A 46,673-nucleotide genomic window follows, 5' to 3' on the forward strand; every position below is an offset into this window, starting at 1 on the left:
ATTTTGCATTGCACGTCGCATCGAGGCCGCCCAGCGCGGCCCCGCTGCGCCTACGCCGTAGTTGAATGCGACGGGCTGCATGCGAATGGCGGTGAGGATGGCAACGCGTTCATCATGCCACGTATCGTTGACCCTCTCGGCTCGATCGCCATCTTGCCCACGGCACATGCGGATGCGCGCATGCAACGGCACCCACTCCGGATGCAAGACCGTCGCACGAAAGCATCCGCGGCATACCGTACTGTGTAGGCGATCGCTGGCCGCGCTGGGCGGCCGGCGATCGACGTGCGCCGCAAAATCATCCAACGGCAGCAACCACCACCAACGAAGCGCAAGAACCCACCCCGTCGCAACGACCGCGATTAAGGCAAACCGGAGTCCGGCGGGGGTGGTGCCTGTCGGGGTCAGCCCGTTGAGGACGAGCGAGCGGAATCGAAGGGAGGCGTGGCGCGGACGCCATCACCAAGAACACCACAAGCCAACGCCCGCCGGACGAGATCAGCGCAGCGGTGCCCGGCGCCCGCGCGCCGGGACGGACGATCGGGCTGGCCCCGACAGGCACCACCCCCGACGGACGGCACAAGCAAAATACCCACGGACAGCGACCACCAACGGACCAGACCGGCAAGACACCGCCAACAGCAACCGTCAACGAACCCCTTCAGCAAGCCCCAGCCGCAGCAAGCGCCTATTCCCCCACGGAAGCCCCCCAGGCAAGCGGCTTCCCTTCCCACACGGTAAAGCCCTTCAAACGCTGGCTAACCCCCCAGGGCTGATTACCGTTGGACAACAGAATCAAAGGCGCCTGCGCCAGCATCAACGTATGCAGTTTGTCGAATATCGCCTGACGCTTCGCCGGATCGAGTTCCGAGAAACTTTCGTCGATCAACGCCTGCGCCTGCGGATCGTCCCACACCTTCCGCGGCTGCTTATCCTTGTTCCCGGAAAACTGCTCGTAACTCAAGGCCGGATCCAGGCGCGAGGAATAGCTGAACGAACTGATCTGGTAATTGCCCTTGTTGTAGCGATCCAGCTGCGTCGCCCATTCCAGAACCTCGATCTGCGCATTGATCCCGACCGCCTGCATCATCGCTTGCGCCATCACCGCCACCTGGTAGCTCGGCACGTGGGCGCGCTTGTTCGCGTAGATGACGATTTTCTCGCCCTTGTACCCTGCTTCCTTCAGCAGCTTCTGCGCCAGCGCCGGATCGTAGTGATAGGCCTGCGCCTGCACCTTGTCGTAAAACGACGAATCCCGCGAAACCGCCGAGGCATTGGGCGTGCCCAGGCCCTCCGTGGCCGCCTGCACGATCTGCGGGATATCCAGCGACGCCGCGATCGCCTGGCGCAGCTTGACGTTCTTCAGCAGCGGATCGCGCGTCTGGAACAGCAGCGTGTGCTTGGCGGAGTCCGAAGCGACCTGGATATGGATCTGCTTTTGCGACTTCAGCTCCGGCACGTCGGTATAGGGTATCTGGCCGGCGTCGATTGCGCCGGACATCAGGCCTGCCTTGACGGTGGATGCATCCGGAACGACCAGGAACTTGACTTCGTCCACCAGGGGCTTCTTGCTGCCCAGATAGCCGTCCGGCTTGTCTCCCGGTGGGGATACATAATCCTTGAACGCCTTCAGCACGATGTACTCGCCGCGCTTCCACTCACCCAGCATGAAGGGGCCGGTGCCGACCGGTTTGTCCCAACTGCCGTCGGCCTTGACGGAGGCCTTGTTCAGGATGGCCGTCATGCCGCAATCGGTGCGCGCGAGCGTATCGAGGAACACGGCGGACTTGTGATTGAGCTTCATCACGAACGTCTTCGCGTCGGGCGCAGACACCTCTTCCACCTTCAGGCCGTTGCGGCCGTCGAATTCCGTGCGGCAGCGCCAGTCCGTGGACGGATCCATGTAGCGCTTCCAGCTCCACATCACGTCGGCCGATGTCATCGGTTCGCCATTGTGGAACTTGACGCCGTCGCGCAGGGTGAAGGTGTAGGTAAGCCCGTCCGGCGAAATGTCGACGGACTTGGCCAGCAGCGGTCCCACCGCTCCATTGGCGCGGTACCCCACCAGGCCTTCCACCATGTTCAGGACCACGCCGTCGGTCGTGTCGTCGCGATTGACCCCCGGGTTGGTGGAGCGGATATCCGCCGGCTCGGAGATAACGTAGGACGAGGCATGGGCCGCGCCCGCGGCGGCAAGGAAGGCGGCCGCCAGGGCGGCGCGCAGAGGCGGAATGGGCTTCACGGAAGACTCCTTTGGGGACGCCTTAAATTTAGACAATATTGGCGCCAAATTTGGGCATTATGCGGAGTGCGCCCCGCCCGCGTAACCCGGACTTTCCCGAGTCAGGGCATGGTTTGCATCACATGCTCGCGAATGATTTTCTGCAGGCGCTTGACGTCGCGCGCCTGTACGGCGGCGACGATATCGAAGTGTTCGCGCACCGATTTTTCGATGCGGGCGCGCGTCATCCACTGCGTGGCGGGCGCCGCGACCGCGCGGCTGCGCATATCCTGGATCAGCGCCACCAGCTCGCGGTTAGCGCACATGTCGTACAGCGCCTCGTGGAACTGCAGGTTGACCTCGTACTGCTGCAGCAGCGTGCCGGTCAGCACCAGTTGCTCGAAGCGTTCGGCCATGGCGCGCAGCTGCGCGACCTTGGCATCGGTGACCTGGGGCATCAGGTCGGCCGCGGCACCGACTTCCAGCAAGGCGCGGATGTCGCGGATGTGGTTCTGGCGCGCTTCATCGATGGCGTGGACGTGGTAGCCGCGATTGGGCACATGCTCGATGACGCGCTTCTGGGTCAGATGATCCAGCGCGCGGCGCACGTCCAGCCGCTTGGCGCCGTAGCGTTCCTGCAGATCGATCTGCTTGAGCCACGCCCCCGTGCCGAACACGCCGGACTGGATGTCGCGGGCAAGTTGATCGGCCAATGACGTCGGGCCGGTGGAAGCTGCCGTCTTTGGCATGATGAGATTCCGTAATTGGGTCAGGCAGATTTTACGGACAATCACGCCGCCGCGGTGGCCTCAGGCGTTTCGGCGAAGCGCCATTTCAGGCGCACCCCGCCGCTTTCGGTCGACACCAGCATGGGGATCGCGGCCAACAGCCGCCGCGTGTAATTCTCGCGCGGGGCGTCGAAAATCTGGTCGCGCGTGCCCTGCTCCACGATGTTGCCGTCCTGCATGACGATCACCCGGTCGGCCACCTGTTCGACCACGCCCAGATCATGGCTGATGAACAGGCAGCTGAAGCCGTGCTTGCGCTGCAGTTCGGCGAACAGATCGAGGATCTGCGCCCGCACCGTGACGTCCAGGGCCGATACGGGTTCGTCCGCGATCACGAAGGACGGGCGGCGCACGACGGCGCGGGCGATGGCGACACGCTGGCGCTGTCCACCGGAAAGCTCGTGCGGATAGCGGGCCCCGTGCTCGGCGGACAAGCCCACTTCGTCCAGCACTTCGCGCACCCGGCGCCCCTTGTCGGCGGCGGCCAGGCCAGGTACCAGCCGTAGCGCCTCGCCCACCAGCTGGGCCACCGTCATGCGCGGGTCCAGCGACGAATAAGGATCCTGGAACACCATTTGGCAATTCAGACGGTAGTCGTTCCAGGCGGCGTGGGTGCGCGCGATGGGCTGGCCGCGGAAGAGGATCTGCCCTTCGGCCGGCGTAACCAGGCCGGCGATGGCGCGGCCCAAGGTGGTCTTGCCCGAGCCCGAGCCGCCGACCACGGCGACGACCTCGCGCGGATGCACGGCCAGCGAGATACCGTGCAGGGCACGCTTGCTGGCCGTGCGTGAGAACATACGCCTGCGGCCGGCGTAATCGACCACCAGTTGGCGTACTTCGACGACGGGCGCCTCGCGCGCGGGCAGGCGTGCCGGCATGCGGCGCGGCATCGCCTGCAGCAGCTTGCGGGTGTAGGGGTGTCGCGGCCGGGCCAGCAGATCCGCGGTCGAGCCGCTTTCGACGACCTCGCCCTGCGACATGACGATGACGCGTTCCGTATAGCGCGCGACCATGGGCAGATCGTGGCTGATCATGAGCACCGCGGTGCCGTGCTCGCGGGTCAGTCCCACCATCAGTTCCAGCACGTCGCGCTGCACCACCGCATCCAGCGCAGTGGTGGGCTCGTCGGCCACCAGCAGCGCCGGCGCCAGCAGCATCACGGAGGCCAGCATCATGCGTTGGCGCATCCCGCCGGAGAACTCGTGCGGCCAGGCGGCGAGCGCGCCTTCGGGATCGCGCAGCCCCACGCGCGCAAGCATATCCAGGATGCGCTTGCGACGCTCGCCCGCGCCCAGGTCGCGCCGATGCAATGCCAGGCCCTCTTCCAGCTGGCGCCCTATCGTCATGGAAGGATTGAGCGAGGTCATGGGTTCCTGGAACACCATGCCGATGCGAGCCCCACGCAGGCGCCGCAGCACCGCCGGTGTGGCGCGCGTGATATCCGTGCCTTCGACCAGGATGCGGCCGCCGACGCGGACCAGCGGCGGCGGGGTCAGGCCCAGGATGGCGCGCGCCGCTTGCGTTTTGCCGCTGCCCGATTCGCCGACGATACCGACCATCTCGCCAGGGGCGATGTCGAAGGAGACGTCGCGTACGATCTCGCGCCCGCCATGCCCGACAGCCAGGGTCAGGCCTTGCACGCTGACCAGGGATTGCGCCGCGCCGCTCATTGCATGCCTCGCATGCGGGGATCGAGGCGGTCGCGAACGGCATCGCCGAGCAGGTTGATGCCCAGCAGCGTCAGCGCGATGCACAGGCCCGGCAGGATGGAAAGGTAAGGCGCCTGGGACAGGAAGGGCCGCGCCGCCGACAGCATATTTCCCCAGGTCGGCGCGGGCGGCGGAACGCCCAGGCCCAGGAAGGACAACGCGCTTTCGGCCAGCACCACCCAGCCGAACATCGACGTGGCCAATACCGTCAGGGGCGCCACGCAGTTGGGCAGCACATGGCGGCCCATGGTGTAGAGCTCGGAGTTCCCCAGCACGCGCGACGCTTCGATGAATTCCTTTTCGCGCAGCGACAATACGGTGCCGCGCACGATGCGCGCCACCGAGGGCGTATAGGCCAGGCCGAGCGCCAGGATGATGCCGTACTTGTTGGCGCCCACCACGGCCAGCAGGCCCAGCGCCAGCAGCAGGCCGGGGAAAGCGAGCAGCGCATTGTTGAACGCCATGACGATGCGGTCCGTCCAGCCGCGCACGAAGCCGGTCAGCACGCCTACGCAAGTGCCCGCGAACAGCGCGAAAGTGACCGTCAGCAGGCTGATCCACACGCTGGCCGACGCGCCGGCCATCAGCCGCGATAGCTCGTCGCGGCCGAATTCGTCGGTGCCCAGGAGAAAGGCGCCGCCGGGCGCGCGCAGGCGCGCGACGAAGTTGATTTTGAGCGGATCGTGGGGCGTCCATGCGACGCCGACGATGGCGGCGACGACGATCGCGCCGACCAGGACGCCGCCTACCAGCGCATTGGCTGCCATGCGTTTCTTCATTCGACGGTCACCCTGGGATCGAAGATGGGATAGCACAGGTCGACGACGAGGTTGACGACCACGTAGATGACGGCCACGAACAGCAGGCAGCCCTGGATCACCGGGTAGTCGCGCCCGAAGATGGAATCCACCAGCAGCCGGCCCAGGCCCGGTATGGTGAAGACGGTCTCCACCACCGCGATGCCGCCCAGCAGATTGCCCAGCACCAGGCCGATCAGGGTCCAGGTGGGGCCGAAAGCGTTCTTGAAGGCATGGCGCATCAAAACCGTGCGTTCGGACAGACCCTTGGCGCGCGCATGGGTGATGTAGTCCAGGCGCAGGACTTCCAGCGTACTGGCGCGCGCCATGCGCATGATGACGCCGATCTCGTGCAGGAACAGCGTAAGCACCGGCATGGCCAGGTACAGCAGGCCGGCGCGCCAGTCGCTGGCGACCGACACGTAGCCGACGACCGGCAGCCATTGCAGCTTGACCCCGAAGAACAGCAGGAGCAGCAGACCGCCCCAGAACGTGGGGATGGACACCAGCAGCGTCGCGCCGCCGACCAGCATCACGTCGGGCAAGGCGTTCTGCTTCCAGGCGGCGATCATGCCGGCAGGCCCCGCCACGACGCTGGCCAGGAGGACGGCCGCCAGGACTACCTGGGCGCTGACCAGGAAGCGATCCCATACCAGGCCCAGCACCTGTTGGCCGGTGGTGATGGACACGCCCAGGTCGCCATGCAGCATATTGCGGAACCAGATGCCGAACTGCACGGGCCAGGTCTGGTCCAGCCCCAGGCGCGCACGCAGGTCCGCCAGGCTGGCGGGATCGGCCAGGTCGCCCAGCATCAGTTGCGCGGGGTCCCCGGGGATCAGCCGGATCATGACGAACACCGCGACCGCGACGATCAGCAGCGTGGGCAGCGTCATGACGATGCGGGTCAGCGCGAAACGCAGCATGGCTTTCGTCCTAGGCCACGGGGGCCGGTTAACGCCGGCCCGCGCGGGGACCGGGCTGCTTGGCGCGGGTTCATCGTACCGGCATCGTCCGCTTAAGACTCGCCGCGGTCCTGCCGCAGCACCTTGGCGAAGAAGTCCTGCACGATGCCGACGACTTTCAGGCCATCGTGCGGGACGTTGTCCACCACATCCATCTCTACGGCCACGCCGGCGGCCTCGAAGGATCGCCGCAAGGTAGCCAGGCGCTCGGGGCGCGTGCGGCCGGCGTCGTTGCAGCCGGGCATGTAGTACTTGCCGCCCGGCTGGTGGGTGATTTCCCAGGTTTCCAGGTCGGCCTTGCCGACCACCATATGCACCGCGACGCGCCGCAGTGCGTCCAGATCCAGGGACTTGCCGAAGCGCGCCGCCATATCGCGCGTGCCCACCCACCAGTCCTTGTCCGCGTCCAGCAGCGTGACGGAGCCGGGCGCGCCGATGGACACGGCGCGCAGCCGTTCGGGATGCAGCACCGCGAAACGATTGACGAACTGTCCGCCGCCCGAATAGCCGAACAGCATGAAGCGGCTGAAATCGCAGCCGAACTTGCCGGCGACTTCGTCCACCATATCCAAAAGCACGTCGTCGTAGCGGATATCGCCTTCGCGCAAATGCTTGAAGCCGTCGCGGTTGCCGTCGCCCAGCACGCCGGCCGGGAACAGCGGGCACAGGACCACGCAATCGTTCCAGCGGGCGAATTCCGCGAAGGCATCGCGGTACTCGACAAAAGCGCGGCCCGTGCCGTGCACGATGACGACCAATTGCATGGGCCGCCGCGCCTGCGCGATGTGCGGCGGGACGTAGGTGCAGTAGGAAAACCGGGGGTCGCTGCGCGACGCGTAGATGATGCCGGGGCCGAGGTCGTACAGGGCCCGCGCCAGGCTGGCGCTGTCGGCGGCGGAAGAGTCTTGGGGCATGGAGCGCTCGATGGAAAAGAAGCGTCGTGCGGCGCGGCGCGTGCCGCACGACATGCTGCCTAAATTGGCGCCAATATTATGAACACCGGTGGCTGCCGACAAGACGGGTAATCCCCTAGCGCGGCGGAGCGCGGGCCGCCATTGGCGCCGCCACGGCGCAACTGGTAAGGTCGGGGTGCCCGTCGGGCGCCCGATCCGGGCGGCACGCGGGAACAACGATTGCTGGTCTTCGGCCCACGCGAGGCATGCGCGGCCGGCACCAGGGTTTTTCAACGTTGAAGATGGCGAGTTCGCTTATGTCCTATCTATCGCGTCTACGGACCACGCCTTCGGTGCTGGTACGCCTGATCGTCGCATCCGGCCAGCAGTGGTCGGAGCACCGCGCGTCGAGCAAGGGCGCGGCCCTGGCGCTTTACACGATTTTTTCGTTGGCGCCCATGCTGATCCTGGTGATCGCGGTGGCCGGCGCGTTCTTCGGCGAACAGGCCGTGCGGTCCGAACTGGTCGGCCAACTGCGCGACCTGATGGGCGATCGCGGCGCGGAAGTGATCCAGATCGTCCTGGCCAGCGCGCACGAATCGGGCAGCGGCCTGGTCGCGACGGTCATCTCCATCGGCGTGCTCATATTCAGCGCCACCACCGCCTTCGCGGAGTTGAAGCAAAGCCTGGACGAGCTATGGGAAGTGCGGGGCCAGGGGCGCAGCGGCGTACACGGCATGGTGCGCAGCCGCCTGCTGTCTTTCGGCCTGGTGCTGGTGCTGGCCCTGTTCCTGCTGATATCGCTGACCGTGAATGCCGCCCTGAGCGCGGCGCACGACTACTACGGCGAACTGTGGACCAACTCCGCGTTCGCGATGGTCGCCGAGGTGCTGTCCGGCGTGTTTTCCTTCGCGGTGGTCGCCGCACTGTTCGCGGTCATCTACAAGCTGCTGCCCAATGCGGTGATCCCCTGGAAGCACGTCGTGCCAGGCGCGATCGTCACGGCGGCGCTGTTCCTGTTGGGGAAATGGGGGATCGGCCTGTACCTGGGGCGTGGCGCGGTGGCCTCGGCCTACGGCGCGGCCGGCTCGGTGGTGGCCTTGCTGTTGTGGATCTACTATTCGGCGCAGATTTTCTTCTTCGGCGCGGTCTTCACGCGCCAATACGCGCTATACATGAGCCGCGAGGAAGAAACCGCACAGCCCGCGCCCTAGCCTGGGCGCACCTCCCGCTGGAGCCACCGATAGATGGATACGGAACCGCCCGCCGCCGCGCCGCGCCGTTCGATGCTTTCTTATGCCTTTTTCCACTTGCTGGACCCGCTGCGCCGCATGGTCCAGGCCGTGCGCACCCTGGGCTCGCCTTACCAGCGCTACCGCCACGCCCGCGCGCTGCACGGCATGCGGGTGGCGCTGGCACTGCTGGCGACGCTGGTACTGTCGCGCGGCCTGGACCTGCCGCACAGCATATGGGCCAGTGTTTCACTGTTGACGGTCATCGGCGGCATCCAGCATCAGGGCAACATCCGCAGAAAGGCGATGGAGCGCGGGATGGGTACCCTGCTGGGCGCCGCGGCCGGCCTGCTGCTGATCCTGCTGGACCAGTACGGCAGATCGCCGGCGGCGACCATCGGCGCCATGTCGTTGATCGCCGGCCTGTGCGCCTACTATGCGATCGGACGCGGCGGCTATATCGCCCTGTTGACCGCCATCACGATGATGATCGTCGCGGGCGAGGGCGACGATTCCATGACCATGGGCTTGTGGCGAACCCTGCAGGTGTGTATCGGTATCGCCGTCGCACTGGTCTTTTCGTTCGCGCTGCCGCTGAACGGCAGCTACGCATGGCGCTATGAGCTGGCGTTGAACCTGCGCCGCATGCAGCGCGTGATCCGCCGGCTGCAAACCGACAAACCGCTGACGCCCGAAGCCCGCAGCGCCGTATTTGCCGACCTGGGCAAGCGCTCGATCGCGCTGCGCGGCCTGATGCCATCGGCCGCCAAGGAAATGCGGCTGTCGTCGGCGCGGATGGAGGAGATCCAGCATCATCAACGGGCCATCATGGCCTCGCTGGAGGTGATATCCAGCGCGCGGCTGCAGGAGCCGCGCGAAGTGCAATTGGCCCTGGCACGCGCATTCCGCGGCGATATCGGGCAGGACATGCGTATGGGATTGCTGGCCATCGCGCGGGCGCTGCGGGCCGGAGATACGTCGGGGCTGGATACGGCTCCCGTCCGGAGGACCCCCGGCGTGGCTGGCGCACCGGCCACCCGCGCTGGCGCGGACGATCCCGCCGATGGCGGGACGGCGGGCCATGCCGTGGAACAGGCGGTGCCGGTCGCTGTCCTGCCCCCGGCCATGCAGGGACCGGATTGGGTCATGCGCGAAACGGCGGCGCAGATCGACCAGTTGCGCCGCGCGCTGTTGGTCCTGCCGCGCCAACGCAACTAGTCCGCCCGCATTGCCGTGCCCCGCCCGTCGCGAACGGGCCAGGTGGCGATGCCCATATCCGGCGCCCGCGCCTGCCCGTGCAGGACGTAGCGATACGACCCTGCCAGGCGGGCCGGACCCTACCGCGTATCCCGCGCCGCCGGCAGGGGCACGCGCAGGCGCTCGCTCCAGGCGCTCATCTCGCTCCACAACCCCGGTTCGATCGGGATGCCGTGCGCCGCGCGGCGCGCGGCGGCGTCCAGTTCAGGATCGCCCGGCATGCGCGGCTGGCCGGGCTGTTCGGCCAGTTCGCGCGCCATGTGCTCGATCGTGGCGGCGAGCGTCGCGCCGCCGGGAAAGCGCGCGGGATCGATGACGATGAAGAAGGCGCCCAGGCGGCGCGGCAACTCCAGCTTGTCATACATCGGCGAAATATGCGGACCGTGCGGATTTCCATTCAAGGGACCGCACAGCAATTCGATCATCAGCGCCAGGGCGTAGCCCTTATGCCCGTACGACGGCCCGCCCAGGGGACGCAGGGCGCGCGCGGCGTGGGGATCGCGGGCGTCCAGGCCCTGCTCGTCCAGCGCCACGCCTTCGGGCAGCTCCATGGCCTCGCGGCGCGCGTTCATGACGCGATTCCAGGGAATGGAGGTCGTGGCCATGTCCAGGCAGACGGGTTCGCCCCCGGCGCGCGGAAAGGCGATGGAGATGGGATTCGTGCCGAGGAAAGGCACGTGGCCGCCGAACGGCGCGGCGATCGAATCGGAATGCGTGAAGCCGATGCCTATCATGCCGGCACGCGCGGCCTCGCGCGTGTACAGCCCGATGGCGCCGCAATGGGAGGAGTCGGATACGCCTACCGCACCCACGCCGCATTCCGCCGCGATCTCCATGGCCAGGCGATTGGCCCGGTACGACACGACAATGCCCAGCCCCTGCCCGCCCTGCACCTGGCCGGTCGCCGGCCCGCTGCGGCTGACGATAATGGCCGGGCGCGCCAGGATGGACCCGTGCGCCAGGCGGTTCAGGTAATGCGGCAGGCGCGCGATGCCGTGGGAATCGATGCCCCACAGGCTGGTCTGCACCAGGCCGCGCGCGACCAGCCGCGCATCGTCATCGGTCACGTCGTGCGCGCGCAGGCAGGCCGTGCCCCATTCGGTAAGCGCGTCGGCATCGCAGTGGCGCATGGGGCGTCCTACCAGTTCCATAGTGTTCCGTCGTGGGCAAGCCGGTTCACCGGCAGATAGGCGCGCTGGTAGGGGTACTTGCCCGCCAGCGCCTCGTCGATTTCCACCCCGTGCCCCGGGACGTCGCCGGGCACCATCATGCCATCCTCGAATCGATAGGCGTGCGGGAACACGGCATCCGTTTCTTCGGTGTGGCGCATGTATTCCTGCACGCCGAAGTTCGGTATCGCGATATCGAAGTGCAGCGCCGCCCCCATGCAGACCGGCGACAGATCCGTGGCGCCGTGGCAGCCGGTACGCACCTGGTACAGCGCCGCCAGGTCGGCGATGCGCCGCAGATGCGTGATGCCGCCGGCGTGCACCACCGTGGCCCGGATATAGTCGATCAACTGGTTCTGGATCAGGTCCTTGCAATCCCACACCGTGTTGAAGATCTCGCCGACGGCCAGCGGCGTGACGGTATGCTGGCGGATCAGGCGGAAGGCCTCCTGGTTCTCGGCCGGCGTCGGGTCTTCGATCCAGAACAGCCGATAGGGCTCCAGGGATTTGCCCAGCCGCGCCGCTTCGATCGGCGTCAGGCGATGGTGAACGTCGTGCAGCAGGTGCACGTCCCAACCGACGGCATCGCGGATCCTCTCGAACAGCCTGGGCGTGTGGTCCAGGTATTTTTCCGTGGACCAGTCGTGCTCCGAGGGCAGCGAGGCATCCGCGGGCTCGTAGAACATGCGGCCGCGGCCCACGCCGTAGACCGATTGCAGGCCGGGCACCCCACTCTGGGCACGGATGGCCCGGTAACCCATGTCGCGATAGCGCAGCACTTCGTCGGCGGTTTCTTCGATGTCGCGGCCGTTGGCATGGCCATAGACCATCACGCCCTCGCGGCTCTTGCCGCCCAGCAGCTGGTACAGGGGCAGGTTGGCGGCCTTGGCCTTGATGTCCCACAGCGCGGTGTCGACCGCGGCGATGGCCGTCATGGTGACGGGGCCCTTGCGCCAGTAGGCGCCACGGTAGAGGAACTGCCAGATGTCTTCGATCTGGTGGGCATCGCGCCCGATCAGGCAGGGAATGACGTGATCGGTCAGGTAGCTGGCGACGGACAATTCGCGGCCGTTCAGGGTGGCATCGCCGATGCCGGCCAGCCCCGCATCGGTTTCGATCTTCAGCGTCACGAAATTGCGGCCGGGGCTGCAAACGATGACGCGGGCGGATGTGATTTTCATGAAACGGATTCCAGGTATGGCGCGCGCGGCCCTTCCCCCGGGCGCGCGCGAAGGACGGGCCTTGCCCGGCGCTACATCACCGCGCCCAGTTGCCACGGGACGAATTCGTTCTGCCCGTAGCCATGCGCCTCGCTCTTGGTGACGCGGCCGGAGGCGGTGGCCAGCATCAGCCTGAATATCCGTTCCCCCATTTCCTCCACGGTGGCGCGGCCTTCCACGATGGCACCGCAATCGATGTCGACGTCGTCTTCCTGGCGTTCCCACAAGGCCGTGTTGGTGGACAGCTTCAGCGATGGTGCGGGTGCGCAGCCGTAGGCCGAGCCCCGGCCGGTGGTGAAACAGATCAGGTTGGCACCGCCGGCCACCTGCCCGGTCGCCGACACCGGGTCGTAGCCCGGCGTATCCATGAAGACCAGGCCCCGCGCGGTAACGGGCTCGGCGTATTCATAGACGTCGACCAGGTTGGTGGTTCCGCTCTTGGCGATGGCGCCCAGCGACTTTTCCAGGATGGTCGTCAGGCCGCCGGCCTTGTTGCCCGCCGACGGGTTGTTGTCCATCTCGGCATCGTTGCGGCGGCAGTAGTCTTCCCACCAGCGCAGGCGCGCCAGCAGCTTGTCCGCCACGGCGGGCGATACCGCGCGGCGGGTAAGCAGGTGTTCGCCGCCATAGATCTCGGGCGTTTCGGACAGGATGGCCGTGCCGCCATGCCGCACGAGCAGGTCGACGGCGGCGCCCAGCGCCGGGTTGGCGCTGATGCCGGAATAACCGTCGGAGCCCCCGCATTGCAGGCCCACCGTAATGTGGCTGGCGGGAACCGGCGTGCGCCGGACCCGGTTGGCCTCTTCCAGCATCCATTCCACCAGTTCAATGCCCCGGGCAACGGTCTTGCGCGTGCCGCCGGTGTCCTGGATGTTGAAGGTCTGCAACTGGCGGCTTTCGTGCAGTCCTTCCTGCTCCATCAGCCCGCCGATCTGGTTGGTTTCGCAGCCCAGGCCCACCATCATCAGGCCGCCGAAATTGGGATGGCGCGCATAGCCGCCCAGCGTGCGGCGCAGGACCTTCAAGGGCTCGCCCTCGCTACTGGTGGCGCAGCCGGCACCGTGGGTCAGCGCGACCACGCCGTCGACATTGGGGTAATCGGCCAGGGCACCCGGATTGATATCGCGGCGGAAGTGATCGGCGATGGCGCGCGCCACGGTGGCCGAACAGTTCACGGAAGTCAGCACGCCGATGTAGTTGCGCGTCGCCACGCGGCCATCGGCCCGGACGATGCCCTCGAACGTGGCGGGCGTATCGACATACGGCGTGGCATGGGCATCGCGGCCGACGGCGTAGTCGCGCTGGAACTCGCTGAATTCCAGGTTGTGGGTATGGACGTGCTGCCCGGCGGCGATGTCGTTGCGGGCGATGCCGATGATCTGGTTGTAGCGGCGCACCGGAGAACCGGCGGGGATATCGCGCACGGCGATCTTGTGGCCCGGCGGCACCAGGCCGACGACCGTCACGCCTTCGGCCGGCAGGCGGGTGCCGCCCAGCAGCTGGCGCCGCGCAATCACGACGTTGTCGGCCGCGTGGATGCGTATGACCGGGTTATCGATGGCGTTCAAGGTCTAGTCTCCTCTCGATGCGGCCCCTTCCGCGCGGAGGGGCGCGCCATGCGGACGCAGGTCAAGGCCTGGCGGCCGGGCGCGCGGCGGCCAGGACCTGTCGCCGCTAGCCGTCGATCAGCTCCGGATTCCAGGCATGGACGGGTTGCCGCTGTTCACCCAGGCCGTCGATGCCCAGGCGCATCGTATCGCCGTCCTTCAGGTACACGGGCGGCTTCATGCCCAGGCCGACACCGGGCGGCGTGCCGGTGGTGATGAGATCGCCCGGATACAGCGTCATGAAGCGGCTGACATAGCTGACCACCTGCGCGACATTGAAGATCATCGTGCGGGTATTGCCGGTCTGCATGCGCTTGCCATTGACGTCCAGCCACATGCCCAGGCTGTGCGGGTCGGCGATCTCGTCGGCGGTCACCAGCCAGGGGCCGACCGGCCCGAAGGTGTCGCAGCCCTTGCCCTTGTCCCAGGTGCCGCCGCGTTCGATCTGGTATTCGCGCTCCGAGACATCGTTGACGATGCAGTAGCCGGCCACATGCTTGAGCGCGTCCCCTTCGCTGACGTAGCGGGCCCGCGCGCCGATGACCACGCCCAGCTCGACTTCCCAGTCGGTTTTGACGGAGCCCTGGGGCAGGACGACCGGGTCGTTGCAGCCGACGACGCAGCTGGTCGGCTTCATGAAGACGACCGGTTCCGCCGGAATCGGCAGGCCCGATTCCGCCGCGTGGTCGGCGTAGTTCAGCCCGATGCAGACGAACTTGCCCATGCCGCGCCACGGCGGCGCGATACGCCCCGGCTCGGCCACCACCGGCAAACTGGACGGATCGACCTTGGCCAGCGGCGCCAGCCCCTGCGGCGTCAGCAAATCCGCGGTGATATCCGACACCACGCCGGACAAATCGCGAACCTTCCCGTCGCGGTCCAGCATGGCAGGTTTCTCGGCGCCCTTGGCCCCGTATCGCATCAGCTTCATCGTATTTCCTCGTACATGAATTCAACGTTCCAGCAATCTAACCCACCCGCGACACGCCAAGCCGCCCATCAGCCAACGCCGCCCCGAAAAAAACAGGTGCCCGCAAGCGAGGACGCCGACGATCCGGCTCCGCCACCCATCCAGCATTGCCCCCTTGAGGCGGAAGCGCGCAGCGCTTCGGGATGGGACTATCCACCACACCATCCCGCAAAAAACAGATGCCCCAAAACGGGGACGCCGATGATCCGGCCTCGCCGGTCCTCCAGCGTCGCCCCCTTGAGGGGGAAGCGCGTAGCGCTTCGGGGGTGGGCTCTATCAATTCGACCATCCACCGTCGATCACCTGTGTCGTGCCCGTCGTAAACGCGGACTCGTCGCTGGCCAGGTAGACGGCCAGCGCGGCGATTTCCTCGGCGCGGCCCAGGCGGCCCATGGGCTGGCGCGCGACGAACGATGCTTCGACGTCCTGCGGCGACTGGCCGTTCTGGCGCGCCTGCGCGGCGATGCGCTCGCGCAGCGACGGGGACTCTACCGTACCGGGACAGATGGCGTTGCAGCGGATGCCCTTGCCGACGAAATCCAGGGCGACGGATTTCGTCATGCCGACCACGGCGGCCTTGGTGGTGCTGTAGATGAAGCGGTTGGGGACGGCCTTGATGCTGCCCGCCACCGAGGCCATGTTGATGATGGAGCCGCCGCCCTTGGCCAGCATGCCGGGCAGGAAGCCCTGGATCAGGCGCATCATCGCGCGCACATTCAGCTCGACGGCGAAGGTCAGGTCGTCGTCCGTGGCGTCGAGAATGCCGCCGGCATGGACATAGCCCGCTCCGTTGAACAGGATGTCGACGCTGCCGGCGTCGGCCACCGCCCGCTTGACCGCCTGCGCGTCGGTCACGTCAAGCTCCAGGACAGTGCAATTGGGCAACTCCGCCAGCGCGCTCAGTCCCGTGGGATTGATGTCGGCGGCGATCACGCGCGCGCCTTCGCGCAGGAAGGCTTCCGCCGTCGCCCTGCCTATGCCCTGCCCCGCCGCCGTCACGAACGCCGACTTACCCGCCAATCGCTGACCCATTTTGCTACTGCCTCCGATGTCTATCAATTCCCCATGCCCAAAGCATGCGGCAACCACAACGTTATTTCCGGCACGTAGGTAATCGCGATCAGCGCCAGGAACAGCGGCACCAGCCATGGCAGGATCGCCATGGTGGTGCGCTCCACCGACAGCCGCGCGACGCGCGCCAGGACGAACAGCACCATGCCCAACGGCGGGTGCAGCAGGCCGATCATCAGGTTCAAGGTCATGATCAGGCCGAAGTGAATCGGATCGATGCCCAGCTTCAGCACGATCGGCAGCAGGATGGGCACCAGGATCGTGATGGCCGCGATGGTGTCGATGAAGCAACCCACCACCAGGATCAGCACGTTCGCCAGCATCAGGAAGACCCACTTGTTGTGCGTCAGGCTGAGGATGGCGTCGGTCAGCGCCTGCGCTGCCTGCGTGGTCGTCAGCAGCCAGGCGAATACCGACGCCGCCGTCACGATGAACAGCACGGACGCCGTGGTTTCGATGGTCTCGAACGTGGCCTTGGCCAGCAGGCGCAAGGTCATGCTGCGATAGCGCACCAGCCCCAGGAACAGGGCCCAAACGACGGCGGCGACCGCCGCTTCGGTGGGCGTGAACCAGCCCAGCGTCATGCCGCCGATCAGGATGACCGGCGCCATCAACGCCATGACGGCGGAAAAATTGAAGCGCCAGTCCAGGATCAGCAGCACCGCGAAGGCGATGATCGCGGCCCAGTTCGTCGAGATGCCCGCCCGCGTCATCGCCCAGATGGAGAACGGAAAGGCCAGGACGATCAACACTTCCAGCGTGGCCGTACCGAGGCGGCGCAGGTCGAATCGGACGTCGTTGCCCCAGCCGTTCTTGCGGGCGAAGTAGCCGACGGTAACCATCATCATGATCGTCAGCACGGCGCCCGGTATGATGCCCGCGAGGAACAGCGACCCGATCGATACGTTGGCCATCATGCCGTAGATCACGAACGGCAGCGACGGCGGGATGATCGGGCCCAGCGTGGCCGACGCCGCGGTCACGCCCACCGCGAATTCCGTCTTGTAGCCATGGTCCTTCATCGCCTTGATTTCGATGGTGCCCAGGCCCGCGGCGTCCGCGATGGCCGTGCCCGACATACCGGCGAAAACCACGGACCCGATGATATTCACGTGCCCCAGGCCGCCGCGCATCCAGCCGACCAGCGCCACCGCGAAGTTATAAATGCGGCCCGTGATGCCGGCGATGTTCATCAGGTTGCCGGCCAGGATGAAGAAAGGCACCGCCAGCAGGGGGAAAGACTCCACCCCGGCGATCATGCGCTGCGCCACGACGACGTCGGGAACGTCGCCCGACACCAAAAGATAAAGCAGCGATGCGCCCGCCATGGAAACCGCCACGGGAACGCCGATGATCATCATCAACAGGAAGGTACAGATCAATATCCACATGCCCAGCCCCTTGTCGTTTCTTCCGTGTCAGTCGAGCGTGTCATAGGCTTCCGGCCGTTCCAGATTGGAATAGCCTTGGCGCCAGTTCACCACGGTGACCTGCGCCGATCGCGCGGCCATCAGCACGAAGCCGAACAGCGCAAGCCAGTAGACATAGGACTTGTTCCATTCGATGGTGGTCATCGGCTCGTCGCCGACGAGTTCTATGTAGCGCCACACCAGCCACGAGACATAGGTGAAGAACACGGTGCGCGCCACGTCGATCAGCGTGGACAGCACCCGCCCCGGCACGCGGGGCAGGTACCGGTACAGCAGGTCCACCTGGATGTGCCGGCAGGTGCGCACGCACATCGCCGAGCCGATGAACACGACCCCGATCAAGGCGTACGTGGCCAGTTCCTCGGTCCATGCGAAGGAATCGTTCAGCACGTAGCGCGTGAAGAACTGCAGGAACACCAGCAGGGCCATGACCCAGAACAGGCCCAGGCAGAGCCAGTCCTCGAAGGTATGGCCGGACAGGTCGGCCTGCTGGTGATCCGCTTCCTCGAAACTGGAAACGATGGACTCGACGGACGACGCGTGCTGCGTCGTCTGCGCGGACGATACGTGGACAGGGGAAACGTGTGCATCGGTGGCCATGGGCGCGTCCTCCGTTACTTCACGGCCTGGATCTTTTCCCAGTCGGCTTTTTCATAGCCGTACTGCTTGAAGGGCACTTTCTCCAGTACCGTTTTGCGGAAGTCGGCGACGTCGACGGTGTCGACCTCTATCCCTTTTTTCCTGAACTCATCGGCCAGCTCTTTTTCCCGGGCGATGATTTTCTGGGACGCGCGCTCGGCGGCCTGCTGCGCGACTTCCGAGAAGATCTTGCGGTCCTCCGGCGACAGCTTCTTCCACAGCTGGCCCGAGATAATGGTGTTCAGGTGATCGACGATGTGCGCGGTCAGGGCGATGTACTTCTGGACTTCGTAGAACTTCTTCGCCTCGATGGTGGTGAGCGGGTTCTCCTGCGCTTCCACCGTGCCGTTCTGCAGCGCCAGGTAGACTTCCGCGAAGGCGATCGGCGACGTATTGGCGCCGCAGGCGCGAGGCATCGCGAGGTAGGCCGGCACGTCCGGCACGCGCATCTTCAGGCCCTGCATGTCGGAGCACTTCTGGATACGGCGGTTGGACGTGGTCTGCCGCGTGCCGTAGTAGGTGGTGGCGACGATATGGTTGCCGCTTTTTTTCTCGTAGCCGGCGACCAGCTCCTTGTAGATATCGCTCTTGGTGTAGGCCAGCAGGTGCTGCGGGTCGCGGAAGGTATAGGGGTAATAGGTGACGCCGATGCGCGGGAAGGTCTTGGCCGCGAAGCTGGAGCCGGAGATGATGATGTCCACGGTACCCAGGGTCAGGCCCTGGTTGATGTCGTTTTCCTTGCCCAGCTGGGACGCCGGATAGACATCGATGTGATAGCGGCCGTTGGTGCGCTTTTCGATTTCCTGGGCCGCCCAGACCGATTCGGTATGGAAAGGCTCCGACGTCTCGTAGACGTGCGCCCACTTGAGCTTGGTCTGCGCCATCGCGCCCGCCGATACGGCGAACGCCAGGGCGGCGAACAGTAGTCTGACTGCCTGGCCTTGCTTCATGTCGTGTCTCCTCTCTCTTTTTTCAGGACATCGATGCGCTCTGCGGCGCCGCCTGTCGGGTCAATGGAACGTCAATCACATACGAGTTGCACCTTGGTACTGCGGGTCTTGTCGGCCGCCAGCTCGAAGGCCGCGACGGCCTGGTCCAGCGGCAATTGGGCGCTCATCAGGGGCCGGACGTCGACCTTGCGCGCGCGCAGGTAGGCGACCGCCCAGTCGAACTCCGGGCCGGCGCGGAATGCGCCGACGTAATCCAGCTCGCGCGCCATGATGCTGTTGGCGGGAAAATGCAGGCCGTCGCCGGGCAAGGTGCCGACCTGGACGATGCGGCCGCCGCGCCGCGTGGCCGCCAGGCAGGTCGCCAGCGCTGCCGGGCTGCCGGCGGCCTCGATGGAGATATCGGCGATGTCCGCCAGCTCGCGCGCGTCCACCGCATCGCTGCGCACGGTTTCGTCGGCGCCCACCGTGCGGGCCATTTCCAGCGGCCGGTCGGCGATATCGCAGACGACGATGCGGGTGGCGCCGGCCAGACGGGCCGCAATCACCGTCATGCACCCGATGGTGCCGCCGCCGGTGACCAGGACGGTACGGCCCATCATTTCGCCGGCGCGGCGCACGCCGTGCAGCCCGATGGACAGCGGCTCGGCGCAGGCCAGTTCGCCCAGCGAGATGTCTTCCGGCACGGGCGTCAGCTGCCGCTCGCCCATGACGAAGCGCTCGCGGAACATGCCCTGCACGTGCGGATACACGCTGGCGCTGCCCAGGAAGCGCATATTGCTGCACAGGTTGTCGCGGCCGGCGCGGCAATAGTCGCAGCGCCCGCAGGGATGCGAGGGGTTGATGGCCACTTTCATCCCGGGTGCCACGCGCGTGACGGCGTCGCCGACGCGGGTGACGGTGCCGGAGGCCTCATGGCCGGGAATCAACGGCTCGCGGATGACGAAGGCACCGACCCGCCCATGCAGGAAGTAATGCAGATCCGACCCGCAAATGCCGGCGGCGCCCAGGCGCAGTTCGACATCGTGCGGCGCCAGCGGCGTGGGGTCGTCGGGCTCCAGGCGCAGATCCCGGGCGCCATGTATGCGGCAGGCCAGGCTCATGGCGCATCCCCGCACGGCATGCTTTTCGATACGCCGTCCGGTTCGGTTATGGGGCTGTCGATCATCGTCTCCTCCTGGCGCCGGTCCGCTTATGTCGTCCGGTGCATCGTCCTGGATGGGGGCCTGCGCCGGCCGGTCGCCGCCGCATCGGCGGGCGACCAATGCGCGGTGAAGCGGTCGTGCGATCTGGCCATGTGGTCCCGCATGGCGGCACGCGCCGCGCCGGCGTCGCCCGCCTTGATGGCATCGACCACGCGTTCATGCTCGGCGATGGCCGCTTCCCAGCTATCCGCGTTTTCGAAATGGCTGCCCAGCTGCACAGCCAGCGGGTTGTGACGTTCGTCGTACAGCTCGCCCACGAGGCGCAGCAGCACCGAGTTTTCCGCGGCCGCGGCGATGCGCACGTGGAACAGGCGGTCGCCGCGCGCCGGGATGTTGCCCGATGCGGCCTCTTCGCGCATGACATCCAGGGCCTCGCGCAAGCCGTCGATATCCGCGCCCTTCATGACCTGCGCGGCCTGCGCCGCCAACTCGCCTTCGATCAATTGCCGCGCCAGGATGGTATCCAGCGGGCTTTCGGCCACGACGCTGCCGCTGCCCGCGCCATCGCCGCGCGGCCGCACGTAAATGCCCGAACCCATGCGCACTTCGACCAGGCCTTCGACCTCCAGCGCGATCAGGGCCTCGCGCACGGAAGGACGGGACACGCCCATCTTCAAGGCAAGGTCGCGTTCCGGCGGCAGGCGCGTGCCGACGGGGAACTCTCCCCGCTCGATCAACGCGCGCAGTTGGTCGGCGATCTGGCGGTACAGGCGGCGCGGTTCGATGGCTTGAAAGGGCATGCGATAGATCGGTCAAGTGGCCTTACCAGTTGACCGCATACTGCGCGCCACGCCCCCGTGAAACAATTAGGGTTTCTGCTTATCATTGCGGCGGGCCGCGCCACGGCCCATACGCGCTACCGTCCGTTTTCGAGGCGTGGCCCATCCCGGCCGCCGTGTCGCCGGATCCTCCTCTTTTCCGCTGCTCCATCCTATCCGCCATGACGCCTACACCGCAGCACTCGCCCTATAAAAGCACCGGCGGCGTGCGCCGCATTTTTAACGCGCTGCGCTATTCGATGCAGGGCTTCCGGGCCGCCATCCGCTACGAAGCGGCGTTCCGCCAGGAACTGGTGCTGGCCATCCTGCTGATCCCGGCCGCTTTCTGGCTGGGCCGGTCCGTACTGGAAGTGTTCATCCTGATCATGTCGGTGATCATGGTGCTGGTGACTGAGCTGCTGAATTCCGCCATCGAGGCGCTGGCCGATGCCTTATCGGTGGAAATGCATCCCTTGCTGGGCCGCGCGAAGGATCTGGGCAGCGCCGCCGTACTTCTTTGCCTGATCTTCACCGTCGCCCTGTGGGTCGCCGTGGCGGTCGGCCGCTTCCTGCTGTAGGCCCGGCGGGCCTCCCGCCGGTTCGCCGCGCCCCCGACGAAATTCGCGCCGAAACGCAGCAAATCGCGCGTAAATCCGCGCGCGCGCCGCTATACTGCGCGGCATGCCGCCGCCCACCTCGCCCAATCATCCCCACCGCGTCGTCATCGTGGGGGGCGGTGCCGGCGGTCTTGAACTCGCGGCCCGGCTGGGCCGCGCCTACGGGCCGGGCCACGTCACCCTGGTCGACGAACGCCCCTTCCACATCTGGAAACCCTCGCTGCATGAAGCAGCGGCCGGTACGCTGGATATCCACCAGGAAGGCCTGTCCTACCTGATGCTGGCGCACCTGAGCGGATTTTCCTTCGTGCTGGGACGTGTGCACGAGATCGATCGCGCGCATCGCACCGCCAATGTGCAGTGCGTGGTGGACCCGGCCGGCGAACCGGTGCTGCCGGAACGCGCGCTTCCCTACGACACGCTGGTGCTGGCCGTCGGCAGCATCGCCAATTTCTATGGCACGCCTGGCGCGGCGCAATACGCGATCACGCTGGACACCACCGATAACGCGGAACAGTTCCGGCTGACGCTGCTCAAGGCCATGATCCAGGTGGACCAGGCCAAGGTGCACGATGCAACCGCGCGGCTGAACATCGTCATCGTCGGCGGCGGCGCCACCGGCGTCGAGCTTGCAGTGGAACTGCTCGAGGCCGGCCATGTCGTCAGCGCCTATGGACTGCCCAGCTTCCGTCCGGACCGCGACCTGAGCGTGACCCTGATCGAGGGCGCGCCGCGCATTCTGTCGCCGCTGCCGGAACGGCTGGCGCGCGCGGCCCATGCCAGGCTGGCGGAACTGGGGATCAAGGTTCAGACCGGCCGCCGCGTCGCCGAAGTCATGCCGTATGGCGTCAGGACCGACGACGGTACCGTGTACGACGCCCATATCTGCCTGTGGGCCGCGGGCATCCAGGGCCCGGCTTTCCTGGGCGAATTGGGCCTGCCGGTGAACCGCATCGGGCAGCTGGAAGTCAACGAACGGCTGGAGACCCCGGATCCGCTGATCCTGGCCCTGGGCGATTGCGCCGCGGCGCCGTGGCCCGGCCACGGTACCGTGCCCGCGCGCGCGCAGGCAGCGCACCAGCAGGCCTCTTATCTGGCGCGCAAGATCGGAGCGCGCATCCAGCGCCAGCCCGAACCCGCCGCCGGCTATGTCTACAAGGACTACGGATCCCTGGTGTCGCTGGGCCAGGGCGCGGGCGTGGGCAGCCTGATGGGCAAGCTGGCGGGCCGCGGGCTGTTCGTAAGCGGTACACTGGCACGCTTCATGTACATGAGCCTGCATCTGATGCACCATCGCGCCCTGCTGGGCATCTGGCGCACGGTCAGCCTGGCCCTGGGACGCGTGCTGCTGCGGCGCACGCGGCCCCGCGTAAAACTCCACTGACGATGAATTTCAAAGAAAAACTCGACGCCGCCTGGGACGTCTCCGGTTCGCTGCTGACCGTGGGCCTGGACCCGGACGTCAAACGGCTGCCCCATGAACTGGATGGCCAGCCGGATGCGATCTTCCGCTTCTGCCGCGACATCGTCGATGCCACCGCGCCCTACGCCTGCAGCTTCAAACCGCAGATCGCGTATTTCGCGGCCGCCCGCGCAGAAGACCAGCTGGAAGCCCTGTGCGAGCACATCCGCACCCAGCATCCCGACCGCACGATCATCCTGGATGCCAAGCGCGGCGACATCGGCTCCACCGCCGAACAGTACGCCCGCGAGGCCTTCGAACGCTACAAGGCGGATTGCGTCACGGTCAGCCCCTACATGGGCCTGGATTCGATCGAGCCCTATCTGCGCTGGACCGATCGCGGCGTGTTCATCCTGTGCCGCACCTCCAACCCCGGCGGTTCGGACCTGCAGTTCGTGCGGACGGAATCCGGCGAACCGCTTTACCTGCACGTCGCGGGGCTGGTCGCGGACAAATGGAACAGCCAGGGGCAGTGCGGCCTGGTGGTCGGCGCCACGTATCCCGCCGAACTCGCGGCCGTGCGCAACCGCGTGGGGGATAGCGTACCGCTGCTGATTCCCGGCATCGGCGCCCAGGGCGGCGACGTGACGGCCACGGTGGCAAACGCGCGCAATGCGCGCGGTACCGGCATGCTGATCAGCTCGTCGCGCGCCATTCTTTATGCGTCGAGCGGCAAGGATTGGCGACAAGCCGCAGCCGAGGCGGCGAAAGACCTGCGCGACGCGATCAACGCGGTGCGCTAGCGCCGGCCTGCGCGTTCGCAACGCGCGGGCGCGGCCAGCCCGGTCAGACCAGCGTCGGATCGGATTGCGCGGTTTTCGCGCCTATCGTTTCCAGCAAGGTCAGCAGGGCAAAAGCGACTGCCTGCTCGCGTACCTGCGCGCGGTCCCCGGTGAATACATGAGTCGCGGCGCGGGTGGTGATGCCGCTGCCCGCGCGCACGGCGAACCCGAAGCACACCATGCCCACCGGTTTGCCGGGGGTGCCGCCTTCCGGTCCGGCGATGCCGGTGGTGGAGACCGCCACATGCGAAACGCGCGATTCCAGCAATACGCCGTTGGCCATTTCCTGCGCGACGGGTTCGCTGACGGCGCCGTACAGATTCAGCGTGTCCGGCGAAACCTGCAGATCCACCACCTTGGCCTCGTTGCTGTAGGTCACGAAGCCCCGATCGAACCAGGTGCTGGAACCCGCGATGGCGGTGACCGCGCCCGCCAGCAAGCCGCCGGTGCATGATTCCGCCGTACCCATCATCCAATTGCGGCGCTGCAATTCCTTGCCCAGCGCGCCGGCCAGGCTGATTATGTGGCTGTCAAACGTCGTCATTGAAAAGCTCCCATGCGCACCGCGATTGCCATGACCAGCAGCGCATAACCCGCCGCCAGCAGATCGTCCCACATCACACCGATACCGTTCTTCATGCGCGCATCAAAATAGCGAATGGGCGGAGGCTTCACGATGTCGAATGTCCGGAACAGGATGAAGGCGCAAGCCTGCGGCAACCATCCGCCCGGCACCAGCCACAGGACCAGCCAGAAGGCGGCCATCTCGTCCCACACCATGCCGACATGGTCCGGCTGGCCCAGCTCCTGGCCCGCGCGATGACAAGCCCAGCACCCATATACCAGGGCCAAAGCAATTAACAGGCCCAGGGCCGCGTCGCCGAGCCAGCGCGCGGCAGGCAGCCATATCAGCCACGCCAGCACGGTGCCCCAGGTGCCGGATGCCGGCCGGATCAGGCCGGACCCCAGTCCGAACGCGATAAAGCGGCTGGGCTTGGCGGCGATCCACGAAAAGGCGGGAAAGGCCACGCGGGCGCGGGCCCGCATGGAAACGGATTCGGGATCCGGTGTGGTCTGGGTCATGAGGAACGGAAATGGTCGAAACCGCGAGGAAGATCGCGCAGGGGCGCGCCGTCGGCATCCAGCACCGTAAGCGCCGTGCCGGCCTCGATCGCGCCGATACGGGTGACGGCCACGCCGGATTCGGCGCCGATCACGCGGATGGCATCCGCCCGATCGGCCGGCGCCGTAAAACAAAGTTCATAGGCATCGCCACCGGCCAATACCGCGTGGCGGACACGATCGGCCGGCACGCCCGCCAGGGCGGCGGACACGGGCAGGTCGTCCAGGTACAGGCGCGCGCCGACGCCGCTGGCCTTCAAAATATGCCCGAGGTCCTGCAGCAGGCCGTCGGAGATATCGATGGCGGAACGCGCGACGCCGGCCAGGGCCTGCCCCAGCGCGAAACGCGGCTTCGGCCAGTCCAGCGCGGCACGGGTGCGCGCCAGCAGCGCATCGTCCGCCGGCATCTGTCCGCTCAGCAGGCGATAGGCGATGTCCGCGTCGCCCAGGGCCCCGGACACCCAGATATCGTCGCCAGGGAGGGCGCCACTGCGGCGCAGCGCCGCGTCCGGGCGGACAGCCCCGAACACGGTCACGCTGATGGCCAGGACGCCGGGATTGCCGGTGGTGTCGCCGCCGATGAGCGGACAACCGGCGGCATGGGCCATGGCGTGGAATCCCTCTGCGAACGCCGCGAGCCAGGGCTCGCGGACTTCCGGCAGCGCCAGGCCGAGCAGGCAGCCTATCGGCCTGGCTCCCATGGCGGCCAGGTCCGACACGTTGACGGCCAGCGATTTATGGCCCAGGGCGCGGGGATCCACGTCGGGAAAAAAATGCCGGCCTTCGATCAGCAGGTCGGTGCTGGTTGCCACCTGCATGCCGGGCGGGACGCCGAACAGCGCGCAGTCGTCGCCCACGCCCAGCATTCCCGGCGGGGCGGCGCGCTTGAAGTACCGATCAATCAGGTCGAATTCGGAGGCCACGCGCGTTCCTGGGAAAGTGCCGGTGACGCCGGAGCGGGCGCTTGTCAGCGGCGCGCGGCCGCGGCCACTTCCTTGTCGCGCACCACCGCCGCCAGCTTGTCCAGCACACCGTTGACGAACTTGAAGCCGTCGGTGCCGCCAAATGACTTGGCCAGTTCGACGGCCTCGTTGATGGCGACCTTGTACGGGACTTCGATGTGATGCACCAGTTCGTAGCTGCCGATCAGCAGGATGCCGTGTTCGACCGGCGACAGCTCGTTCAGCGGCCGGTCGACGAAGGGCGCGAACCGCTCGCGCAGGTCTGGCGCTTCGCGCAGGACGCCATGCAGCAGCGTCTTGAACCATTGCGCGTCCGCTTCGGAAAAATCCTCCGCGTCGCGCAGATGGGCATCGATCTCGCCGGCGTCCTGCGTGCCTTCGCCACCGCGCAGCAGCCAGGCGTAGATACCCTGCAGCGCGAATTCGCGCGCGCGGCGCCGCGCGCTGCGCGCGTTGGCGCGGACCTGGGCGGCTTGATCAGCGGCGGTTGTCATCGTCATCGTCTTCTTCGTCTTCGTAGTCTTCTTCGTCCTCGTCCTCATCTTCGGATTCGGGTTCGAGGGCGGCGATCAGGTTGGCCATTTCGACCGCGACCTGCGCGCAGTCGCGGCCCTTGCCGGGGGCTCGGGCTTCGGCCTGTTCGTCCGTGTCGACCGTCAGCACGCCGTTGGCGATGGGAATGCCGGTTTCCACGGAGATGCGGGTGATGGCGGACGCCATCTCGTTGCTGACCACTTCGAAGTGGTAGGTTTCGCCGCGAATCACGGCGCCCAGGGCGATCAGCGCGTCGAACTCGTAGGTTTCGGCCATGCGCGCCAGCGTCACGCCCAGTTCCAGCGCGCCCGGGACGGTGACCAGCATGACGTCGCGTTCGTCCACGCCCAGCTTGGCGAGTTCTTCGAGGCAGGCTTCGAGTTCGGCCTGGCCGATCTCCTCGTTGAAACGAGCGCGGACGATGCCGATATGCAGCCCCTCGCCGTTCAAGTCAGGGGATAAGGTATAGGGATTCATCGATAACTGCCTTATAGGTTGCGGGCGATGGGTTGCAAACGGTGAACACGGCCGGCGTCGGGCGGACGCCGGTGGGCGAGGATCGGGCTCCTAGCGTACCGGGGACGCGGGAGGGTCGCAATCGTAACCTGTAATCGACAGCGCAAACCCCGCCATGCTGGGCATTTTCCGGGGACGCGCCAGGAGTTTCATCTGGCCGACGTTGAGATCCCGCAAAATCTGCGCGCCGATGCCGTAGGTGCGCAGCCCCAGGCGGTCGCCGCGCGACTCTGCCCGGGCGGCGTGGGCGGGGTCGTTCCAGGCGGAGATCTGCTCGGACAGGTGTTCGCCGCCGGCCTGGCAGTTCATCAGCACCACCACGCCCGCCGGCGCGTCGACAACGGCCTGCAGGGCCTGCGCCACCCCCCAGCTGTGCTGGCTGGAGCCCGTATCCAGGACATCCAGCACGGAGGCAGGTTCATGCACGCGGACCAGGGTCTCGCGGTTCGGATCGATGTCGCCGTGCACCAGGGCGAGATGGATGGATTCGGTCGCGGTATCGCGATAGGCCACCGAGCGGAAACTGCCCCAGGCCGTCTGCATGACACGCTCGCCCAGGCGCTGGACGATGGATTCGTGCTCGCTTCGATATTGGATCAGGTCGGCGATGGTGCCGATCTTCAAATCGTGGGCCTTGGCGAAGGCGACCAGGTCCGGCAGCCGCGCCATGGTGCCGTCCGGCTTGAGGATTTCGCAAATGACCGCGGCCGGGGTCAGGCCCGCCATGGCGGTAAGGTCGCAGCCGGCCTCGGTATGGCCGGCCCGCACCAGCACGCCGCCGGGCACCGCGCGTACCGGAAAGATATGGCCGGGCTGGACCAGATCCGCCGGCTTGGCGTCGCGCGCCACCGCGGCGCGGATGGTACGGGCGCGATCGGCGGCGGAAATGCCGGTTTCCACCCCTTCGGACGCTTCGATGGAGACCGTGAAATTGGTGCCGAAACGGGTACCGTTGCGGGACGCCATCAAGGGCAGGTCCAGTTGGCGGCAGCGTTCTTCGGTAAGCGTCAGGCAGACCAGGCCACGGCCATGGGTGACCATGAAGTTGATGGCTTCCGGCGTGACGAATTCGGCCGCCATGACGAGGTCGCCCTCGTTTTCCCGGTCTTCTTCGTCGACCAGGATGACGATACGCCCGGCACGCAGTTCGGCGATGATTTCGGTGACCGAGGCGATCCCGAAGGATTCGGTGTCGGAAGCGGGAGCGACAGGGGTCGGCTGGGCGGACATGAGGGCGGGACGGCGGGGAAAAACGACCATTTTAGCGCCGCGGCAAAGGGCCCGGCCGGGCTCGCCCGCAGGGAGCCCGCCGGATGCGCTAACCCGGCCGGGCGGGCAGCGGCATCCGGGCCCCGGCTTCGGGCGCGGGCACGCCATAAAAAATTCCCGCCGGGCCGCCGGCGGGTGCAACATGGACCACAAATGACTTCTTTATGACACGTCATCAACCCGGGTGGCACGGATGGGTAACATCGCGGGTCACTGTTGTTTTGCGGAACGTCATGTCGGAACAGGAATTGAAGCTGCACGTGCCTATGGCGTCCCGCGCGGGCGTCGAGCGCGAACTCAGGCAGGCCGGCGCGGAGCGCCTGCCATTGCACGCGATGTACTTCGATACACCCGATCGGGAGCTGGCGCGGGCGCGCATCGCCATCCGCCTGCGGCGTGAGGGGCGCAAGTGGGTGCAAACGCTGAAAACGCCGGGCGCCAACGCGATCACACGGGTGGAGATGAACCACCCCCGCCCCGGCCCCATCCTGGACCTCTCGGTCTATGCCGGCACGGAAGTCCATGACGCGCTCGCGGCCCTGAAAGGCGAACTGGAATTGCGCTACGAAACGGACGTCATGCGCCTGGTGCGCAAGACCCGCACGCGGCTGGGGACCGTGGAAATCGCCTACGACTACGGCGTGCTGCGGGCCGGCGAGCTGGAACTGCCGATTTCCGAAGTGGAATTCGAACTGGTGTCCGGACGCCCCTCGGCGATTTTCGCGACGGCGCGCGGTTGGCTGTCCCGCTATGGGCTGGTGCTGGATCCGCGCAGCAAATCCGAGCGCGGCGACGCGCTGGCGGGGCTGGCGCACACGCTGGCGCAGGCCGACCAGCCGGAAGACGCGCGCCAGGCCGCGATCGCGCAGTTCTGGGGACCGCGCCAGGCCAAACCGGTATCGCTCTCGCCGGCGATGACGCCGCCGCAGGGCCTGGCGGCCGTGGCCGCGGAATGCATGGACCAGGTCATGCGCAACGCGGCGATGCTGGCCGAGGTCGACACGCTGGACGTGTACGGCGCGGGCCAGCCGGAACATGTGCATCAGTTGCGCGTCGGCATACGGCGCCTGCGATCGGCCTGGCGCCTGTTCCGCGGCTGGGCCGAGCTGCCCCCCGACGCCGCGCAATCCGCGCTGCGGACGTACTTCACCGCCTTCGGCGCCAACCGCGACCAGGACGTCCTGCAGGAATCCATTATCCCGGCTCTGGTGAAGGCGGGCATGCCGACCTTCCCGATCCCCCATGAGGACACGCCGCCGGTGGCCGCGCGGGATACGGCGGCGGGCAAGACCTTCCAGTCGTGGCTGCTGGACATGCTGGAGTGGACGCTGGACGTACGGCCCGCGCCGGACCTCGACGGCGTCGGCCAGACCGGCGTGGCGCATGTGGCCGCCGAAGCCAACGCCAATGGCGATACCGCTATCGACGGCGCGCAAGCCGCCGGCAAGGATCGCCCCGAGGGCAACGCAGCCGATGCCGGCTCCGCGCACTCCGCCACGGCCAGGACCATCGCCGCCGCCGCGCCGCGCGCCGTGGAAATCATCCATCCCACCATCATCCCGCTGACACCGCGCGAGCCGCGCGATCTGAAGACGCTGTTGGCCCGGCGGCTGCGCAGATGGCACAAGCAGGTATTGTCGGAGGGCAAACGGTTCGCCGAACTGGATATCCCGTCCCGCCATGCGCTGCGCAAGCGCGCCAAGCGGCTGCGCTACGGCTTGAGCTTCGCCGAGTCGCTGCTGCCCGCGCACAAGATGCGCGACTACCGCCGCCGGCTGGCGGCCGTGCAGGATGTGCTCGGCGAAATGAACGACCTGTCGGTCGCTCACGACCTGTACCGGCAATGGAGCAGCCGGCATCCGCAGGCCTGGTTCGCCCTCGGCTGGATCAGCGCCCGCCAGGAAAAGCTGACCAGCGAAGCCCAGCGCGCCTTCGACAAGCTGGGACGCGCGAAGCGGTTCTGGAAATAGCGCCTTAGCTGGACATGCCCAGCAGCGCGGCGGCGAATTCGTCGGCGACGAAAGGCTGCAGGTCTTCCAGCCCTTCCCCCACCCCGATCCAATACACCGGGATCGGGCGCACGCCCTGGCTGCCGGCGGCCACCGCCGCCAGCGTGCCGCCCTTGGCGGTGCCGTCCAGCTTGGTCACGACCAGGCCGGTCAGATTGATGGCCGCGTCGAATGCGCGTATCTGCGCCAGCGCGTTCTGCCCGGTATTGCCATCCACCACCAGCAGGACTTCGTGCGGCGCGGCCGGGTCCGCCTTGCCGATGACGCGGCGGATCTTCTTCAGCTCTTCCATCAGATGCAACTGCGTGGGCAAGCGCCCCGCCGTGTCCACCATCACCACACCCGTGCCGCGGGCGCGGCCGGCATTGACCGCATCGAAGGCCACGGCCGCGGGGTCGCCGCCTTCCTGTGAAATCACCGTGACATTATTGCGGGTGCCCCATTCCACCAATTGCTGCCGGGCCGCCGCGCGGAACGTATCGCCGGCCGCCAGCAGCACGGACGCGCCCTGGCGTTGAAATGTGTTGGCCAGCTTCCCGATGGAAGTCGTTTTGCCGGCACCGTTCACGCCGGCGATCATGACGACCAGCGGCCGGGCGCGATGCAGGTCGAAACGGCGCTCCAGCGGACGCAGCTGGTCGGCCAGGATCTGCCGCAACACATCGCGGACCTTGGCGGCATCTTCGATGCGTTCTTTCTTGACGCGGGCGCGCAGCGCGGTCAGCAGCGACTCGGTGGCCTCGACGCCGGCATCGGCCATAATGAGGGCCGTTTCCAGTTCCTCGAACAGGTTCTCGTCGACCTTGACGCCCACAAACAGCCCGCCGATGCTTTGGCCGGTGCGGGACAGGCCCTGCTTCAGGCGTTGAAGCCACGATTTTTTCGCGGCGGGCTCGGCGGTGAGGGGTGCGTCAGGGTCCACGGTGACCGGCGCATCGAACCCGTTCGATGCCGCCGGCGCAGGCGGGGCCGGCGGCGGACCGCCTGCGGTTTCCCCGGGCAGGCGCGCGGAGGCGCCGCCCAGGTCGACGGGCGACTGCGGCGCGGCGGACGGCCAGGGTGCCTGCTCCTCTACCGGTGGCACGGGCGCGGGAGGGACGGACGCGACGCGGCCGGCCGGTTCGGCGGCCGCGGGGCTCTGGGGGGGCGTGGCGGGCGCGGGAACCTGGGCAGGCTCGGGGACGGGCGCGGGGGGTTTTTTCTTGAAGAAATTCAGCATGACGAACAAGTATATTCGCATCGTAGGCGGCCAATATCGGCGCACGCCCATTGCGGTCATCGACACCCCCGGCCTGAGGCCCACGCCGGACCGGGTGCGGGAAACGCTGTACAACTGGCTCCACTACTTCTGGGATGGCGACTTCGCCGGCAAAAGCGTGCTGGACCTGTTCGCGGGCAGCGGCGCGCTGGGCTTCGAGGCGGCTTCGCGCGGGGTCGGCCACGTGCAAATGGTGGAACGGGACAAGGCCGCGCTGGCCGCACTGCGTGCCTTGCGCGATAAGCTGGGTGCCGACCAGATCCGCATCCACGCGGGCGACGCCATGGAGACACTGCGGCGCATGAATGCATCGCGCTATGACCTGGTACTGCTGGACCCGCCTTTTGGCCAGGGTTGGCTCGAACGCATCTGGCCTCTCTTGCCCGGCGTACTGAACGACGGCGCGCTGGTGTATGTGGAAAGCGAAGCCGAAATCCGGCCGCAGCAGCCTGCGCCGGCACCCGCACTGGCCAGCCCCGAGCCGGAAACACAATTCGAAATATTGCGTAAAGATCGTGCCGGCGTTGTCCACTATGCGCTACTCCGGTTTGCTGCAATGCGGAAATAGATCAATAATCGCCGGTTGGAAGAGGCGACACACCTATAAATCAAGGGAGGGCGCATGATCATCGCTGTTTACCCCGGCACATTCGACCCGCTGACGCGTGGTCACGAGGACTTGGTACGGCGCGCCGCCGCGCTGTTCGACCAAGTGGTCGTGGGCGTTGCGCATAGCCGCAACAAAAAGCCCTTCTTCACTATCGACGAACGCGTGGCCATCGCCCGCGAAGTACTCGGCCATTACCCCAACGTTCGCGTTGAAAGCTTCGGCGGCCTGCTGAAGGATTTCGTGCGCGATCAGAACGGCCGCGTCATCGTGCGCGGACTGCGGGCCGTGTCGGACTTCGAATACGAATTCCAGATGGCGGGCATGAACCGGCATTTGCTGCCGGACGTGGAGACGCTGTTCATGACGCCGTCGGATCAGTATCAGTTCATCTCGGGCACCATCGTGCGCGAAATCGCCCAACTGGGCGGCGACGTCAGCAAATTCGTCTTTCCTTCCGTCGAGCGCTGGCTCCAGGAAAAGGCCAAGGAACATCGCGAGCAGAGCTGGCCGGGTTGACCACCCGGCCGCGTGGTGCCATCCCGCGCGCAACGGCTGCGGCGGCAGGGCGCGCCACGGACCGCGGCGAGCGTCCCGCCGCCGCCCCAGCGGCCGGGGCCCAAGCGCCGCGCCGGGGCGGCATTACAATGGACGCATTCGCGCGTCCTTCGCGCAGCCCGACCGGCGCCCGACGCCGTCCGCCATGGCTCTGAGAATCACCGAAGAATGCATCAACTGCGACGTGTGCGAGCCGCAGTGTCCCAACGAAGCGATTTCGATGGGCGAGGACTATTACGTCATCGATCCGGATAAATGCACGGAATGCGTGGGCCATCATGACGAGCCGCAGTGCAAGGTGGTCTGTCCGGTCGAGTGCATCGAAATCCATCCGCAATGGCGCGAGGGCCAGGACACGCTCATGGCCAAGTACCGCCGCCTGACCGGACACGCCTGACCATCGACGCCAGCACCGCCGATGCCGCCGCCCCGCACCCAGCTCGATATTCCCTCTCCCACCGACAACGTTTCCCATGGCGCCACGCTGCGCGGCGATGCTTCCCTTTCGGCCATCGTCGCCGGGCTGGTCGCCGTCGTCGTCAGCTTCGGCGGCACGGCGGTGCTGATGGTGCAGGCCGGCCACACCGTCGGCCTGGACGCGGCGCGCATCGGCTCATGGCTGGGTTCGATTTGCCTGGCGCTGGGTTTGGGCGGCGTATGGCTAAGCCTGCGGACCCGGCTGCCTATCGTGCTGGCATGGTCCACGCCCGGCGCCGCGCTGCTGATCACCGCCCTGTCCGGCGTGCCGTTCGCGGAAGCGGTCGGCGCTTTCGTGGTAGCGGCCGCCCTGGCCCTGGTGTGCGGCCTGCTGGGATGGGTCGATCCGATCGCGCGCCGCATTCCGCCGCAGATCGCCTCCGCCATGCTGGCCGGCGTTCTGTTGAACTTCGGCATCGGGGTATTCGGCGCCATGGGCCGGCAGGCGGCGCTGGTGGTGCCGATGGCGCTGGCCTACCTGGTCTTCAAGCGCCTTGCGCCACGCTACGCCATCCTCGCGGTACTGGCCGTCGGTCTCGCGGCCGCCGCCCTGCAGGGCCTGCTGACCTTCGGCGGCGCCGAATGGCACCTGACGGAGTTCGTCTGGACCACGCCGGTCTTCAGCTGGCGCGGGGTCATCAGCCTTGCCGTGCCCTTGTTCGTCGTGGGCATGGCCTCGCAGAACCTGCCCGGCCTGGCGGTGCTGCAGGCCGCCGGCTATCGCGACGTGCCCGCCTCTCGCGTCATCGCCGTCAGCGGCGGCGTGGGCCTGGTCGCGGCGCCGTTCGGCGCGCACTCCGTCACGCTGGCGGCGATCATCGCGGCGATCTGTGCCGGCCGGGAAGCCCACCCGGATCCGGCACGCCGTTATGTGGCGGCCGTCGCTTATGGCGCCGCGTATGTGGTGCTGAGCATCGCGGCCGGCGCGGTGGCCGTATTCTTCCAGGCCTTGCCGCCGGCGCTAATTGCGGCGCTGGCCGGTCTGGCGCTGCTGGCGCCCATCATGGGCGGTATGGCGGCCGCCATGCGCGACGAGCACGGCCGCGAAGCGGCGCTGATCACGCTGCTGGCCACGGCCTCCGGCATGACGTTCTGGGGCGTGGGATCGGCCTTCTGGGGCCTGGCGGCCGGCCTGGTGGCGCATGCCGCCATGAGCGCCGCGCGCAAGTCCTGAACACGCCCGGCCGGCTGCGCCGGGCGCCACGCGTTTACGTCGGCCAGTGCACCTGGCCCATGTCGGGATGCACTTTCATCAGGCGGCAAGGAATGCCGGTGAAATTGGACACCCACGCCGCGGCGAGCTCGCCTTCATCGACGACATCCACAGCCTGCTCGCCGACGAGCACGGCGGTGCGCACGCTATCGTCATCCTCGATGACGTCCAGGGGAATATCGATGCGCAGCATGCCGGGTGCGCGCAGCACCAGGTAGCCGAAGCGCAATTCCACCGCAATACCGGCCAGGGCGGGGCACGCTTCGCGCGTGATCCACTGGCCACCCGAATTGACCAGCAGCCAGCGGCGATCGTAGTCGGCCGCGCGCGGATCCTCGACACCGCCGCAGTGGGCGACGGGATGGTATTGAGTGCTCATTTTCCGGTGATTCCCTTCAGCATTTTGCCCAGGTCCCGGAGGCGGTCCTGGCGCGATTCGTTATTCTGCTTGTCCGCGCCCTTGCCGCCCAGGGCGCGCTCCAGGGCTCGCGAGACGGCATCGCCCGCGACGGCGCGCCAGTCGATGCGATAGCGCAGCGCATCATACGGCCCAGCCAGGTGCACGGGCACGGCCACACCGCGCAGCTCGCGCAGGTCCGCGGGCGGCGGTTCGGCGATTTTCACGTTGGCAACCACGTCCAGCGTACCCTTGGGCAGGTCGATGATGGCGGGCGTACCCTGGCTGACCCGCAGCACCGGCGATTGCACGTCCAGGCGGGTAATGGTGGCGATGCCCGCGGCCAATGCCAGATCCGCGTCCATGCGACTGAAGGTGGTCTCGCGCGCCGTATCGGCCGGCACGTCGGTCGAGCCGCCCCCCTTGCCGCCCAGTACCGCCTGCTTCAGGTCGCGCAGCGCGCGCGCCACATCGAAGCCCTTGATCGCGCCATCGCGCAGCCGCAGCTGCAAAGTGCCGGCCAGGTTGTCGCGCATGGCCGTGGACCGCCGGCCGCGCGTGGTCAGATTGCCCGCCACGCTGCCCACGCCCGTCAGGGAGGATCGCTTGGTCAGGTCGGCCAGCAGCGGACCGACCGCCACGCCGTCCAGCGTGAAACGTGTCGCCAGCGCATTGTCATGCGCGGCGTCCAGCGTCAGCGTGCCCGCCAGTTTGCCGTTGTACAGCGCGGCCGCCAGCGGCGAGACCTCCAGCTTGCCCTGCGCCAGCTTCACCGTGGCGGAAAGATCCTGCATGGTGAGGCCGCGTACCACGACGCGACCGGCCTTGATGGTGCCCTGGGCCGTCGGTCCCACAAGCGCGGATAGATCGATATCGCCGGACTGTGCCGCCGACGCGCCGGATGGCGGTACCGCGTCTGGGGTGCCGCGCGACGGATTCGTCGGCGCGCCGCCGGCTGCCGGCTTGCCGCCCTGTTCCGCGCCGGCAGCGGTGCCAGCCCCGGCAGGCGCCGCGGCGGCGCTGCCGCCTTTTTGATCGCCGCCCTTGCCGCCCGCCTGCACTGCCGGCTTGCCTGCCCCTGCTTCGGACGAAGGCGGTAGCAGCTTGTCGATATCCAGCGTATCGGCGCTGAGGGCGAATCGCACGGCGGGCTCGGCGCCCAGGCGCGTGGCATCCGCCTTCAACGCCAGCTTGCCGCCTTCGAGCTGTGCGTCCAGCGCCAGCTCGGCCGACCTGGCGGACAGGTCCGCGCGACTCGAACCGGTGTAGGGGATCCGCATCGTGCCCCCGGGCAGATGCGGTCCCACAATGACGGCTTCGCCAGCCATCGCGGACATGACCCCGGCGCGCCGGCGCAGATCCAGCGTCATGGGCGACGCGACGCCGACGTTCCAGGCACGGTCGCCCTGCTTGAGTTCGCCGGAAAGCCTGGCCTGCCCGACAGACAGATTGCCGCTGTTGCCGCCGATGTCGTTCAACGCCAGGCGCAGGTCCACGCCTTCGTTGCCGGCGACCCGCAGCCGCGCGGTGATGGCATCGCCGGAGGCGGCGCTGGGCGAGACATCCAGCGCCGGCGCGTCCGCGGCGAATTCGAAGGGGCCGCGCGGCAGGCTGCCTTTGGCCCGTACCGCCACCTTGGCCGCCTGGATCGAACCATTGCGCGGGTCGGTACGCAAGCGCTCGGCGGCGAGGCTGGCATCGACATTCGCGGTCCCGCCATCGACGTCGGCGACTTCGCCCTGGAACACCACTTCGAGCGTACTCGCGTCCACGGCGCCGGTCTGGCCGTCATAGGCGAGATCGCCGCGCGCGGTCAGGTTCCTGGCATTCGCGCCGGGCAACTGGCCGGCGGCCTTCAGGTCCAGCGCGCGAAGCTCATAGCGCTGCGCTTGCGGATTCATACGCACCATGGCCTTCCCGGCGATGTCGGCATTGAACTGCGGCCGGGCGCCCTCGACATGGGCGGACAGGCTGGCTTCGAAGGGTTCGTCGATCCGCACGCGGCCTGTCTTGGCGTTCAGCTGCGAAATCGCCAGCGCGCGGCCCGTGGCATCGTCCTGCAACTGGATCTCGCCGTCCTTGATGTCCAGGCCCGCGATATCGATGCGCGGCGCCGGGGTAGCGCGCGCATCCCCGCCGCTGTCCCGCTGCGCGGGCTCGTCCTGCCGCGCGGGCTCGCCCCCGCCCAACAGATCCTGGAAGTTCAGGCGCCCCTGCTTGTCCCGCACCACGCGCGCCTTCACACCGCTGAAGCTGGCATGATCGACCACGACGTTGCGCGAGAGCAGCGGCAGGATGGCAACGGAGATGCGCGCCGTATCTATGGACGCGAACGCCTCCGTGCTGTCCGGCTCGGACAGCGATACGCCCTGCAATGTCAGTCCCAAACGCGGAAACAGCGAGGCCTCGATGTCGCCATCGATGGTCAGCGTGCGGCGATACCGGTCATGGACCCACTCTTGCAGGCGGTCCTTGTAGGCATTGGGATCGAAGGTCAGAAGGAAAACCGCGACGCCCGCCACGGCAAGCGCGAGCACGGTCGCCACGCCTATCGATATGCGCTTGATCCACGTCTTCATGGGTAATTGGCGAGGGGAACGTCCGAATCCCCGTCGCATCCTGTGATGGCTGGTTCTACGAATGCCAATGGTAGCAAAGCCCCCGCCGGCGCCTACGCGGAACCGTGGCCGCCGGCGCGCACGCCCTTCAGGCCCTCCAGGGCCAGGACACGCATCTGCGCCGCCAATTGCGCGGCGGGACGGTCGAACAACGCGCGCAGCGGCGATTCGACGGCGGGGTCCAGTACAAGCAGCACCAGGCAAGGCGCCAGGACGCTGAGCACGCAGCAGGTCAGCGCGGGCGTGCCGGGGCGCAGGCCGGTGATTTCGCCGACGATGCCGGCCAGCACCTGGAACTTGGGCAAGGCTTCCTCGCGCAGGACCTGCGACAGCAGCGGGGACGGCGTGAGGATCTCGCGCGCCCACAGCCGGGTATGCCAGTTGGTCGAATCGACGATCGCGCTGACCAGGCCTTCCAGGAAAACCCCCAGCTTTTCTTCGGCCGATATCGCGCTGCCTGCGATCTCGCGCAGGAAACCCATGCTCATCAGGCGCTTGTGCACTTCGCGCAAAAGCGCCAGGTAAAGCGCGTCGCGGCTGCCGAAGTAGTAATTCACCGCGGCGATATTCGTCCGCGCCCGTTCGCAGATCGCCTTGCTGGTGGTGTCCGCATACCCGCGTTCGGCGAACAGTTGGCCGGCGGCTTCGATGATATTGGCCCGGGTCGCCTCTCCATCGGCGCGCGTGCGGGCGGCGGGGGCGGGCGCGGGGGGAAGGCTGCGGAAGGGCATGGCCGGGCGCGGATCGTCGAATGGAGGAAAGCCTGGAGTAGCGCTCTCATTTTAAATTCAAATTTGGTTTTTATATCGATCGGAGCCGTTTGTATATCAATCCGACCCCATTTAACCCACCGGAAAATGGCACTCCGCAGGCCTGAACGGGTTCGACGCTATGCCGAAGTGTGAGGCCGTCGAGCGATGGTCTGGCAGAACCTGAGCTCGCCTAATCCACGGGGCCGCGCTATCTTAAATTCAAATTTGATTTATAGATTGCCATGGCTTACATTGAGGAAAGACCGGGCTCGATTCTCCCTTCTCTGCACTACCGCAAATATGAAGAAGAAACTTGTCATCCTCGCCGTCGTGGTCGTGGCGGCGGTCGCCAGCGGGTTCTGGTTATGGAACCGCTCTCCGGCGGACCCCAATCGCCTGACGCTATACGGCAACGTCGACATCCGGCAGATCTCCCTGGCCTTCGACGGCAGCGATCGCATCGCCGAAATGCGCGTCGAAGAAGGCGACCGGGTGCGCGCGGGACAGGTGCTGGCGCGGCTGGATACCCGCACGCTGGTTCTGGAGCTGGCCCAGGCCCGTGCCGAAGTCGGTGTGCGCGAGCAGGCCCTGCTGCGCCTGCGCAACGGCACGCGACCGGAGGAAGTACAGCAGGCGGAAGCCCAGGTCGCGGCGGCGCAGGCCGATGCCGACCTGGCCGCGCGCCAATTGAAGCGGCTGCGGGACGTGGCGGGCGATACGTCTGGCCGCGGGGTCAGCCGCGAAGACATGGACAGCGCGGCCTCGCGGCTGCGCGTGGCGCAGGCGCGCCTGGACAGCCAGAAGCAAAGCCTGCGGCTGGCCAGGCTGGGCCCGCGCGCGGAGGACATCGCCGAAGCCGAGGCGGCGCTGCAAGCCGCACGCGCGCAGGCCGCGCTGCTGCAGCACCGTCTGGATCTGTCCGAACTGAAGGCGCCGCGCGACGCCGTGGTGCGCGCCCGGCTGCTGGAGCCCGGCGACATGGCTTCGCCGCAGCGACCCGTCTATACGCTGGCGATCTACGATCCGAAGTGGATACGCGCCTACGTGAACGAAACGGATCTGGGACGCATCAAGCTGGGCATGCCGGCGCAGGTGATCACCGACAGCTATCCCGGCCAGCCCATCGCCGGCAAGGTGGGCTATATCTCTTCCGTGGCGGAATTCACGCCCAAGAATGTGCAAACGGAGGCGCTGCGCACCAGCCTGGTCTATGAAGTCCGTGTGCTGGTGGACGACCCCGGCGATCGCCTGCGCCTGGGCATGCCGGCGACGGTAACCATTGCGGTGCAGCCGGCGACGGCGGGGACCGAGCGGCCATGAGCGTCGGCAACCGCGCGGGCGATAGTACGGCCTCGGCCGTGCGCGCGCACCCGGGCGACGACGCGGCCACGCGTGACGACAGCGCGGCCAGGAGCATGGGTCCACACCCAGGCGACGGGACGGCCATGGGTGACGACGGCGTGGCCGTCGACGCCCGGGATATCGGCAAGCGGTTCACCGTCAAGACGGCGCAGCGCTACGTCCAGGCGCTGGACGGTATTACGCTGGACGTGCCGCGCGGGTCGGTCACCGCGCTGGTCGGGCCGGATGGCGCCGGCAAGACAACCTTCCTGCGGCTGACAGCCGGGCTCATGCGTCCGGATACGGGCCGGTTGCACGTACTCGGATACGACGTCGCGCGCGCGCCGCAACGCGTGCAGGACCTGATCAGCTATATGCCGCAGCGCTTCGGCCTGTACGAGGACCTGAGCGTGCAGGAAAACCTGGACCTGTATGCCGATCTGCACGGCATCGCGGCCGGCGAGCGCCGCGAACGCTACGCGCGCCTGCTCGACATGACGGACCTGAAGCATTTCACGGGGCGCCTGGCGGGCAAGCTCTCCGGCGGCATGAAGCAGAAACTCGGCCTGGCCTGCACGCTGGTACGTTCGCCCGAGCTGCTGCTGCTGGATGAGCCCACTGTGGGCGTCGATCCGCTGTCGCGGCGCGAACTGTGGGAGATCATCGACCAGATGGTGCGCGACGAGCGCCTGACGGTGCTGGTGTCGACCGCGTACATGGACGAGGCCCAACGCTGCTCGCGCGTGCATGTCCTGCACGATGGCGGCCTGTTGGCCAGCGGCGCGCCGGCCGACATCGCGTCGCGCGCGCATGGGCTGTGCTACGTCGTCCCCGCACGGCCCGGCGAAGCGGCGCGCGCGCGGCAGGCGCGCTTGCTGGACCGCCGCGACACCATTGTCGATGCCGTGCCGCGCGGCGGCGAAGTGCGTTTCATCCTGCGCTCCGGAGCCGATATCGGCATGCTCGGCGAGGATGCGGAAAATGCCTCGGCCACGCCGGCGCAGCTGGAAGACGGCTTCATGGTCCTGCTGCATGCGCGCATGAACGGCGCGACGGACGACATCGCCGCGCCGGCATCGTCCCCGGACGGCTCGTCCGTGACGGCGGCGTCGCAAGCGCCGCCGGTTCCGCCTTCGTCGTCGCCGTTGCGCGCTTTGCCTTCAGCGCCCCCTACGCCGCCATCGACGTCGTCACCGGCATCGGCATCGGCCTCGTCGTCCGTCGCGCCGCCCACGCCATCCGCGCAACCTGCGCCGGACAACGGACCGGCGATCGAGGTACGCGACCTGGTCCGCAGGTTCGGCGACTTCGTCGCCGTCGACCGCACGACCTTCAGCGTCGCGCGCGGCGAGATCTTCGGCCTGCTCGGCCCGAACGGCGCCGGCAAGACCACGACATTCCGCATGTTGTGCGGCCTGCTGCCGGCCAGCGGCGGCACGGCGCGCGTGGCCGGCATGGACCTGCGTACCGCGCGTGCCCAGGCGCGGGCGCGCATCGGTTACGTATCGCAAGCGTTCGCGCTCTACGGCAACCTGTCCGCGCTGGAAAACCTGCGCTTCTTCGGCGGGGCCTATGGACTGCATGGCGCGCGCCTGCGCGAGCGCATCGACGCCGTCGCGGAACAATTCGCGCTGCGCCGGCATCTGGAACGGCCCGCCAGCCAACTCGCCGGCGGCATCAAGCAGCGCCTGGCCATGGCGGTCGGCCTGCTGCACGAACCGGAGATCCTGTTCCTGGACGAACCCACCAGCGGCGCGGACCCGCTGGCGCGGCGCGCGTTCTGGCGCCGGATCACGGCGCTGGCGCAGACCGGCACCACCATCGTGATCACCACGCACTTCATGGAAGAGGCCGAATACTGCGACCGCATCGTCATCCAGGACGCCGGCAAGCTGCTGGCGCTGGGTACGCCAGAAGCGGTTCGCATCCAGGCCGGCGCCACCCCGTCGCGCAAGCTATCCATGGAAGAGGCCTTCATCGGCATCGTGGAACGCGGGCGCACCGGCGCGGCGAACGGGCAACAAGACCATGCGGCCGCGGACACGCGCAGCGGCGCCGCCGGTGACGGACCGCCCGGCGGACCGCGATCCGCCGACCCGGCGGGAGCCGCGCCATGAGCCGCGCGGCCGCCGCCCGCCCGACGGGCAAAGGCCACGGATTCCTGCGGCGCGTCGTCTCGCTGACGCGCAAGGAAGTGCGGCAGTTGTTCCGCGACCGCGCCAATATGCTGATCGGCCTGGTGCTGCCCATCATCCTGATCCTGATCTTCGGCTACGGGCTTTCGCTGGACGTCAGGAATGCGCGCGTGCTGCTGGTCATGGACGACAACTCCCCCCAGGCGCACGATCTGGCCGCCAGCATCGCACTGTCGCCCTACCTGACCTGCGTGCCGGCCGCCTCCTACCGCGACGCGGAACGTGCCGTGATCGCCCACGAGGCCGACGCGGTGCTGCGCATTCCCAGCGACTATTCGCAGCGCCTGGCCGCGGGAAACGCGGTCGTGCAGACACTGGTGCTGGGCAGCGATCCGACGCGCGCGCTCACCGTGGCGGGCTACCTGCGCGCGGCCGTCGCCCTATGGCTGCAAAAGCAGTCCGACCGCGGCGCCACGCTGAGCATGACCGCGAACGGCGGCAGCGTGACGGTCGTGGACCGGATGTGGTTCAACGCCGCCAACGACAGTACCTGGTATCTCGTACCCGGCCTGATCGTCCTGATCATGACACTGATCGGCGCCTTCCTGACCGCGCTGGTGATGGCCCGCGAGTGGGAGCGCGGCACGCTCGAGGCCCTGTTCGTCACGCCCGTGCAGCCGCTGGAAGTCCTGCTTGCCAAGATCATTCCGTACTTCTGCGTCGGGATGGTGGGGTTGGGCCTGTGCCTGCTCGCCGCGCTTTTCCTGTTCCAGGTGCCGCTGCAAGGGTCCATGGCCGCGCTGCTGGCAGGGTCCACGCTCTACATGCTGGTGTCCCTGGGCATCGGCCTGCTGATATCCGCGGTCACGCGCAACCAGTTCCTTGCCAGCCAGCTCGCGATCCTGGCCAGCTTCATGCCGGCGACCATGCTATCGGGCTTCGTCTTCGATCTGCGCAATGTCCCATACGTCGTCAATATCATCGGCCACGCCCTGCCGGCAACCTACTTCATGGAGCTGGTGAAGACGGTTTTCCTGGCCGGCGACTACTGGCCGCTGATCCTGAAGGACTGCGCCATACTCGCGGGCTACGCCGCCGCGCTGCTGCTGCTGGTGGGCCGCCTGACCCGCAAGACGCTGGACCGATGAGGCCGGACACCATGGAAACCGCCATCGCCTTTCTGCGCCAACTGGGCAACCTGTGCCACAAGGAATTCCTGGCCGTCCTGAAAGACCCGGCCAGCCGCGTGATCCTGATCGTGCCGGTCATCCTGCAGAGCCTGCTGTTCGGCTACGCCGCCACCTTCGACCTGACCCACGTCCCGTATGCCGTGCTCGACCAGAGCCGCGGCGCGGCATCCACGGAATTGCTGGCACGCCTGGACGGCACGGGCGTGTTCGAACGGGTCGCCACGCTACGCTCGTCCGAGGAGATCGCCGGCGCCATCGACAGCGGCGATGCGCTGCTGGTCCTGCATTTCGGCGACGATTTCGAGCGCCTGCTGGCCGCCGGGGAAACGGCCCCGCTACAGCTCATCCTGGACGGCCGCAACTCCACGACGGCCGGCACGGCCGCCGGACAGATCCGCGACATCGTCGCGGCCTACAACGCCAACCGGCCCGGCGCCGTCCCGCCCCCGGTCAATGTGGAAATGCGGTCCTGGTACAACCCCAACCTGGAAACGCGCTGGAGCATCATCCCCGGCCTGATCGCCACGCTGAGCATGATCCAGACCATGACCCTGGCGGCGCTATCGGTCGCGCGCGAACGCGAGCAGGGTACCTTCGATCAATTGCTGGTCACGCCCTATCAGCCTATCACTATCATGTTCGGCAAGGCCCTGCCCTCCATTTCCATCGGGCTGGTGCAATCCTCGCTGGTCCTGGCCATCGCGCTTTTCTGGTTCCGCATTCCGATGGCGGGCAGCCCGCTCGTGCTGTACGCGGGGCTGATGATGTTCACCGTCGCCATCGTCGGGGTCGGCCTGTCGATATCCGCCCTGTCCTCCACCATGCAGCAGGCCATGCTCTATAACTTCGTGCTGCTCATGCCGCTGGTGCTGTTGTCCGGGTTGACCACGCCGGTGCGCAATATGCCGCAGGGGCTGCAGATCGCCACCTACGCCAATCCGCTGCGTTTCGCGGTGGACCTGGTGCGCAGCGTGTACCTGGAAGGCGCCGGCATGACGGCGGTCTGGCATGACCTGATCCCCTTCGCCTGCATCGCCGCCATTACCCTGCCCCTGGCCGCCTGGCTGTTCCGCCGCCGCCTTGCCTGAGACCTTCGCCATGTCCCTGCATACGCTTATCCGCTCTTTCCCGCGCCGCGACAGGCAGCGCTCGCGGCGCATGCTGTGCGGATCCTTTCTGGCAGCGATCCTGGCCGGCTGCGCGGTGGGCCCCGACTACCAGGCACCGGCCGTGCAGGCGCCGGCCTCCTGGCAGGACTGGCGCAGCAGCCCGCGCGGTGACGATCCCGCCGACTCCGCCAATGCCGCCATACCCGCCGTGCCGCCCGGCACGGCGCCGCTCGCGGATCGCTGGTGGACCCTGTTCGGCGATACCACGCTGGACCAGTTGCAAACCCGCGCGCTGCAAGCCAGCCCGGACCTTCAAACCGCTGCGCTGCGCTTCGCGCAAAGCCGCATGCGGCGCGTGACAGTGGCGGCGCAGCGCGGGCCGATGCTGGACGCCAACGGCGCCGCCACGCGCCAGCGACAAAGCGAGTATTCCGCCGGCACGCGCCTGGCCGGCGCCGTCGCACCCGCCAACCGGCAGGAGCTGGTCTCGGTCCTCAGCTCGCCCTTCACGCTGTACCAGGCCGGCTTCGACGCCTCGTGGGAATTGGACTTGTGGGGGCGCGTGGGGCGCGCCATCGAGTCGGCCGACGCCGACGTCGACAACGCCGCCGCGCTGCTGGACGAAGTGCGGCTGGCGGTCGCCAGCGAATTGGCGCGCGATTATTTCGAACTGCGCCTGACGCAGCAGCAACGCGACCTGCTGGACCAGGACATCGCGGCGGCACGCGACAGCCTGGCGCTGTTGCAGGCGCGTGCGCGCGGCGGGCTGATCGATGAACTCGACGTCAGCCGCCAGCGCGGTTTGCTGGCGGACCTGGAAGCGCGGATGCCGACCCTGCGGGCGCAGGAAACCGCGCTGATCAACCAGATCGGCCTGCTGATGAATGCGCGGCCCGGCGCATTGACCCGGACATTGGCCGCACCGGCTTCCGCGCCACTGGCTGCCCTGCCGGCAAGATTGCCGGATCTTTCTATCGGCCTGCCGTCACAGGTGGCCTTGCGGCGTCCGGATATCCGCGCCGCCGAAGCCCGCTTGCATGCCGCGACGGCGGACATCGGCGTGGCCGTCGCCGACCTCTATCCCCGCATCACGCTGGGGGCGACCTTCGGTTTCGAATCCTACGAAGGCGGGCGCTTCGGCGATTGGGGCACACGGACGTGGAGCATCGGACCCTCCCTGTCCCTGCCCATCTTCGATCAGGGGCGCAGGCGCGCCACCATCGTCCTGCGGGAATTGGCGCAGCAGGAGGCGGCCGTCACTTTCCAGCAGACCGTCCTGAAAGCGTGGCAGGAAATCGACGACGCCCTCACCGGCTACGACGCCGAACGCAGCCGCAACGCGCGCCTGCGAACCCGGGAAGACGCCAGCCGCGAGTCCTACGAGCTGGCCCGCGCCCGCTACGCACGCGGCCTGACCGATTTCCTGGTCGAGCTGGATGCCGAGCGCACCTGGATCCAGGCGCGCCGCGACCTGTCCGACAGCAACCACCAACTGTTCCTGCGCCTGATCGCCGTATACAAGTCCGTCGGCGGCGGCGACAGCGACGGAATCGCCGCCGCTGCGCCCACAGCCACCCCGCCGGGCCCTGACCGGGCAGCCACCCCGGCCCCAAATGCATCAGGGTCATAAATATATGAATTGAAGAAATAAGTTATCGTCCCGGTCCTAAGCCACCGCCCGGCGACGCGCCGCGTCCCCGTCCATGCGGGACGCGCCACGCGCGGTGGCCACCATGGGATGGGGACACCGTTTTGGGCAGCACACTCGTTCAAGGCAATCTCGCGCGGCTGGCCGTCGCGCAGGCGCTGGCAGGCGCCAATACCACCGTTGTCTACGCCACCGCCGCCATCATCGGCAATACCCTGGCGCCCGATAAATCGCTGGCGACCATGCCGATTTCCGTCTTCGTCGTCGGCATGGCCCTGTCCACGCTGCCGGCGGGCGCCATCGCCCAACGCTACGGACGGCGGGCCGCCTTCCTGCTCGGCACCGGCTGCGGTGTCCTGGTGGGCCTGCTTTCCGCGTGGGCGATCCTGACCGGCAGCTTCTGGATGCTGTGCTTCGCCATGCTGTTCGGCGGCGCCTACGCGGCCGTCGTCCTGTCCTTCCGCTTCGCCGCCGCCGAATGCGTGCCCGCGCCGCAACGCGCGCGTGCCCTGTCCACCGTCATGGCGGCCGGCGTCGTGGCGGGCGTGCTCGGCCCGCAACTGGTCACCCACACCATGGACCTGTGGGCGCCCCACATGTTCGCCGTCACCTATCTGGCGCAGGCCGGGGTGGCGCTGATCAGCGCCTTTATCCTGATGGGCGTGAAGCTGCCCATCCCCACCGCCGCCGAAAGCGCCGCGGGCCGCCCGCTGGGGCAGATCGTGCGCCAGCCCGCCTTCATCGTCGCGGTGATCTGCGGCGTCATCAGCTATACGCTGATGAACTTCCTGATGACTTCCGCGCCGCTCGCCATGCGGCTGTGCGGCCTGCCGCAGGAAGCGTCCAACCTGGGCCTGCAATGGCATGTCATCGCCATGTATGGCCCCAGCTTCTTCACTGGCCGTTTGATCACGCGCTTCGGCCCGGGACGCGTGGTCCTGGCCGGCCTGCTATTGACGGCGGCGGCCGCCGCCACGGGCCTGCACGGGCTGTCGGTGGGCCACTTCTGGACCTCGCTCATCCTGCTGGGCCTGGGCTGGAATTTCGGCTTCGTCGGCGCCTCCGCGCTGGTGCTGGAATGCCATCGGCCGGAGGAAAGGAATAAGGTCCAGGCCTTCAACGACTTCCTCGTGTTCGGCACCATGGTGCTGGGCTCGTTCTCGTCCGGCGGGGTACTGGCCAACTACGGATGGGACATGGTCTGCTGGATCGCCTTCCCGCC

Annotated in this window: 42 protein-coding genes; 16 read left to right on the forward strand and 26 right to left on the reverse strand. The window is 67.4% G+C overall.

Annotated elements, in window-relative coordinates:
• Positions 1-688: 688 nt before the first annotated feature.
• The 6 genes from ACO1P8_RS11800 to ACO1P8_RS11825 form a co-directional block, all read right to left on the reverse strand.
• Positions 689-2,242 (reverse strand): ABC transporter substrate-binding protein, encoded by a 1,554-nt coding sequence (locus tag ACO1P8_RS11800; RefSeq protein WP_486296074.1) that lies wholly within the window; start codon positions 2,240-2,242, stop codon positions 689-691.
• A 101-nt stretch (positions 2,243-2,343) separates the two neighbouring features.
• Positions 2,344-2,970, reverse strand: coding sequence for a GntR family transcriptional regulator (locus ACO1P8_RS11805; protein ID WP_094840593.1), 627 nt, complete (start codon positions 2,968-2,970; stop codon positions 2,344-2,346).
• Between the two features lie 41 nt (positions 2,971-3,011).
• Positions 3,012-4,679, reverse strand: coding sequence for an ABC transporter ATP-binding protein (locus ACO1P8_RS11810; RefSeq protein WP_486296075.1), 1,668 nt, complete (start codon positions 4,677-4,679; stop codon positions 3,012-3,014).
• The gene (locus tag ACO1P8_RS11815) at positions 4,676-5,497 is read right to left on the reverse strand and encodes an ABC transporter permease (RefSeq protein WP_486296076.1); all 822 of its coding nucleotides are present in this window, start codon (positions 5,495-5,497) and stop codon (positions 4,676-4,678) included. The genes ACO1P8_RS11810 and ACO1P8_RS11815 overlap by 4 nt, the downstream gene beginning before the upstream one ends.
• The gene (locus tag ACO1P8_RS11820; protein WP_486296077.1) at positions 5,494-6,438 is read right to left on the reverse strand and encodes an ABC transporter permease; all 945 of its coding nucleotides are present in this window, start codon (positions 6,436-6,438) and stop codon (positions 5,494-5,496) included. Before ACO1P8_RS11820 ends, ACO1P8_RS11815 begins: the two co-directional genes overlap by 4 nt.
• Before the next feature lie 92 nt (positions 6,439-6,530).
• Entirely contained in the window at positions 6,531-7,391 is an 861-nt protein-coding gene (locus tag ACO1P8_RS11825; RefSeq protein ID WP_486296078.1) for an alpha/beta hydrolase, read from the reverse strand.
• A 296-nt stretch (positions 7,392-7,687) separates the two neighbouring features.
• Between ACO1P8_RS11825 and ACO1P8_RS11830 the strand changes: the two genes are divergently transcribed.
• Both ACO1P8_RS11830 and ACO1P8_RS11835 read left to right on the forward strand, forming a co-directional pair.
• On the forward strand, positions 7,688-8,584 hold the full coding sequence (locus ACO1P8_RS11830; RefSeq protein ID WP_486296079.1) for a YihY/virulence factor BrkB family protein: 897 nt from the start codon (positions 7,688-7,690) through the stop codon (positions 8,582-8,584).
• A gap of 33 nt (positions 8,585-8,617) precedes the next feature.
• Positions 8,618-9,820 carry an FUSC family protein gene (locus tag ACO1P8_RS11835; protein WP_486296080.1) on the forward strand — a complete coding sequence of 401 codons (1,203 nt, stop codon included), beginning with the start codon at positions 8,618-8,620 and terminating at the stop codon, positions 9,818-9,820.
• A gap of 119 nt (positions 9,821-9,939) precedes the next feature.
• Here ACO1P8_RS11835 and ACO1P8_RS11840 read toward each other — a convergent pair whose 3' ends face one another.
• From ACO1P8_RS11840 to ACO1P8_RS11885, 10 genes are all read right to left on the reverse strand, one after another.
• The gene (locus ACO1P8_RS11840; protein WP_486296081.1) at positions 9,940-11,010 is read right to left on the reverse strand and encodes an Ldh family oxidoreductase; all 1,071 of its coding nucleotides are present in this window, start codon (positions 11,008-11,010) and stop codon (positions 9,940-9,942) included.
• Positions 10,998-12,209 (reverse strand): D-mannonate dehydratase ManD, encoded by a 1,212-nt coding sequence (manD, locus tag ACO1P8_RS11845; protein WP_486296082.1) that lies wholly within the window; start codon positions 12,207-12,209, stop codon positions 10,998-11,000. Before manD ends, ACO1P8_RS11840 begins: the two co-directional genes overlap by 13 nt.
• A 71-nt stretch (positions 12,210-12,280) precedes the next feature.
• Positions 12,281-13,816 (reverse strand): UxaA family hydrolase, encoded by a 1,536-nt coding sequence (locus ACO1P8_RS11850; RefSeq protein WP_486296083.1) that lies wholly within the window; start codon positions 13,814-13,816, stop codon positions 12,281-12,283.
• A 106-nt stretch (positions 13,817-13,922) separates the two neighbouring features.
• Complete coding sequence (locus tag ACO1P8_RS11855) at positions 13,923-14,786, reverse strand: fumarylacetoacetate hydrolase family protein (protein ID WP_486296084.1); 864 nt, start codon at positions 14,784-14,786, stop codon at positions 13,923-13,925.
• Positions 14,787-15,101: 315 nt separating this feature from the next.
• The gene (locus ACO1P8_RS11860) at positions 15,102-15,857 is read right to left on the reverse strand and encodes an SDR family oxidoreductase (RefSeq protein ID WP_094839883.1); all 756 of its coding nucleotides are present in this window, start codon (positions 15,855-15,857) and stop codon (positions 15,102-15,104) included.
• A gap of 23 nt (positions 15,858-15,880) precedes the next feature.
• On the reverse strand, positions 15,881-17,287 hold the full coding sequence (locus ACO1P8_RS11865) for a TRAP transporter large permease (protein ID WP_486296085.1): 1,407 nt from the start codon (positions 17,285-17,287) through the stop codon (positions 15,881-15,883).
• 27 nt (positions 17,288-17,314) lie between these two features.
• Complete coding sequence (locus ACO1P8_RS11870) at positions 17,315-17,926, reverse strand: TRAP transporter small permease (protein WP_486296086.1); 612 nt, start codon at positions 17,924-17,926, stop codon at positions 17,315-17,317.
• 14 nt (positions 17,927-17,940) lie between these two features.
• Positions 17,941-18,915, reverse strand: a complete 975-nt coding sequence (locus ACO1P8_RS11875; RefSeq protein WP_486296087.1) for a sialic acid TRAP transporter substrate-binding protein SiaP — start codon at positions 18,913-18,915, stop codon at positions 17,941-17,943.
• 71 nt (positions 18,916-18,986) lie between these two features.
• Complete coding sequence (locus ACO1P8_RS11880; protein WP_486296088.1) at positions 18,987-20,015, reverse strand: L-idonate 5-dehydrogenase; 1,029 nt, start codon at positions 20,013-20,015, stop codon at positions 18,987-18,989.
• An 89-nt stretch (positions 20,016-20,104) separates the two neighbouring features.
• Positions 20,105-20,857, reverse strand: coding sequence for a FadR/GntR family transcriptional regulator (locus tag ACO1P8_RS11885; protein WP_486296089.1), 753 nt, complete (start codon positions 20,855-20,857; stop codon positions 20,105-20,107).
• 200 nt (positions 20,858-21,057) lie between these two features.
• Here ACO1P8_RS11885 and ACO1P8_RS11890 point away from each other — a divergent pair, with 200 nt between their 5' ends.
• The 3 genes from ACO1P8_RS11890 to pyrF all read left to right on the forward strand — a co-directional run bounded on the left by ACO1P8_RS11890 (position 21,058) and on the right by pyrF (position 23,697).
• On the forward strand, positions 21,058-21,453 hold the full coding sequence (locus ACO1P8_RS11890; RefSeq protein ID WP_486296090.1) for a diacylglycerol kinase: 396 nt from the start codon (positions 21,058-21,060) through the stop codon (positions 21,451-21,453).
• Positions 21,454-21,556: 103 nt separating this feature from the next.
• Positions 21,557-22,876, forward strand: a complete 1,320-nt coding sequence (locus ACO1P8_RS11895; protein ID WP_486296091.1) for an NAD(P)/FAD-dependent oxidoreductase — start codon at positions 21,557-21,559, stop codon at positions 22,874-22,876.
• A gap of 2 nt (positions 22,877-22,878) precedes the next feature.
• Positions 22,879-23,697 (forward strand): orotidine-5'-phosphate decarboxylase, encoded by an 819-nt coding sequence (pyrF, locus tag ACO1P8_RS11900; RefSeq protein WP_486296092.1) that lies wholly within the window; start codon positions 22,879-22,881, stop codon positions 23,695-23,697.
• Between the two features lie 43 nt (positions 23,698-23,740).
• Here the strand turns inward: pyrF and ACO1P8_RS11905 are convergent, their stop codons facing one another.
• From ACO1P8_RS11905 to ribBA, 6 genes are all read right to left on the reverse strand, one after another.
• Entirely contained in the window at positions 23,741-24,280 is a 540-nt protein-coding gene (locus tag ACO1P8_RS11905; RefSeq protein ID WP_486296093.1) for a CinA family protein, read from the reverse strand.
• On the reverse strand, positions 24,277-24,783 hold the full coding sequence (locus ACO1P8_RS11910) for a phosphatidylglycerophosphatase A family protein (protein ID WP_486296108.1): 507 nt from the start codon (positions 24,781-24,783) through the stop codon (positions 24,277-24,279). Before ACO1P8_RS11910 ends, ACO1P8_RS11905 begins: the two co-directional genes overlap by 4 nt.
• Before the next feature lie 32 nt (positions 24,784-24,815).
• Positions 24,816-25,781 carry a thiamine-phosphate kinase gene (thiL, locus tag ACO1P8_RS11915; protein ID WP_486296094.1) on the reverse strand — a complete coding sequence of 322 codons (966 nt, stop codon included), beginning with the start codon at positions 25,779-25,781 and terminating at the stop codon, positions 24,816-24,818.
• A gap of 44 nt (positions 25,782-25,825) precedes the next feature.
• Positions 25,826-26,314 carry a transcription antitermination factor NusB gene (nusB, locus tag ACO1P8_RS11920; RefSeq protein ID WP_094839872.1) on the reverse strand — a complete coding sequence of 163 codons (489 nt, stop codon included), beginning with the start codon at positions 26,312-26,314 and terminating at the stop codon, positions 25,826-25,828.
• Positions 26,298-26,831 carry a 6,7-dimethyl-8-ribityllumazine synthase gene (ribH, locus tag ACO1P8_RS11925; protein ID WP_486296095.1) on the reverse strand — a complete coding sequence of 178 codons (534 nt, stop codon included), beginning with the start codon at positions 26,829-26,831 and terminating at the stop codon, positions 26,298-26,300. The genes nusB and ribH overlap by 17 nt, the downstream gene beginning before the upstream one ends.
• 90 nt (positions 26,832-26,921) lie before the next feature.
• A complete protein-coding gene (gene ribBA / locus ACO1P8_RS11930; RefSeq protein WP_486296109.1) occupies positions 26,922-28,100 on the reverse strand; it encodes a bifunctional 3,4-dihydroxy-2-butanone-4-phosphate synthase/GTP cyclohydrolase II in 1,179 nt (392 codons plus the stop codon).
• A 272-nt stretch (positions 28,101-28,372) separates the two neighbouring features.
• Between ribBA and ACO1P8_RS11935 the strand changes: the two genes are divergently transcribed.
• Positions 28,373-30,109, forward strand: coding sequence for a CYTH and CHAD domain-containing protein (locus tag ACO1P8_RS11935; RefSeq protein WP_486296096.1), 1,737 nt, complete (start codon positions 28,373-28,375; stop codon positions 30,107-30,109).
• 4 nt (positions 30,110-30,113) lie between these two features.
• Here ACO1P8_RS11935 and ftsY read toward each other — a convergent pair whose 3' ends face one another.
• On the reverse strand, positions 30,114-31,367 hold the full coding sequence (gene ftsY / locus ACO1P8_RS11940; RefSeq protein WP_486296110.1) for a signal recognition particle-docking protein FtsY: 1,254 nt from the start codon (positions 31,365-31,367) through the stop codon (positions 30,114-30,116).
• Between ftsY and ACO1P8_RS11945 the strand changes: the two genes are divergently transcribed.
• The 4 genes from ACO1P8_RS11945 to ACO1P8_RS11960 all read left to right on the forward strand — a co-directional run bounded on the left by ACO1P8_RS11945 (position 31,351) and on the right by ACO1P8_RS11960 (position 34,222).
• Complete coding sequence (locus ACO1P8_RS11945) at positions 31,351-31,974, forward strand: RsmD family RNA methyltransferase (RefSeq protein WP_486296097.1); 624 nt, start codon at positions 31,351-31,353, stop codon at positions 31,972-31,974. The two genes, ftsY and ACO1P8_RS11945, sit on opposite strands and share 17 nt — an antisense overlap.
• A 54-nt stretch (positions 31,975-32,028) precedes the next feature.
• Entirely contained in the window at positions 32,029-32,532 is a 504-nt protein-coding gene (gene coaD / locus ACO1P8_RS11950; protein WP_486296098.1) for a pantetheine-phosphate adenylyltransferase, read from the forward strand.
• A gap of 184 nt (positions 32,533-32,716) precedes the next feature.
• Positions 32,717-32,968: a YfhL family 4Fe-4S dicluster ferredoxin gene (locus tag ACO1P8_RS11955; RefSeq protein ID WP_094839867.1), complete on the forward strand. Its 252-nt coding sequence runs from the start codon at positions 32,717-32,719 to the stop codon at positions 32,966-32,968.
• A 21-nt stretch (positions 32,969-32,989) separates the two neighbouring features.
• The gene (locus tag ACO1P8_RS11960; protein ID WP_486296099.1) at positions 32,990-34,222 is read left to right on the forward strand and encodes a benzoate/H(+) symporter BenE family transporter; all 1,233 of its coding nucleotides are present in this window, start codon (positions 32,990-32,992) and stop codon (positions 34,220-34,222) included.
• Between the two features lie 34 nt (positions 34,223-34,256).
• Here the strand turns inward: ACO1P8_RS11960 and ACO1P8_RS11965 are convergent, their stop codons facing one another.
• The 3 genes from ACO1P8_RS11965 to ACO1P8_RS11975 form a co-directional block, all read right to left on the reverse strand.
• The gene (locus ACO1P8_RS11965) at positions 34,257-34,640 is read right to left on the reverse strand and encodes an MOSC N-terminal beta barrel domain-containing protein (RefSeq protein ID WP_486296100.1); all 384 of its coding nucleotides are present in this window, start codon (positions 34,638-34,640) and stop codon (positions 34,257-34,259) included.
• Complete coding sequence (locus ACO1P8_RS11970) at positions 34,637-37,237, reverse strand: AsmA family protein (RefSeq protein WP_486296101.1); 2,601 nt, start codon at positions 37,235-37,237, stop codon at positions 34,637-34,639. The genes ACO1P8_RS11965 and ACO1P8_RS11970 overlap by 4 nt, the downstream gene beginning before the upstream one ends.
• A 92-nt stretch (positions 37,238-37,329) precedes the next feature.
• Positions 37,330-38,007 (reverse strand): TetR/AcrR family transcriptional regulator, encoded by a 678-nt coding sequence (locus tag ACO1P8_RS11975; RefSeq protein WP_486296102.1) that lies wholly within the window; start codon positions 38,005-38,007, stop codon positions 37,330-37,332.
• A 321-nt stretch (positions 38,008-38,328) separates the two neighbouring features.
• Here ACO1P8_RS11975 and ACO1P8_RS11980 point away from each other — a divergent pair, with 321 nt between their 5' ends.
• The 6 genes from ACO1P8_RS11980 to ACO1P8_RS12005 form a co-directional block, all read left to right on the forward strand.
• A complete protein-coding gene (locus ACO1P8_RS11980) occupies positions 38,329-39,348 on the forward strand; it encodes an HlyD family secretion protein (protein WP_486296103.1) in 1,020 nt (339 codons plus the stop codon).
• 125 nt (positions 39,349-39,473) lie between these two features.
• On the forward strand, positions 39,474-41,486 hold the full coding sequence (locus ACO1P8_RS11985; RefSeq protein WP_486296111.1) for an ATP-binding cassette domain-containing protein: 2,013 nt from the start codon (positions 39,474-39,476) through the stop codon (positions 41,484-41,486).
• Positions 41,483-42,652 (forward strand): ABC transporter permease, encoded by a 1,170-nt coding sequence (locus ACO1P8_RS11990; protein WP_486296104.1) that lies wholly within the window; start codon positions 41,483-41,485, stop codon positions 42,650-42,652. The genes ACO1P8_RS11985 and ACO1P8_RS11990 overlap by 4 nt, the downstream gene beginning before the upstream one ends.
• 11 nt (positions 42,653-42,663) lie before the next feature.
• Positions 42,664-43,782, forward strand: coding sequence for an ABC transporter permease (locus ACO1P8_RS11995; protein ID WP_486296105.1), 1,119 nt, complete (start codon positions 42,664-42,666; stop codon positions 43,780-43,782).
• A gap of 10 nt (positions 43,783-43,792) precedes the next feature.
• Positions 43,793-45,433 carry an efflux transporter outer membrane subunit gene (locus ACO1P8_RS12000; protein WP_486296106.1) on the forward strand — a complete coding sequence of 547 codons (1,641 nt, stop codon included), beginning with the start codon at positions 43,793-43,795 and terminating at the stop codon, positions 45,431-45,433.
• A gap of 122 nt (positions 45,434-45,555) precedes the next feature.
• The coding region (locus ACO1P8_RS12005) for an MFS transporter (RefSeq protein WP_486296107.1) at positions 45,556-46,673 on the forward strand (1,118 nt) is incomplete at its 3' end.

This window comes from Bordetella sp., assembly GCF_057362025.1.

Excerpts from the sequence above, each read along its gene's own strand:
- ACO1P8_RS11875 (WP_486296087.1), bottom strand. The coding sequence starts at position 18,915 with ATGAAGCAAGGCCAGGCAGTCAGACTACTGTTCGCCGCCCTGGCGTTC.
- ACO1P8_RS11910 (WP_486296108.1), bottom strand. The coding sequence starts at position 24,783 with ATGCGGGCCCGCGCCCGCGTGGCCTTTCCCGCCTTTTCGTGGATCGCC.
- ftsY (WP_486296110.1), bottom strand. The coding sequence starts at position 31,367 with ATGCTGAATTTCTTCAAGAAAAAACCCCCCGCGCCCGTCCCCGAGCCT.
- ribBA (WP_486296109.1), bottom strand. The coding sequence starts at position 28,100 with ATGTCCGCCCAGCCGACCCCTGTCGCTCCCGCTTCCGACACCGAATCC.
- ACO1P8_RS11990 (WP_486296104.1), top strand. The coding sequence starts at position 41,483 with ATGAGCCGCGCGGCCGCCGCCCGCCCGACGGGCAAAGGCCACGGATTC.
- ACO1P8_RS11905 (WP_486296093.1), bottom strand. The coding sequence starts at position 24,280 with ATGACGACGTTTGACAGCCACATAATCAGCCTGGCCGGCGCGCTGGGC.
- ACO1P8_RS11865 (WP_486296085.1), bottom strand. The coding sequence starts at position 17,287 with ATGTGGATATTGATCTGTACCTTCCTGTTGATGATGATCATCGGCGTT.
- ACO1P8_RS11825 (WP_486296078.1), bottom strand. The coding sequence starts at position 7,391 with ATGCCCCAAGACTCTTCCGCCGCCGACAGCGCCAGCCTGGCGCGGGCC.
- ACO1P8_RS11985 (WP_486296111.1), top strand. The coding sequence starts at position 39,474 with ATGGGTGACGACGGCGTGGCCGTCGACGCCCGGGATATCGGCAAGCGG.
- nusB (WP_094839872.1), bottom strand. The coding sequence starts at position 26,314 with ATGACAACCGCCGCTGATCAAGCCGCCCAGGTCCGCGCCAACGCGCGC.
- ribH (WP_486296095.1), bottom strand. The coding sequence starts at position 26,831 with ATGAATCCCTATACCTTATCCCCTGACTTGAACGGCGAGGGGCTGCAT.
- ACO1P8_RS11870 (WP_486296086.1), bottom strand. The coding sequence starts at position 17,926 with ATGGCCACCGATGCACACGTTTCCCCTGTCCACGTATCGTCCGCGCAG.
- ACO1P8_RS11880 (WP_486296088.1), bottom strand. The coding sequence starts at position 20,015 with ATGAGCCTGGCCTGCCGCATACATGGCGCCCGGGATCTGCGCCTGGAG.
- ACO1P8_RS11970 (WP_486296101.1), bottom strand. The coding sequence starts at position 37,237 with ATGAAGACGTGGATCAAGCGCATATCGATAGGCGTGGCGACCGTGCTC.
- ACO1P8_RS12000 (WP_486296106.1), top strand. The coding sequence starts at position 43,793 with ATGTCCCTGCATACGCTTATCCGCTCTTTCCCGCGCCGCGACAGGCAG.
- ACO1P8_RS11965 (WP_486296100.1), bottom strand. The coding sequence starts at position 34,640 with ATGAGCACTCAATACCATCCCGTCGCCCACTGCGGCGGTGTCGAGGAT.
- ACO1P8_RS11820 (WP_486296077.1), bottom strand. The coding sequence starts at position 6,438 with ATGCTGCGTTTCGCGCTGACCCGCATCGTCATGACGCTGCCCACGCTG.
- ACO1P8_RS11975 (WP_486296102.1), bottom strand. The coding sequence starts at position 38,007 with ATGCCCTTCCGCAGCCTTCCCCCCGCGCCCGCCCCCGCCGCCCGCACG.
- ACO1P8_RS11895 (WP_486296091.1), top strand. The coding sequence starts at position 21,557 with ATGCCGCCGCCCACCTCGCCCAATCATCCCCACCGCGTCGTCATCGTG.
- ACO1P8_RS11805 (WP_094840593.1), bottom strand. The coding sequence starts at position 2,970 with ATGCCAAAGACGGCAGCTTCCACCGGCCCGACGTCATTGGCCGATCAA.
- ACO1P8_RS11860 (WP_094839883.1), bottom strand. The coding sequence starts at position 15,857 with ATGGGTCAGCGATTGGCGGGTAAGTCGGCGTTCGTGACGGCGGCGGGG.
- manD (WP_486296082.1), bottom strand. The coding sequence starts at position 12,209 with ATGAAAATCACATCCGCCCGCGTCATCGTTTGCAGCCCCGGCCGCAAT.
- ACO1P8_RS11855 (WP_486296084.1), bottom strand. The coding sequence starts at position 14,786 with ATGAAGCTGATGCGATACGGGGCCAAGGGCGCCGAGAAACCTGCCATG.
- ACO1P8_RS11955 (WP_094839867.1), top strand. The coding sequence starts at position 32,717 with ATGGCTCTGAGAATCACCGAAGAATGCATCAACTGCGACGTGTGCGAG.
- ACO1P8_RS11960 (WP_486296099.1), top strand. The coding sequence starts at position 32,990 with ATGCCGCCGCCCCGCACCCAGCTCGATATTCCCTCTCCCACCGACAAC.
- pyrF (WP_486296092.1), top strand. The coding sequence starts at position 22,879 with ATGAATTTCAAAGAAAAACTCGACGCCGCCTGGGACGTCTCCGGTTCG.
- ACO1P8_RS11835 (WP_486296080.1), top strand. The coding sequence starts at position 8,618 with ATGGATACGGAACCGCCCGCCGCCGCGCCGCGCCGTTCGATGCTTTCT.
- ACO1P8_RS11840 (WP_486296081.1), bottom strand. The coding sequence starts at position 11,010 with ATGGAACTGGTAGGACGCCCCATGCGCCACTGCGATGCCGACGCGCTT.
- ACO1P8_RS11830 (WP_486296079.1), top strand. The coding sequence starts at position 7,688 with ATGTCCTATCTATCGCGTCTACGGACCACGCCTTCGGTGCTGGTACGC.
- ACO1P8_RS11815 (WP_486296076.1), bottom strand. The coding sequence starts at position 5,497 with ATGAAGAAACGCATGGCAGCCAATGCGCTGGTAGGCGGCGTCCTGGTC.
- ACO1P8_RS11935 (WP_486296096.1), top strand. The coding sequence starts at position 28,373 with ATGTCGGAACAGGAATTGAAGCTGCACGTGCCTATGGCGTCCCGCGCG.
- ACO1P8_RS11890 (WP_486296090.1), top strand. The coding sequence starts at position 21,058 with ATGACGCCTACACCGCAGCACTCGCCCTATAAAAGCACCGGCGGCGTG.
- ACO1P8_RS11885 (WP_486296089.1), bottom strand. The coding sequence starts at position 20,857 with ATGCCCTTTCAAGCCATCGAACCGCGCCGCCTGTACCGCCAGATCGCC.
- ACO1P8_RS11810 (WP_486296075.1), bottom strand. The coding sequence starts at position 4,679 with ATGAGCGGCGCGGCGCAATCCCTGGTCAGCGTGCAAGGCCTGACCCTG.
- ACO1P8_RS11995 (WP_486296105.1), top strand. The coding sequence starts at position 42,664 with ATGGAAACCGCCATCGCCTTTCTGCGCCAACTGGGCAACCTGTGCCAC.
- coaD (WP_486296098.1), top strand. The coding sequence starts at position 32,029 with ATGATCATCGCTGTTTACCCCGGCACATTCGACCCGCTGACGCGTGGT.
- ACO1P8_RS11980 (WP_486296103.1), top strand. The coding sequence starts at position 38,329 with ATGAAGAAGAAACTTGTCATCCTCGCCGTCGTGGTCGTGGCGGCGGTC.